The sequence below is a fragment of the Moraxella bovoculi 237 genome (genome assembly GCF_000696305.2).
In the GTDB taxonomy this organism is placed as follows: Bacteria; Pseudomonadota; Gammaproteobacteria; order Pseudomonadales; family Moraxellaceae; genus Moraxella; species Moraxella bovoculi.
Window position 1 is genome coordinate 57672 of the sequence record NZ_AOMT01000023.1, and the last position, 41460, is coordinate 99131.

Genomic DNA, 41460 nt, shown 5'->3' on the forward strand with positions numbered 1-41460 from the left:
TGGCTCAATACGCTGCCGAAAAAGTACTACACCTAGGCGGTAAAGTAATCACTTTCTCTGACTCTAAAGGTACTTTGGTTGATCACGACGGTTTCACCCAAGAAAAAATCAACTGGGTAAAAGATCACAAAGCCAAAGGCAAAGCATTGGCAGACTACGTGAAAGAATTTGGCGGCGAGTGGCTTGAAGGTCAAAAGCCATGGCAGTTCGATGCAGAAGTAGCTCTACCTTGCGCTACCCAAAACGAAGTTGATGCTGAAAACGCTAAAGCTTTGGTTAAGCATGGCGTAAAATACGTCGCAGAAGGCGCGAACATGCCATTGACTGCTGAAGCGATCGATGTGGTACGCGACAATGGCGTAGCATACGCACCTGGTAAAGCTGCGAACGCTGGTGGTGTTGCGGTATCTGGCCTAGAAATGAGCCAAAACTCAGTACGCCAATACAAGACTTTTGCAGAGCTTGATGAAAAACTACAAAACATCATGAAAAACATCCACGACAATTCAAAAGCAGCTGCTGAGAAATACGGCACTACCAAAGACGCCGTGGACTACATGACTGGTGCTAACGTAGCAGGTTTCGTTCAAGTAGCGAACGCATTGGTGGCTTACGGTATCCTATAACATCTATAAACCCTAAAAAATCCGCTCAACGATGAGCGGATTTTTTTATTGTTAAATTTAATGATGGTTATGTTCTTGATGATCGTGATGTTGATGAGTGCTGTGGTCATGGTTGTGATTGCTATGGTCATGCTGCATGTGCGAATGATCATGAGAATCTTCATGATGTATGTGACCATGTGCATGATGACCGTGAGAATCATGAGAGCCGTGTCCGTGCATCATGTGCATGACGGTGGGGGATAATGCAACAGCCAGACCAGAGATGAGCATCAGCGCGCCGCTAAACTTACGTAAGTTGAACTTACTAACCGTCTTTTGAAGCCATACGATCATGGTGTCAGTAGCGATGAGCATGGGCAGCGTACCAAGACCAAAAAACAGCATGAAGGCAGACCCTGACAGTGGGCTAATCTGTGCTGCTGACACGCTAACAGCCATCACCAATGCACCATAGACCAATCCGCATGGCAGAAGCCCCCATAATATACCCGCGCCAAGCGCCTTAGGAATGCTATCAATTGGTAGAACTTTCTGGCGGACGGGCGCAAGCTTATTCCAAAGACCCAAGCCCAATTTCTCAAGACGAGTCAGAAATGGCACGCCAAGCATCAGCAGCGCTGCAAAAATCAGCGCTCCACCCAAAAGAATGCGCGGCAAAGCGTTATTGGTTAGAAATGGCGCAATCACCGTGCTGCCAACAATCGTAGCCAGTACGCCAAGAGCCATGTAGCTTAGCAGCCTGCCAAGGTGATAAGTGGCGATGAGCGTTTTTCGTTTGGCAGGCGTAAGATTCTTCATTGAGATGCCAAAGGCAGCAACGATGCCACCACACATTCCTAGGCAGTGCGGCGAGCCGAAAAAACCCATGGCAAGCGCTGCGATTAATAAAGAAGCTGTCATAATTACCTCCATACTGGCAAAAGCTGGTATGTTATTTTTGTGAATCTTTTTTTAGGATTTTGCGACGCTCTTGTCTGTCGTCTAGGATGATCTGCTCTGGTGCATTGTCCAGATCTTCAAATTGATTGGATTTGACGGCATACCAAATCGCCCAAATCGCCACCACGAACAACATGAGACTCAAAGGAATGAGTAGATAGATGCTAAGCATGTGTATTCCTTAGAATGATTGTCAATCCTGCTTATCTTGGCTGATGTATAAGCCATAAGAAAGATCGATACAGGAAAATCCGAAACGAACCATTATAACATGATGGATGTTAAAGGGTGAATGAAAAGAATGTTCAAGTGATTTGCTTATTATACTATAATTCGCCAGCCAATACCCAAACTACAAAAATACAACCAAATTACCTGCTTTTTGCATTGTGTTTAATCTCAAAATACGCAATACTAAACTTATAAAAGTGATTAATAAGCAAAGTATAAGCCCAGCCGGATGTAAAATTACATGATGCTTTATGCGATTTAAATATAATACCGATTTACTAGCTACTCAGAGATTAAATAAAAGCGCCGTGCTTTTGGTATCGGTGCTATTTTTCGTTGGGTGCAGCGAGCAGCCGCCCAAAGGTAGCGACGAATCGAAAATAAGCAACAAGCCCATTTCTGCATCGCCCAGCTCAGCCATCGCCATCGGCAAGACAAGAGCCACAGAACAGTTCATCGCAAAAAAATGGCAGGTCATCAGCATCAATGATCGGCCTGTGACAAGTAAATTGGTTTTGGATTTGCACGATTTTAATCGTGGTCAGGGCGAATTTTATGATGACTGCGAGCGTATCTTGGTGGATTTAAATATACATGACGTCTCTAATGAGCGCCTATCGATAGATAACTCTACCAGACAGGGCGGTGATTGCAGCAGCGAGCTCATTGATACCATCATGTGGATCTTAATCGATGTCTATGCCTTTGAACGTAGTGGCGATGAGCTGCACATCATCGCAGTTCAAGACACCATTCGCCTTGTGCCGTCAGACTAGCACGATATTGCTATCTTCATTCTTTTCATTCTACCTATTCTAAGACATGCAGCTAATTGGCGTCATGGCACGTCTGTCGGTGGGTGCGATGTCCTCATTCGTGGCGATAGACTGTAATTTAAATGGATTTGCCAGCAAATCAAATAATCTGGATACTTCTGTAAAATCATCCTCTAGGGCGCCTTGAATGGCGTATTCTGCCATGGTGTTACGCAGGATGTAGATTGGATTGGTTCTTTTCATGAGATCGATGGATTGCTGAGCATTCGTTATGGTGGTGATATAGCGCGCTTGCCAATTTTGCCATCTCTCGATTCCGCCTTGTGCGCTGATCTCTTGGGTTAATTGATGAAATAAACCCTGCTCATACCGATGCTCATCATCTGATAGTACGCCAATCAAAGCGCGAAAACTGTTGGTATAGTCCAGCTCATAAGTCTTTAACAAGCCAACAAATTCATATGCCAAGTCTGCCGCGCCAGCATGTGATGAATCCAGACCAATTTTTTGGCAGATGCCTTTATCATAATGCTGATGGAGGGTTACCTCATAGTCTTCTAGACATGCCAACATCACATCGTGCTGCACGGATAGTAAGCTAAAACAAGACAACCACTTTTGTAGATTCCAATGCCCGATGGTGGGCTGATTCTGATAAGTGTAACGCCCGTGATGATCAGAATGGTTGTTAATCCACGTCGGATTGAATCTCTCCATCATGCCAAATGGTCCAAAGTCCAATGTTGAGCCTGTAATATTTAGATTGTCCGTATTCATGACGCCATGGCTAAACCCGATCAACTGCCAGCTTGCGATGAGTTTTGCGGTGTTTTGACAGACTGCATGCAAGAATTTATTGATGTCATTACCCACTTCTGGATAATAAATATCCATCATCTGATAAGTAAATTCGCCCAAAAGCTCGGGCGCATACACAGCAATCCATTCAAAATGACCAAGTCGCACATGACAATCGCTGGTGCGCAGTAGGGCAGCAGCACGCTCCATTTGATTGCGAGCGATTAGGGTGTCTGACACCACGAAGCCAAGCGCATTGGAGCTGGCAATGCCTAGACTGGACAAGGCATGACCGCATAGATATTCACGAACCGTACTGGCAATCATCGCACGACCATCTCCGAATCGGGAGAAGGGTGTCTTGCCTGCGCCTTTTAAATGCAAATCGGTTAATTTGCCTTGTTTGTCGATGATCTGGGTGAGCAATAAACCACGACCATCTCCAAGCTGGCCTGCCCATTGCCCGAACTGATGTCCTGCATAGACCATGGCAAGCGGTTCAAATCCTTCAGGAAAGGCATCGTTATCTGCGCCAATGATTCTTTGCCAATCCAGCGCATCAAAGGGAAGGCCGCTCATGCTCTGGTGTAGCGCATGATTGAAATGCGCAAGCTTTGGGTTGTCCAATGGGAGTGCGCTTTGTTTATGATAAAGTCTGGGATTGACGGTAAGATAACTGTGCTGATGATTCATGAGTTTCTTCTTTGGGGTTTGATGAGATTGTAGCATAAAAAAACCCTCCGCAACATGGCGAAGGGTGTGGAGAAAAGTGCTTAACTTATTATGTCTTAGCCTTGGGTTGATTTGCCTTTTAGCTGTAGGTAAGCATTTTTGATGCGTTCACCGTGCGCTAGAATCTTAGCCTCGACTTGGGCGAATTGTTCTTTTAGCTTCTCATCAGCTTCGTGTAGGCGATTGGCGAACTCGGTACGCTTTAATTCGACTGATTTAGCCTTTAGGGCGTGCCATTCTTCCACCGTCTGAGTGAATGCTTCGTATTCTGCGCTGATGCGGTCTTTGAATGCCATGAAACGCTCATCTAAAGTCATCTCTTCGCCTTTGGCAATGCGCTCTTGCGCACGTTTAAACTGCATGGTAACTTCAGCGTGCTTGATGGTAACATCATCAACGCGTTTTAGTTCTCTGGCAAGACCGACTTTATGTAGTAAGCCGATGAACCATTTGGTTGGGTCATACTGCCACCATTTAACGCCATTGCGATAGTCGTATTGAAAATAGTGATGGTAGTTGTGATAGCCTTCGCCCCAAGTAAAGATCGCAAGGATTGGGTTGTCGCGTGCGGTGTTCTCGTCAGTATATGGGCGAGTGCCGAACATGTGGCACAGTGAGTTGATAAAGAACGTGAAATGATGCGTTAGTACCATGCGCAGCAGACCTGCAATTAGGAACGTACCCAGCATATCACCCGTCAAAAGACCCGCTAAACCAACAACCACGACGTTGGTCACAATGACCCAAATGCCATAGTATTTATGCTGTAGTTGTAGCACTTTGTCTTTTTTTAGATCCGGGATGTTCTTGTAGTCGTATTGACCGCTTGGATATTTGTGTAGCATCCAGTCCATGTGACTAAACCAAAAACCACGCTTGGCAGAGTACGGGTCATCATATTCGTCATCGACATGACGGTGATGCGTACGGTGTCCAGAGCACCAATCAAATGCTGAGCTCTGCACGGCCAACGTTGCGCCGAGCAGCAAGAAGTATTTGATGATCGGATGAGCTTCGTAGGACTTATGCGCCCATAGACGGTGATAGCCTGCCGTGATAGATAGGCCTGTCCACGCCATAAAAAACGCAAAGGCAGTCCAGACAGCAGGGTTAACGCCATGCGTCCACAGATACCAAGGTACAAGTACGATGGCAAGTAATGGCGTAGAAAGTAGCACGATGGCAGGCACCCAGTTGATGGGCACATTTTCAAAGGCTTGAGGGTTTCTTTCGACACTCATGTCAGTTTCCTGTTGGTCAAAAATAAGTCAATGAACTAGATGAGTCTAGGCGTTCTTATTTAAATAATAAAGTAGTTAAAACGTTGATATTCTTATGAAGCCTATTGTAGCTTAAAAAAATTCAAAAGTGAACATTTATTCACGCAAATTCATTAAAACTTTGTAACTATTTTTATCCCCTGTTTGTCTGTGCAGATTTTGAGTTGATTGCAGTAAATTTTGGGTTGTTTTCCGACAAATTTTACTAGTTTGACAAGAAAAAATGCTGTTTTCAGTGGGGTTGTTTGTTATACTTTTCTTAATTTTTGCATGAAGATTTGCACAGTTTGCCTGAATTTGAGATTTTTGGCAAGTGCTAAAAGGCTCTAAGGATAACTATGTCAAGCCGTAAAGAACTATTTGAAATAAGAGAATCTAAGATTTTACAGACCGCTGAACAGCTGATTTTGGAGTCAGGAGAGGGCGATTTGACGTTAGACAGTCTTGCGCAGCATCTTGATTTGGCGAAAGGGACGCTTTATAAGCACTTCGCCAGTAAGGATGAGCTTTTGCTTAGAATCTTAATTCATCATGAGCATAAATTATTTATGATGAACAAGACCGCCGATGGTGCGGGTGCGGGTGTTGCGCGGATGGTCCTTCAGCAATTAAGGCTGCCGCAGCGTGCAATGCTGTTTAATCACATCGAGGAGCGACTTGCCAGCACATCATCCGGGCTGAATAAGATTTTTGCAGAATTGTACCAAATCCGACGCGAGCGAATGAAATGTATGCTTGAGATTGCAGAGACTTATCTGAATGAACAGCAGAGTGCCATGACCGTACGAGATTATATGGCGAGCATTTGGGCGATCGGACAGGGTGGGGCGGGACTGCTTAATTCTAGCTTCTATCAAAGATACCTTGGTAGTCGTGAGACTTTAAAATATGCGTTCGTCAAGCAGCTGCTTGATTTGCCAAAGTTGTACCCGCTAAGTGACGAACTTGATAGAGATGATGGTGCGGCAGATGGCTATACTAAGGGGAATTTGATACAGGGAAAAGATCAGTCAATCGCCAGTGAAATGCAAGACCAAAGCGCAGTAGGGTTTTAAATTTAGAATAAACAAAAGACGCAATGATTTTGCGTCTTTTGTTTATTTGGGGATTGATGCCAATTAAGATGCTTTATCGGCAGGTTGAACTGTCTGTTTGGGCACGTCTTTTTTAGGATGTTTGCCATGTGGCGGTGGCGGAAGCTCTGTTTTTTCACAGTTTAGAGAATGAATTTTATCATTGATGGTAATAGATAGAACGCCCATGTCGCCTTTTTGGTGCCATTCGTATTTTGAAGTAGGATTGGTTTCGTTCACGAAACGCTCGCCTGAACCTGTGGTTGCTGCCATCATCTCAAGACGAGTGTCGTTTAGATTCCAAGAGGGTGTATTAACTTTTAGCAATGCTTTATCTTGTCTAGGCAGCTGATGCACCATAACGGCTGCGTCTGACTCACATTGATAGGCTTGCAAATTACCTTTGCGCTTGCCATCTTTATGCTTGTGGTGCTTGTCACCATGCTTGTGATGGTCTTTCATGCCTTTATGAGCGTCATGTATTTCTCTGTGTGGATGGCCATCGACGGCTTAAGTGTTGTTGGTTGCACAACCTGTCATAACCATGGTAGAGACGATACCGCTTGCGATCAGTAGTTTATTCATGATAGTTTCCTTAAATGATAAGAAGTAAAATATATTTTGCTTTTAGGTCTAAATACTAATTCTAAATATTAATTCTAAATACTAATTCTAAATACTAATGAAGTCTTAAGACCTTAATTTATTCTATCCAAAAAATTCAGACATGATGTAATGCGTACAGGGAAAATTGTATGAGTGATGTGAAAAATTTTACCCATAAAATTGTAATTAAAGAAAGATGTTAGAATTGGGCAAAGTAGGAAATATCTTATGAAAAGGTGAGCGAGGTTCTCAGGTCGTGTCTTTAGTTTATCATGCGCATGATGATATTTGATGGTATAAAAAAGCGAGCCTTTTGGCTCGCTTTTTTAATGGTTGTATTGTTTACTTTGGTTCGCCTGTGCCTAGGTACATGCCGTCATCTTTAACCAGCGTTGGATGATCGGCGTCTTTAATGTTGGCACGCAGGATGAGATAGCCCACGACGCCAGAGATAAGTGATCCTAGGATGATACCCAGACGTGGGTCGTAATCGTCTGGAATGCCACCGAATGCTAGACCCGAGATGAATAACGACATGGTAAAACCAATGCCGCACAGCATAGATACGCCATAGATTTGTTTAATGTTCGTGCCGCTAGGCAGTGCCGCCAGCCCCAGCTTAAGCACAATAAACACAGGAAGCATGACGCCGATTTGTTTACCAATAAATAAGCCCAATGCAATCCCTAGAGGTACGCCGTGCATCAGTTCGCCCATGTTCGTACCAGCTAACGAGATACCAGCGTTGGCAAAGGCGAATAGTGGCAAAATACCAAAAGCAACCGTGTTATGTAAGTCGTGCTCTAGCTCCTCTAACGGTGAATGCTCAGGGTCTTTATTGTTGCGAAGTGGGATAAAGAACGCCAATAACACACCTGCCAATGTGGCATGAACTCCTGATTTTAACATCGCTACCCATAGGATAACGCCGATGAGAATGTAAGGGGTTAAGCGGACGACATTTAGACGGTTTAATAAGAATAAGAATGGCAAACAAACCGCGGCGACCGCTAGAGAGAAGAGTGATAATTCAGAAGTATAAAATAGTGCAATAATGATGATCGCGCCCAAGTCGTCAAAAATCGCAATGGAAACCAAGAATACCTTAAGCGCATTGGGTACTTTATTACCCAATAAGCTAAGCACACCAATGGCAAAGGCGATGTCGGTGGCGGTAGGGACTGCCCAGCCTTTCATGGCTTCTGCATCGCCATGATTAAGCCCAAAATATACCAAGGCAGGCGCCACCATGCCGCCCACCGCGCACAAGGCGGGGAGTATAATTTGTTTGATGTCCGACAGCTCGCCGATGAGCGCTTCACGTTTTAACTCAAGACCAACTAAAAAGAAAAATACTGCCATTAAGCCGTCATTAATCCAGTGGTGAGCGTCTTTGGCGATTTCAAAATCACCAATCTGAATGACAACCGGCGCATGAATAAATGCATTATATAGTTCAGATAAAGGTGAGTTGGCGACGAGCATTGCAAGTAAAGCAGCAAAGGCAAGCACAATACCGCCCGCAGCTTCCAACTCAAAAAAAGATTTTACTCGACTTATCGGCATGGTTATTGTCTCTTTTTTGGCTGTGAGTTTTGATTGATAAAATTAAAGCAATCTAGGAAATATATCATAAATACTAATGGGGTTAAAGGTTTTTTATTATTTTTGTGTTAAATCTTTGTAAGGAGTTGAGTGTCGGCTGTTTGAATTATTAATCTAGTATCAAGAAGTGTTTTAAAATAATTAATGGAGGTGCTGGGCTAATTACTTTATTTAAAGTAATTTTTATAAATTGTATTTTGATTTTTGTGTCCTGATTAATTTAATTGTATTAATAATCTTTAACTATTGGCAATACTTCTACTCATTTTCTGAAAAATCTAGAATAAATGTGCAATTTTTTAATAGGAAAATTCTCTCTTATTTTTTGATAACATTTCTACATTAACTCTATTGTTAATATTTATTTAACAATGAACATTTGCGCATTAAAAAAATAACAATATGAATCAAAGGTCTGCAATATTATTTCTAAAATATAATAAATTATGTCTATTTTAAACTAGACATTAATTCTTGTCTTTAATTAGAATTATCTTAGCTTACTAAGTAAGTTATCCTAATGGTATTATTTAATTAATGTTATCTTATTAGGAGGTGATGTCTTTGGGACTTCATTTGAACAACAGGTAATCGCTGATTGTCTGTTGCGGGCGCATCATTAAGAATCTACACTCTAAGCAATAAGTGTGTAAATTTTTAGTGGGAATAATAGACTTAGTGACAATGATAAACACAAAAAGGTGTAATATGTCATTACAAACTCAACCTGCCAAGAAAGGGTTCTATGTTAAGTCTTTAGGTATGGCTTGCATGCTGGTAATTAGTGCTAGTAGTACGGTAAGTTATGCCAACTCAGCTCCAATGATTGTTGATTCACAGTACAATAGTTCTAAATACTCTTTCTACGATTACTATTTATATTTCCTTAAACGTTTTAGACCAATTCCAACTCCAGTGCCAAGCCCTGTGAGACCGGCTCCTGAACTTGTTCGTCCGACCCCAGCCCCGATTCCGGCTCCAACGCCTGTGCCAACACCGGCACCAATTAGTGGCGGTATATCAGGTAGCTATATTGCTCCAGTATCGCCAGCAGAGGTGAGACAGCCTGATTACACAAGACGCGTTCAAGACAATCTAAAACTCAACCAACCTGCACCAAGTGCTGGCACACGTACAGGTTATAGTGTCATGGATACGTCAAATAATTCTAATTTGACATCTAAACTTTATGGCACAACCGAAGATGGTTATGCTAAGCGTCTTGACAACCTAAAGAACACCATTGATACACGTCAAGCCAAAGTTGGTGTGATTGACACAGGCATCAATCGATTCAATAAAGACATGATTGGTGCTAATGTCAATGATACACAGATCAAGTGTGTGTCTTGGGGACTTGCAACCTGTTTCACACCAGAGAACGACTCAGGCATCATTGAAGCGGCAACCACTTCTGCCAGCGGCGACCATGGCAACCAAATGGCGGCTGTGATTGCGGGTAACAATGGCATGACCAATGCTAAGATCTATGGTAGTGATAGTGTTGACCACGCGTCTAATGGCGGTAATCAGTTCTTGATGATGCGTAAGCTAAATCAAGACCATGGTGTCAAGATTTTTAACAACTCTTGGGGTTATGACAACACTGACGAATGGTATTACGATGCTCAGCGCCTCAATTACAATCCTGCTACAGGACAGATTGATCCAGATCCTTACAGAACCAGTATTACCAATGCTGAAGTGAATTTGCCTGTCATTCATGATCTTATCATGAATCGTGATGCGCTTATCGTAAAAGCAACAGGTAACGAAGGCTTGAACGATGCTCATGATGAAAACCTAGCACCGCTCATGAACAGTAATTTCAAAAAAGGCTTCATTACTGTATCGTCACCGCGTGAGGACTTTAACCAAGCTAATGACTGTGGTCGTACGGCTGAATGGTGCGTATCAGCAACATCATCTACCGAAAACTATGCCAACAATGGCAGATTGAGCAGCTATAAAGGCACATCGCCTGCAACTGCACGTGTGGCAGGTACGGCTGTATTGGTTCAATCCGCTTACCCATGGATGAAAAATGAAAACATCTCTCAGACCATCTTAGGTACTGCCAAAGACTTTGCAGAAATCGCTGCTAATTCACCGAATGGCTATCAGGGCCTAAGAAAAGTAAGCAGACTACCATCTGGCTACTACGGCGAATATTATGACGATGGTTATAACTACTACATTCCGGGCGATGTTGGTTGGGAAAACCGCCGTGTCATCAAAAACCACAATGGTAAGAACATCACTTGGCAAGATGGTTGGGGTCTGTTAGATCCAGAGGCAGCTACCAAGGGTTATGGTGGTTTCTATTGGGATAATGTAGAGCTTGACACCAAAGGCACACCGCTGTCAGTATTCTACAACGATCTAAAAGGTGATAAAGGTTTCACCAAAAAAGGCGGGGGTAAACTTGTCTTTATAGGTAACAACAGCCATAAAGGCGACTCTATCATCGAAGGCGGTTCGCTAGAAATCAACGGCAACAATGTTAATTCTACCATGGTCGTTAAAGGTGGCGAGCTAACAGGTTATGGTAATGTAGCCAACGTTCGTCAAACAGGCGGCTGGGTGAATAACGAAGGCAACCTAAACATCAAAGGCGACTACGAAGTTAACACTCAGCGTGGCGTGGATGCAGGCTTTAAAGCTCAGTTTGGTAACATGGTTACTGTAGATGGTAAAGCCAAACTTGGCGGTACGCTAAATCTTACTGGCGAGACCGAAGATGGCATCATCAGCAAATCAGGCAGCCGTAGCACTGTACTTCGTGCTAAGCGTGGCCTTGAAAGTCAATTTGACAATTATCGTTCAAGCAACCCATTATTTGAAGTAACAAATGTTGAATATACGCCAGAAGTAGACAGAAATGGCAGAGTGGTAGGTGACTTACGCACGAACAATGACGTGCAAGTAACTGCCAAACGTCTAAGTGCAGGCAATGTTGCTCGTAGCGTTAGCTTGACAGACAGCGGTAGCCGTGTGGCGGACAATCTTGATAAGGTGCTTATCGACCTGGATGCTAGACAAGAAACACAAGGTTCACTGACCAGTGATGAGAAGCAATTTGCTAACCGTGTATTCACTGGTTTTGAAAACATGAATTCTGGTGCAGAATCTAAACTTTCTACAGTAAGCACCAACCGTGAACTATACAAGCTTGACCCAACTTTCTATGCTGACAGTGCATTAAACGCAGTAGAAGACAGTGCTAACCATGCAACCGAATTTGGTAAGCGTGTCAGCAAGCCAAGAGGTGTTTGGGGCAATATCAGTCACCATGATTATGATGTAGAACTAGAGCATGCCACAAGTGCACGTAAAGGCAACAACATTAGTGTTGGTGCAAGCACTCAAACTGCAGCCGACATTAGTGTTGGTGCACAGCTTGATGTGGGCAATCTTGATTTGTCAGAATCTGTTTATGGTATTGGCAACAGCACTAAGACTGACAGCATCGGTCTGACCGTTGGTGCTTCTAAGAAGTTGGGTGATGCCTATCTATCAGGTTGGGTAAAAGGTGCCAAAGTTGATACAGAAGCCAGCCGTGGTGAAAACTCTAACAAAGTTGAGTACAATGGTAAGCTATATGGTGCTGGCATCCAAGCAGGTACAAACATTGGTACTGCATCGGGCGTGAGTGTACAACCTTATGCCTTTGTTAACCATCAGCAGTACAAAAACGATGGTAGCTTCAATGACGGTCTTAACATTGTTAACGACATCAAAGCAAAACAAACCCAAGTAGGCGTGGGTGCTGATATGGTGTTCCAAGCAACACCTGCTCTACAGCTTACTGGTGGTGTGCAAGTTGCTCACGCTGTTAGCCGTGACACCAACCTAGACACTCGCTATGTTGGTACAGCGACAGATGTACAGTATGGCACTTGGGATACTGACAAAACCAAATGGTCAGCCAAGGTTGGTGCTAACTATAATGTGGCACCAAACAGCCAAGTGGGTCTAAACTACAGCTACACAGGTAGTGGCGATTCAGATGCTTCTCAGGTAGGTCTAAGCTTCACCAGCAAGTTCTAATTCATTAATCAGGCAACAAAAAAACAGCACAATTTCGGTTGTGCTGTTTTTTGTTTTTCAAATATCAACAATCAAGAATCCCACGCTGCTTTATCCAACGTATTTTCTTGTTTGGCAACAGTTACCACCCCTGCGATATCGCCCCCAACGTTTAGGGCGGTGCGTCCCATATCAAGCAAGGCATCAATGCCCAAAATCATGCCATAGGCAATCGCCACCGCCGAGCCAGCTTCCACAGGCAAGCCAATGGACTCTAGCACCATAAGTAGCATAATTGCCCCTGCCCCTGGCACACCTGCTGTCCCAATCGCCCCAAGCACGGCAGTCATCGTGATGGTCAGCATTTGCGAGCCGTCAAGCGGTACACCCACCGCATTGGCGATAAAAATCGCACACACGCCAAGATATACAGTCGTGCCGTCCATGTTCATCGTCGAACCGACAGGCAAGCCAAAGCTATAAATGTTCTTAGGTACGCCCATGTTTTGCGATGACTGGATAGACACAGGCAAGGTTGCCCCTGATGAACGGGTTACAAAGCCTGTGATAAGGGCAGGGCGAGCTTTTTTCAAAAAGACAAGTGGGGAGAGCTTCATCAACGCACAAATCACGCAGTAGACCAGTAGGATTTGCATGATAAAGCCGACATAAACGGTTGCTGTAACGCTTGCCAAAGAGCCAAAAGCGGTTGCCCCATTTTTTGAAAAAACAATAAAAATCAACGCAAACACGCCAATCGGAGCGTACTGCATGACCCAGCCGACAATCTTAAACATCGCTTGGCTAACCCCGTCCACAAAATAAAACACGGTGTCCGAGCTTTTTTTGACATTCTCATCATCGCTATCACGCCCAAAGGCAAGGGCGATGCCAAATATCAAACAAAAGAAAATCATGGGCAAAACTTGACCGCTACTAATCACACCGATTGGGTTCGTGGGGACGATTTCAAGCAGGATTTGAAGCATGCTTGGGGCTTCGGCGGTTTTGCCTTCGCTTGCGGTGTCGGCGATGAGTTCTAGCCCCAAACCAGGGCTAAAGAGCTTGCCCACGCCAAGCCCGATAATAATGGCAAAAATGGACGTAATGGTATAATAAATGAGTGTTTTTATGCCGATACGCCCAAGCTGGGCAGGCGTGATTGAGCTTGCCCCCACGATGAGCGTGGACGCAATGACAGGAATGACAATCATCTTTAACAGACGAATGAACAGCTCGCCAATGGGCGATAAAATGCTAATGGCGGTTTGGGCATTTTGAAAAATGATACCGCAAATTGAGCCTAGGATTAAGCCGATTAGGATTCTTAATAATAAGTTTGGCTTAAAATACCATGAAAAAAGTTTTGACATTGAAATGCCCTATGTGAATGATAACTAAAAATAACAAAAATTTGCGTATTTTAACATAAAAATTATTTTTTGTAATAAATTATGATAAAATAAGTTTTTGTGATAAAACTTAAAATAAAGGCAATTTATGGAGCTCACCACTCAGCTTATTTCCATACTCTTTTTTGTGGCGCTCATGGCGGGATTTATTGATGCCATGGCAGGCGGGGGTGGACTTTTGACCATTCCTGCCTTGCTTTTGACGGGCATGAACCCTGTGGCGGTGCTTGCCACCAACAAATTACAAGCCTGTGCAGGGTCATTCTCGGCAAGTGTTACCATGATAAAAAAGGGGCTTATTCATCCTAAGATGATGAAAATTGCCTTACTCTTTGCCTTTGTCGGCTCAGGCATAGGGACAATTTTAGTACAGCTCTCGCCACCTGAATTTTTACAAAAGGCATTGCCCTTTGTCATCGGGACGGTGGGGATTTATACGCTGTTTAGCCCCAATTTAGGTAAGTTAGAGACCACGCCCAAAATGAGTCAAAAGTCATATGAACGTACTATCGCTCCACTCATCGGGCTGTATGACGGCTATTTTGGACCGGGGACGGGGACGTTTTTTAGTCTGTCGCAGGTTGTGCTTCGTGGACGTGATTTGGTGCAAGCCACCGCTCGAGCCAAGCTGTTAAATTTTGCCACCAACATTGCGTCTTTGATTTTCTTTATTCTAGGTGGTCAAGTGGTGTGGGTTGTGGGGCTTGTCATGATGGCAGGGCAGCTAGTCGGAGCGTATCTGGGCTCGCACATGGTCGTTAAGGGCGGGGCAAAATTTATCCGCCCTGTGATTGTGGTGATGTGCTTTTGCATGGTGGCAAAATTGGTTTGGGGGTAAATCAATTAAGCAAACACCAATCCCACTTCCATGCCCAAATTGGCATTGATATTAACCAGCGCATCAAGGCTAAATTTGCTGATTTTGCCTTATAATAAATCATTTAGGCGTGGTTGTGTCAATCCACAAACAAGAGTCAGCTCGGCTTGCGTGCCGTCCATATCGGCTAGGGTGTCTTGGATATGAGCAAGCAGTTCGGCTCTTAGTTTTAGGTTGGCACTTTGGGCGGGGGTGTCGGCTATGGCATTAAATACAGAATGAAATTTCATTAGAATTCCTTGTTTGAATTATCAGTTTTTTTGTATACACACAAAGAAGTAAATTCATTTATTTGATTTTTAGGTATTTTTATAAGAATATCCCTTGCTCCCAATGCTTCCAAAGCTCTTAATCTGTGATTGCCGTCAATCGGCACAATGGCTATGTCTGAATATTCAATAACTTGTTTTTTGGTAATATTTAAACCAAAATATTGAGTATTTTTCAAAATTTCAATCTTAAAGTTGCCATGACAAATAGAAAAAATTGGCAGCTTTAAACAAGGTTCCTTATACGAATCATTGCAAGTTAAAGATTCTTTATAAATTTTTTCGTATGTCTTGGAAAATTGTTTAGGTATAGTATTAAAAAAGTCTGTTTCTTGATATTTGGTTTCTATTGGAATTTCTTGCCAATGATTATAGATGCCAAAATACTCCATTAAATCATAAACAATATTTTGCAAAGCATTGTAGTTCATGGTTTCTCTTTTTGGATTATAGGCGGAAATAGGTTTGTACTTGTCTTTGATGATAAATGAAGGTATGGCATTGGGTGCAAATTTATAATAGGATAAAATTTTTTTGATGTCTGCATGAAATATGCAGTAATCATCATCTTCATTATATGTATAATCAAAAAATCTTGCTGGAACCAATTTTCCCTGTCCATTTTTTATATCAAGAGTGTGTAAGTAATATGGCTTTAAATTCATGGTTTTATTTGATAAAAATAAGATGCATTGATTTGCTTGGTCAGAATGTTAAGATTTTAGATGATTGATGTTATAATAGCAACATTTTTAATTAAAGACAATGCCATGACCCACCCCAAAATCCTACTTGCCATAACAGGCGGTATCTCCGCCTATAAATCCGCCATCCTTGCTCGCTTACTTATGAAAGCAGGTTGCAGTGTGCGTGTGATGATGACGGATGGGGCGTGCGAGTTTATCACGCCTTTGACCTTGCAAGCCTTGACAGGCAACGAAGTCCACACCAAACTGCTGGATGATGAAGCCGAACGTGGTATGGGGCATATTGAGCTTGCCAAATGGGCGGACATGGTTGTCATCGCCCCTGCCAGTGCCAACACGATTGGCAAGCTCGCTCACGGACTTGCTGACAACCTTGTAACTACCGTTGCCCTTGCCACCACCGCCCCCATTGTCATCGTCCCTGCCATGAATCAGGCGATGTACGCCCACGCCATTGTCCAAGATAATCTTGCCAAACTTACCCGTTTTGGCTACACCGTGCTGACCCCCGATAGCGGTGAGCAGGCGTGTGGTGATGTGGGGTTAGGGCGATTGCCTGAGCCTGATGATTTGTGCGAGCGGATTTTGACGCTCCTTGCCAAACGCCAAACGCCCCAAGCCTTACACGGCAAAAAAGTCGTCATCACCGCAGGGGCGACCATTGAAGCCATCGACCCCGTGCGATTTTTATCCAACCATTCCACTGGCAAAATGGGCTTTGCCATTGCTCGGGCGTGTGTGAACGCAGGGGCGGACGTTACCCTGATAGCAGGGCGGGCAGTGCATTTGCCAACCCCTTTTGGGGCAAAACGGCTGACGGTTGGCAATGCCAATGATATGCTCACCGCCTGCCAGTCGGTGATGACGAACGACAGCGACACCATTTTCATCGCCACCGCTGCCGTGGCGGATTATAAGGTCAAGAGCATTGCCACCCAAAAAATCAAAAAAACGTCCGACCAAGACGGCTTGACCTTAGAGCTTATCAAAAACCCCGACATTTTGGCAACGATGAGCCACACCTTTCCAAGCGCTATCATGGTAGGCTTTGCCGCCGAGACCCAAGACACCGAAAATTACGCTCGCACCAAACTTACCGCCAAAAATTTGGACATGATAGCGGTCAATGACGTATCGGACAAAAGTATCGGCTTTGGTTCGGACAATAACGCCATGACGGTGTTTTTTGCCGAGCGGTATGGCAGGGACAAGCTGGTCTTGGATAAAGACAGTAAAGACAATATCGCAGCACGCATCGTTGATGCCATTGGTGGCGTGTTGGGTCGTTAGACGATGAGAGCGCTAAGCCTTGAGATCTGGATTTTTGCGCTATTTTTGGTGGCGAGTATTCTGCATGGCATTGCAGGCATGGGCTTTCCGCTTGTCACGATCGGCGCGCTTAGCTCGCCATTTGGTCTGACCGATGCGATCATCATCGTGTTGGTGCCAACCGCGGTGCTCAATCTCATCGCTTGGATCAGTGGTCAAGGCAGCGCTTGGTATAACTTCACACATTATCTCAAGAAATACTGGGCGCTCATCGTCGTGTCTGTCATCGGCAGTGCGCTTGGAGCTTATCTGCTGTTGGTAATGAATTCTGCCTATCTGATGCTGGCATTATCGGTGGCGGTGCTTTGGTATGCCATCACAAGCCTGATGGGTAAAAAAATTGTCCTGCCTGATACTTTAGGCTCGCTCATCACTATTGGCTTTATCGCGGGGGTGATCGGCGGTGCAACGAATGCGATGTCGTCCGTGCTCTTGATGTACCTACTTTCAATGACCGATGATAAGGACACGATTATCAAGGTCGGTAATTTGTGTTATTTTGTCAATAAGCTCGTGCAGTTCGTCGTGCTAAAAGACATTATTTTCACCGTTCCTGCGCAGACGTGGGGTGTGATTGGTGTATTGACGGCGCTGTCTGTGATTGGCATCATCATCGGCGGACGACTGGGTGGGTATCTGCCTAAGGATAAATTCCGTTTGATGATTTTGGTGATTTTGCTATTATTGGGTATTAAAGTTGGCTGGCAGGGTGCTAGCATGCTTATGACGGGCCAATATTAGATGTGAATTGTGATTATTGAGTCATTTATAGATTAAAATGAAAAGAGAGTTGTTATGAATAATAAATTCACCACGCCATCAGATCGTGCTTGGCAGGCAACGTACCATGAGCATGGGCTAAATATTGATTTTTCATTGCCTGACGGCGTGCAGAGTCTGCCTGATTTTTTTGAGCGTAATTTTAGTCGTCATGCCAAGCAGCCTGTTCTGACCTTCATGGGTAAGACCATCAGCTATCACGACCTGGATATGTATAGCCGTCAGATGGCGGCCTATTTGCAGTCGTTAGGACTGGAGAGGGGTGATAAAGTTGCTGTCATGATGCCAAACGTACCGCAGTATTTGGTTACGATGATGGCGATCGTGCGAGCAGGCTTTGTGTTGGTGAATGTCAATCCGCTGTACACCGCGCACGAGCTTGAACATCAGCTAAAAGACGCTGAAGTTAAGGTTTTGTTTATTATTGAGAATTTTGCTAAGACATTTGAGAAGGTAAAAGACAAAGGGCAGATTCGCCATGTTATCACCACAGGTGTGGGCGACATGTTGGGTCTAAAAGGCATCATGGTCAATGCCGTCGTGCGCCATGTCAAAAAAATGGTACCAAGCTATCATATCGAAGGTGCGGTCAGATTTAACGATGCGTTAAATCAAGTCTCAGCATCTCGCTATGTTCGACCCAGCTTGTCCCTTGATGATGTGGCTATTTTGCAGTACACCGGTGGCACGACAGGCGTGGCAAAGGGCGCGATGCTTACTCATGGTAATGTCATCTCGAACGTCGAGCAGTGCATGACCTATGTGGAGAAAGGATTTGAAAAGCCTTATCAGCATGGCGATTATATGGCGGTGGCATTGCCGCTTTATCATATTTTTTCGTTCATGGTAACCTTGCTTGGCATGAATATGGGCATGGCGATGCTGCTGATCCCTAATGCGCGTGATTTGGACGATTTGACTAAGCAATTTGCCAAATACAAGCCCGTATTCTTCCCTGCGGTGAATACGCTGTTTAATGCACTTGCCAACCATAAGGGCTTTCAAAAACTTGACCATTCTCGTCTCAAGGTCTCATTGGGTGGTGGCATGTCAGTACTGCCTAGCACAGCTGAGGCGTGGGAGCGCATGACGGGCAATTACATCATTGAAGGTTATGGGCTGTCTGAGACGTCGCCTGTATTGACCTTTAATCCGCTTGGGCAATATACGGGCAAAATCGGCATTCCTTTTCCTGCAACCGACATCATTCTGCTGGACGATGACGGCAATGAAGTGGCGCTTGGCGAGGCGGGTGAGATTTGTGCCAAAGGCCCGCAGGTCATGAAAGGCTACTGGAAGCGCGATGACGAGACTGAGAAAGTCATGACGAAAGATGGCTATTTTCGCACAGGCGACATCGGTGTCATGGATGAACGCGGTTATTTTAAAATCGTCGATCGCAAAAAAGACATGATTTTGGTATCAGGCTTTAATGTCTATCCTAATGAAGTCGAAGAAGTGATCGCTGCTCACCCTAAAGTGCTGGAGTGTGGCGTCATCGGCGTTGAAGATGAGCACAGTGGTGAGGTGGTTAAAGTCTTTGTGGTAAAAAAAGACGACACGCTTAGCGAAAAAGACATCAAAGCGTGGGCGAAGCAGCAGCTGACAGGTTATAAACGTCCAAAACAAGTGAAATTCGTCACTGAGTTACCAAAATCTAACGTGGGTAAAATCCTACGCAAAGAGCTAAGATTGCTCGATCAATCGTAACAAAAGTAGATTTTGATTTTAAAAGCATGACCGACAGGGCTGTACTTTTATTTTTTTGAATTGATTTTGCATAAAATATCAAAAAATTGATTGGAAAAGTGGTAAAAATGTTGTATGTTATAAAACATCTGTTAACGGATAAATCAGCGCGCTGATGAGTAAATACATAAATAGTTAAAAGGAAATTAATGCCATGACAGCAACGAATTTTAGCATTCCTTCAGATCGCCCTTGGATCCAGACTTATGCAGAAGAAGGGCTTGAGCTGCATTTGGATTTGACAAGTCACATTCATTCGCTCGTTGATGCGTTTGAGGAGAGCTTTGCCAAGCATGGCAATAAGATTGCCTATACGTGCATGGGTGCATCCATCACCTATAAAGAGCTTGATGATTACAGTCGTCAGATGGCGGCATATTTACAGTCGCTAGGGCTTGCCAAGGGCAATAAAGTTGCAGTCATGATGCCAAACATTCTGCAATACCCGATTGCGATGATTGGTGTTATCCGAGCGGGTCTGACCCTAGTGAATGTCAATCCGCTGTACACCGCGCATGAGCTTGAGCATCAGCTTAAGGACAGCGAGGCAGATGCATTGGTCATCGTGGAGAATTTTGCGCATACCTTTGAGAAAGTCAGAGATAAAGGCAGAGTTAAGCACGTCATCGTTGCGACGCTTGGCGACATGTTAGGATTTAAAGGCTTTATCGTCAATGCGGTGGTGCGCCACATCAAAAAAATGGTACCCGCTTGGAACATTCCAAACCACACCACCTTCAAAGACGCGTTAAACAGTGTATCGGCCAGCCGCTATGAGCGACCGACACTCACGTTAGACGACATCGCGGTGTTGCAGTACACGGGCGGTACGACAGGCGTGGCCAAGGGGGCGATGCTTACCCATGCCAATTTGATCGCGAACGTCAAGCAGTGCCTGACCTTTGTGAATAAGATTTTCCCAGATTCTGAGGATTTGACTGGCAAATACATCGCTGTCGCCTTGCCACTTTATCATATTTTCTCATTTACGGCGTGTGGCCTTTTGGGTATGAAGATGGGCTTTAGTCAGCTTTTGATCACCAACCCTAGAGATTTTGCGGCTGTGACTAAGGACTTTGCTAAATATAAGCCTGTATTCTTCCCTGCGGTAAATACGCTGTTCAATGCGTTGGCGCATCATGAGGGATTCCGCGCGCTTGATCACACGAACCTACGATTGTCACTTGGTGGCGGTATGTCGGTGCTGCCTAGCACGGCGGCTGAGTGGGAGAAGCTTACGGGGAATTATATCGCCGAGGGCTATGGTCTGTCTGAGACATCGCCTGTGCTAACATTGAATCCACCAGGTGGCTATACGGGTAAGATCGGTCTGCCATTCCCAGATACTGACATTATTCTGCTTGGTGATGATGATAATGAAGTGGCGCTTGGCGAGGCGGGTGAGATTTGTGCCAAAGGTCCGCAGGTCATGAAAGGCTACTGGAAGCGCGATGACGAGACTGAGAAAGTCATGACGAAAGATGGCTATTTTCGCACAGGCGATATCGGCGTCATGGACGAAAAAGGCTTCATCAAAATCGTCGATCGTAAAAAAGACATGATCTTGGTATCAGGCTTTAATGTCTATCCTAATGAAGTCGAAGAAGTGATCGCTGCTCACCCTAAAGTGCTGGAGTGTGGCGTCATCGGCGTGTCTGATGAGCACAGTGGTGAGACGGTCAAGGTATTCATCGTCAAAAAAGACGAAACTCTAACCGACAAAGAAGTCAAAGCATGGGCCAAAGAGCACTTAACTGGCTATAAGCGCCCCAAACTCATCGAATTTATTGATGAGCTGCCTAAGTCGAATGTCGGTAAGATTCTGCGTAAAGATTTGCGCGCTCTTGAGAAAGAAAATATCACCTAGTACAGAAACCATCAACAAAAGACTTGCCCAGCAGGTCTTTTTGTTTTGTGTTATTGATGATAACTTGTTAAAATGGCACTAATTTTAATCATTCATCAATCTAGGAATTTATATGCGTAATGATGGCCGTCAATTAAACGAACTTCGTCCAGTGTCGTTCGTCCGTAATTATACCAAGCATGCTGAAGGTTCGGTTTTGGTAAGCTTTGGTGATACCAAGGTACTGTGCACGGCAAGTGTTGAGGCAGGCGTGCCGCGCTGGCTAAAAGGTCAGGGTCAGGGCTGGCTCACGGCTGAATACGGCATGCTGCCACGCGCCACCGGCACGCGCACGCAGCGTGAAGCCGCTCGTGGCAAGCAATCAGGACGAACCCAAGAGATTCAGCGACTTATCGGGCGTTCTCTGCGCGCGATGCTGGATCTAAAAAAGCTTGGTGAGAACACCATCTACATTGATTGCGATGTGATTCAGGCTGATGGCGGTACGCGTACAGCCAGTATCACAGGCGCAGCAATCGCGCTTATCGATGCGCTAGAGAGCTTGCAGCGCAATAAGAAACTAACCCAAGATCCATTGCTTGGGCTTGTGGCGGCAGTATCGGTTGGCATCAAGGATGGCAAGGCTTATCTAGACCTTGATTATTCAGAGGATTCTACCTGCGATACGGATTTGAATGTGGTCATGACACAGGCGGGCGGATTTATTGAAATCCAAGGAACGGCAGAGGATAAGCCGTTCACTCGTGATGAGGCGGATGCGATGTTGGCACTTGCTGATGCAGGCATTCGCTCACTGATCGACGCTCAACAAAAGGCGCTGGGCTGGTGATGCAAGTTCTAGATGACGGTGTATCGATTACATTGACGGGCAAGGACAGCGATCCGTTATTCTTGTGGGCGAGTGGCATGCTTGTCTTTGCGCTCATCGTGGCGGTCATTTGTTTTACCATGCCTGTGCCTTATGCCATCGGTTCGGTGGCGATTTGGGCGGTTTTGATGTATTTTTTTAATCAAAGAAAACACGCCACCAAAACCCAAAAGCGATACGCCAGAGGTGTTCTTATTGCCAAAAATCGCCATCTGACCATCAACGGCATGGGAATGTTGTTAAGCGATGATGTTCGAATTGATGTCAATGGCGACAGCCTTGTGGTATCTGACAGGGGAGTGACCCATAGATTCTTGGGGTTTGAAGATGAGCGCGAGATCGCCATCGCTAAGGCGGTGTTAATGGGTCAGAAAGTGGCTAGGCGCAATGCCAACATTACCCTGAATGAAGGTGGCGAATAAATTAAAAAGCGATGTTATCACCATAGAGTATTGTAAAACCTTTAATCTGATCGCTTGTTTATACATAAACGCGGTGTCGGTATTGTTATGAGACGACCCCGACACCGCGTTTAGGTTTGTGCTTTTCTAGGGTAATTCTAGAGTGAGCGCAGGCTCTACTAACTGTGATCTTGGATGCCAAGGTCTTTGCTGGCGACAAGCAGTCAGTGATAACATGCTTTTTATATTCGCATCTAGAATATTAAAAAGGCTTTACCACAACCAAAATCACCACCGCAATCAGGATAAATACAGGAATCTCGTTAAACCATCGCCAATAGACGTGGGTTTTTAGTTTGGGATTATCAGCGAGACGAAGACGAAAGCGACCGCATATCAGGTGGTAGATGGTGAGCAGGATGACGAATGTAATCTTGGCATGTAGCCAGCCTTGGGTCTTATAGATTTGCCAATTCATGATGACCATAGACAGCCCAAGGATCCATGTCGCCATCATGGATGGATTCATGATGCCGCGATATAGTTTGCGCTCCATGATGGTGAAGCGTTCTTGGCTGATCTTGTCATCGCTCATGGCATGATAGACGAACAGTCGCGGCAAATAAAAAATCCCCGCAAACCAGCAAACCATCGCAATGATGTGAAATGCTTTTATGTATTCGAACATGGCGCTATCCCACCCAATAAAAAAGTGGCATTATACCACTTTTTTATTTTTATCGCCTGATTGAAAATTAAAACTTCATCTGCATGCCAATCAGACCGCCAACATCCGTATCGCCATCAATGCGATCTGCGGCGATGCTTGCGTTTAGATTGGCATTGCCAAACTTATACTTGGCGCCCAGATGAGCGTGAGCATAGGTATCTTTTTCGCCCTTAATGATGGTGTTAAATCCGCGAGTATATTCTCGAATAGAGGGTAGAGATGCGGTAACGATGCGCTCGTCATCGTTAAACTCTCGGCTGACACTTACACCGCCATACAGATCGGCTTTGTCATTTAGTGAATATTGCAGATCAAGCCCCAGCTCGCCTTGTAGGGATTTTTGGGTTTGTTTGTTAAAGCGCATCGCGGTCGATAGATTTGGGTTGTTCTCGGTGATGTCACCGACACGCAATTTTTGGGCATTCACACCAATATAGGGGCGATAAGTAACCGAATTGCCCAGCTGATAACCAATTTGTAATCCTGCATGAGTACGTCTGCCGTTTGTCTCGCTCGTATGAGCTCGGGGCGCGCCATCCCAGACGATATGACGATTGGTATCAATGCTAAGGCGATCAATGCCAACGTTGGCTTTAAGTTGCACATTGCCAAATTTCTGACGATGATACAGCCCTGCGCCGACGGCTTTTGTGGTTGCGCTCATGGTGCTGCCCAGATGGTCATCTTGCTCCTGATGGCTGAGATAAAAGCCTGTATTTCTATGCTGGCCAGCATTGTCGAAGCCGAGCGTTACGATGGGATCAGCATCTTGACTGCCTGACACATCTGCCCATAGTGAATGTGTATGAGAGTCCAAAGTATCCATACGGCGATTAAGCTGTCGATCCTTGGCGCTGCCTGTACGGATCAGCTGGGCAGGTAGGGAGGTAATCTGTGCCGGCGCATCAATAATGTTCTGATAGTACTGGGCCAAAATGCGATGCGTGCGTCCTGATGGGTGAATGTCATCGGCAAAGGCATAGGTTTCGTTGGCAGTAGGCTCTGTGATTTGCCAATTGCCTTCAAGGCACCCTAATGATGAAATTAAGTTATTTAAATTTTGGCATGCGAAGCCGCTCACGTTGGTAAAGCCGAATTTCTCCTTGTTAGCAACCGCTTCTTGTAGAAGGGCAAAGGTGTTGGCAGGGATAACATTAGCTTCTAGGGTATTGAGCTGTGAAAAAAGAGTGCTATTATAAACGGTCGCAGCAAGTGTGGCTGGCTGTGCGATACTAGGATCCGCGACAGCTCGAGGTGTGATGCCGACGTCAGGCAGATTCGGTACTAGAATTTGTGTTGCGCCTGCTTCATGCAAGCGATTAATAGAATTAGCTTGGCTTAAGGATGTGGCTTGAATTTCTGCCAATGCTTCTGTGGTGGGTTTTGAGCTTGCTGCCAGTAGGTCATTAGCGCCGATCCAAACCGCATAAAGTGCACTAGGATCAGCCTTTTGATTATTAGCAAAGTAATTATCCATCTGCTGGCGAACCGAGGGAATGGCAATCATATTAAATGCCGTGGTTTCATCCTTGTCAGCTTTAGCTCCGCCTACGGCATAATTCGTGCCCGCTAAAGTTTTGTTATCATTTGGGTCGGCAGTTAGTCCGTAGGATTTTGCCAAGGTGCCAGCCCAAGTTGTATCGGGATTGGTGGTAAATGAGCTGCCTGGCGTTCCTGTAAAAGATGAGAGTATAGGATTGGTGTTAATTTGGCTGGCAAGATTTCCCGTATCCGATAAGCTGTCCCCAAAAATAACCAACTGACTGTAGTTGGCGTATGAGGTTGGTGCGTATAACGAAAATGCTAATGCAGCGGCAATGGCAGAGCGCTTGATTAAAGCATGTTTTGGCATGATTGATTCCTTGTGTTAATCCTTTAAAAATACCTGCAAAGTCTAATTTGATTCATCCAGTGCAGGTGCTTTATTAATTATCAACAAATAGAATTATGCTGATAATGGGCAGTCTTGCGGTAGGTCGTCTAATTCACTTTTGCCTGTCATGGCGTCGATGACTTTCAATCGTGGTGCGGCTTTTTCAGGGTGTAGTCCAAGCTGTGCCATCAAGCGATCGTCATTGGCTTGAGATTGGTTGCCTGTAGTGAGTAGCTTATCCCCATAAAAGAACGAGTTAGCGCCCGCCATGAATGCCAATGCTTGCTCACCATCTGTCAGGCTCTCACGACCTGCTGACAGACGCACATAACTGGTCGGGCAGCAGATGCGTGTCACTGCAATCGTGCGAATCCATTCAATCACGGATAATTTGCCTTCAGCCAGAACCTTGTCACCAAGGGGCGTGCCTTCAATGGGTACCAGTAGGTTAACAGGAATGGATTGTGGTGGGATAGGCATTTGGGTGAGTTCATGCACCCAGTCAATGCGATCTTCACGGCTCTCGCCCATGCCGACGATCGAGCCGCTACATACATTGATGCCTGCATTTCTGACGTGCTCTAGCGTCTCTAGCCGATCATCATAAGAGCGCGTGGAGGTGACTTTACTGTAGTAATTACGCGAAGTGTCTAAGTTGTGATTATAATAATCCAGTCCTGCATCTGCCAAAATCTTGGCTTGTTCGGGCTTTAGCATGCCTAGTGTCATACATGTCTCAAGCCCTAGGTTTTTAACTTCGCTGATTAATTCAACCAGATATGGCATGTCTTTTGCGCTGGGATGTTTCCATGCTGCGCCCATACAGAAACGAGATGAGCCTGATGCTCTGGCGCGTTTGGCGGCGTTGATGACTTTTTGGATTTCGAGGCGTTTTTCAGCTTCTAGACCTGTCTTGTCGCGATGATGCCCCGACTGTGAGCAGTAGCCACAGTCTTCAGGGCAGTTGCCGGTCTTAATGGATAATAGGGTGCTGATTTGAACTTCGTTGGCATTGAAATGCTGGCGATGGACGTTTTGTGCCTGCATCAGCAAATCCATCAAAGGCAAATCAAACAAGCGGGCGATTTCTTCCTTGCTCTTGTAGGTCGGGCTGTGTATATTTATCATGATGTTCCTATCAAAAAACAGATAAGCAAGCTTATCAGTAAACAAATGTTCCTTATTTTAACAAATTCTACACCAATATCAAGCCTTAGCCATTGCTCATTATTTGCCCAGCTTGGACTTAATGGCGCTAATGGCTTGCTCAGCATAAGGCTTGACCTGCGCGATGTATGGCTTAGCTTGATCGATATAGCCTTTATACTCTTCAGGGATTTTGACAGCATGCTTGGCAACACCTGCAAACCACAGTACAAGTTTATAATCGCCTGTGATCTTAACTTCACCATCTTGAATGGCGGTCATGAAGGCGGCGATGTCACCTTTGGTCAGTAGCTTAACACCTGTGGTGGAGTCTTGAAATTCAATGGTTAGATCGGGGTCTTGCGTCTTACCGAGCGTGTGCGCAAAACCGCCTTGACGAAATTCATAATAACGTTCCGCGGTCGGGCTGATGAACTGAATGCACACGTCTTTGTCTTTGACAAGCGCGGTCAGCGATTCGTTGGCGTTATTCTCAATCAATGACGACAGGCGAAAGCCAAGTGCGGCAAGTAGGGCGTCTAGCGCATCCGCCTTAACGTCTAAAATAGGCAATGTAAACATAAAATCCAATCTATTCTGGCTAAATTTATCTTAGTTTAACAAAAACCCCAAAAAATCAAGTAGGGCTTTTGTATCAGTGTTGATGTATTCTTACTGTGATAGGCAGCGTGAATTATCCGCGTACATCAAATCGATGTCCCAGCGCGTACAGCACGCCTTCAAGCCCCGTGATGTTGACAGCGGCATCAGTCTTGGTGCGGACGATAGGCTTGGCGTGGTAGGCGACGCCAACGTCACTGATCGCCATCATCGGCAGGTCGTTGGCACCATCGCCAACACAGACGACTTGATGCATCCCCAGACCTAGCTTCTTAGCGGTCTTGGCGACGATGGCAGCTTTCTTATCGCCATCGATAATGTTGTCATCAACTTGACCTGTCAGCTGACCATCTAAGATGGACAAGGCATTGGCATGATATTCATCCATGCCAAGCGTCTCGGCAACATATTTGGCGAATGGTACAAATCCGCCTGAGATTAACACTGTGTGATAGCCGATGGCTTTTAGGGCGCGGATGGTGGCATGTGCACCCGATGAGAAAGTGATGTGATTGGCGATAATTTCATCGACGACAGAGGCGTCCAGACCTTCTAACAGAGCGACGCGGCGCGCAAAGCTGGTCGCAAAGTCAATCTCGCCGCGCATCGCTTGTTCGGTGATGTCTAGAACTTTATCCTCAATGTCGCAATATCTAGCAAGCTCAACGATGACCTCTTGTTCGATCAGTGTCGAATCCATGTCAAAGCATGCCAAGCGGTGCTTATGCAGCATTTGCCCAATTGATAAAATATGAACATCCGCTTCATTGCCAAGCTTACTGTGAAAATGCGCGCTGATCTGCTCGTCGATGATGTGCGCGGCCGCTTCGCGTTTGGTGTCGCTCATCTCGGTGCGCTTGGTGGGCGCTAGTAGGTATCGATGAATGGATACATCAGCAAGCGGCGCAGCAGCTTCGATGATGTGTGCGTTTTGTTTGGCGGTTTCGTCATCATGGACATCGATCGCTTGCCAATTGGCCTGTGTGTCCGTCCATGCTTTCATGAGCTCATCGACATTGTCGTGTGGATTTTTGGCGATGATTACGATGGCAAAGACAGGCAGAGAATCCAATGTGGTGCTATCAATGCTCATGCCTTCTGGCAAGACGTGTGCGACAGAAGATAGGGCGTTTTGCCATGCTTGGCTGCTTTTTGGTAGGGCGTAAGTCATGCTCATGAGAAATCCAAGTGTTTAATAAATGGTTCAAGATAAAATACCACAAAATCACTGCTATCATGCCCAAATCTGTCAAAAAATACAAGCCTAATTATTAAATTTTATAAAACACACCCAAAAAAGCACCAAAAATCTCGCCAATACGTTATTTTTTATAGAAAAAATCGTGAAAAACAACACAAAAACGCATGAATTTATCAATAACCGTGTTAAAATAATCATTTTAATCAATTTTCTCTTTTTGTCCCAAGTTTTTGGTCTAGGCTTTTGATCTTATGACTTTTTTAGCGCCACGGCAAGGACTATTTGCCGCGATTATTTTGATAAGTTTGTGCTTTCATACGCTGTTTTTTGTGGTGAGCGAAGAGCGCAAGATTAAGGAAGAGCAGCGCGCTGTTGCCGAAAAGTCGGTGGCCTTGCTTGCCCAGGAGCTAAAAGTGCCACTTGCGACGAATGATCGCATCAGCATGAGCGTAGTCGCTGATAAATACGTCAAAGAATCTCAAGTGTCGTTCGTGGGAATCTACGACGCCAAAGATCAGCTGCTCGTACCTGTCGGCTCGGACAATGACAGCGGAGTTGTGCTGCGTGAATCTGTGGTCTCTGGCAGTGATGCACTGGGCAGCGTCGTGGTGAAGGCGGCTGATGTCAGTCGCGCTGAGATCATCTCGAAGCATTGGCTGTTCTTGCTTGGCGCTCTAGGATTGCATGCGATGCTGTGGCTGCTTTATGGCTATTTGGCGCGTCCAACCCAAGAGCTAAAAGAAGCCATCGCCAAAAAAGTTCGTATGGATCTACTGGATAAAGGCATCTTATATCAAGCACCACAGCACAATGAAGATAGCGAGCCTGCTTCGAGTCAAAACCCCATCAAGTCATTCCTAGAAAAAGCCAAAACCGAACAAAAACCTGATCAATCCACCCAAGCTGCTACTCAAAGCGCTGAGGCAAGCTTGCACGACCGAGATTACATCGTACAGATGCTGTTTGAGGACCCTAATCAGCTGCTTGCGACCGTAAGCCATGATAATAAGGCAGCGTATTTTGCGCTGTGTGATCAGCTGCTTGATAAGGCGATTGTACATTTATTGGAGTTGCCATTATTGACGGGCGTCGATGCTTCTGTGATTAAGTACTACGATGACAAAGGCGCCAAAGTTGCCCTCCGAGGTGAATCACCTGCTAAGACTGCGACCGCTGCTGTGTTCTTATCTAAGCTTATGCTCATGCTTAACCAAGTGGTGTATGACAAGCACCGTGAGATTAAGCGATTCACTTGGCAGATTCGTACCACGGTCAGTGACGCACACCGTGCTGATTCGGTGGTGGATCTAGCCAAGAAACGCCGTGAAGCGCCGCTTATTCTAATTGACGATAAAGCTCAAGATGAGATCAAAATCTTTGCCGAACTTGTTCGCCTAGAAAACCCGATGTCCATTCAAGAGCGTGAAAGCCGTGCTCTGGCAAGCGTCACAAGAGCGACTGCTGAACGCCTACGCAGCGTGCGTGATAAAGTATTGCTTGAAGATTAGTCGTCTGTATGTCGCTTAACGTGACTGAGGTGCGGGATTTGTTTCAAGATTTGTCACATTTTTTTCATAAAAATGTGCAAAAATTCTTGACAATTTTTAAAATAAAAGATATAAGGCATTGAGTAGTCGGTAAAGTATTTTCATCCAAGCTTAGCCGATCGCCCGATGAACCAAAAACGCACATAAGGAGTCATGATGAGCGACATTGATGATGATTTTGATGATGACAGCTTTGAAGAAGATGCCGATGCGCAGCTGGTGGACGAGACGAAAGCCAAGCCTTTGGAAAAGCGTTTAAAGATTGATGCCCTATTAGAGCAGCAGCGTCTAAAGAAGCTTCAGTTGGCACTTGAACAAGAAGATGACTTTGCTGAGTTTGATTTAGATGACGATGATGATTTTGACGATTTGTAATTATCTTGTCAGAATTGATGGTAATAATGGGCTTGTATCGGTGTGTCGGTATGAGCCTTATTTATAACAAATTCCCAATCCATAAGAGAGTACTATGAACAAGCAAGAATTGTTTGATTATTTGGCATCAGACGCCAACCAACTTGGTCTTGATCCGATCGCAGCGCACGGATTTTTGACTGCGACGGTGGTAGGTAAGCCGCTACCAAATTGGATCTCGGCATTTTTTGAAGGTGCGGACGCTCAAGTGTCAAGCGAAGTAAAAGACGCACTACAAGCATGGCAACAAGAACTGTACGACACCCTAAAAGCCGAAGAGCCAATCGAGTTGCCATTCGATGCCAGCGAAGAGGCGGAAGACTTTAGTGAAGAGGGTGATCTGGCGGCTTGGGCGATTGGCTTTGTCGATGCCATGTATTCAGATGAGAATGTTGATTGGTTCGATGATGAGAATACCGAAGAAGATGTGGCGATGCTCACTCTGCCGATGGTGCTACTGTCAGGCATCGATCCTGAGATGGATGAGATGCGCGATGAAGAGACGTTGGCGCAGATGGCCAATTCACTAGAAGACAACATCACAGAGATGTTCTTGTTGTTCCATACAGATGATTGATTTTGATTGTATTTATGTCCATTTATCAGTAAAATGGGTCGCATTGACCCATTTTTTATTTGGGTAAAAATCCATTAAGATCAAGGACAATCATAAGGGTAATTATGCAATTATCAAACCTGGAATATCTGCCAAATCACACCATCACCGAGCGTCTAGACGTCGTGTATGGCAGCACCGTACGCTCAAAGCATATTGGTAAGGATTTCTTATCAGGCCTAAAAAATATCGTCGGCGGTGAGCTGGTTGCCTATACAGAGCTGCTAGAAGAAGCCCGTGAAGAGGCGATCGATCGCATGATTAAAAGAGCAAGTGCACTCGGCGCTGATGCCGTGGTGGGTGTTAGATTCTCCACGTCGAGCATCGCAGCAGGCGCATCCGAACTGTTCGTCTATGGCACCGCGGTTAAGGTCGCCATAAGCCATGCGCCATTCACGCCAAGTGTAACCGATGGTGCATAGGAACCGTCATGGATAATGACATCATTGCGATATTGATGAATAACTTCGCCATCGTGTTGGCGGTGTTATTATTCTTTGTGGGCTGGGCATTTGGTGGGCTAAATGAGCGAAAGCACTTAGCCAGATTGGATAAAGATGAGCAGGCTTATCGCGACATCATCGTCTCTAGTGAGAGGTTTTACCGGGTGAATAGCCAGCAGGGCAGTCAGCTGGTGGTGGGCAATGTTGTGGTTGCCCAAGACCGATTTAAGATGGTGATTGCGCAGTTTTTGAGTATTTTTGGTAAGAACCTAACGACTTATGAGGCGCTGCTAGAGCGTGGGCGACGTGAAGCGATCGTGCGCATGAAGGCGCGTGCGCACATGGCAGGCTATGATGCGGTGATGGGTGTGCGTTTGGAGATCAGTAATATTGGCGCTAATGACCCATCAGGCGATGCCATAGAGGTGATCGCCTATGGTACGGCGTTCAAGCGATAACCATATAAAATAGATCGTTATTCGTGAACTATTCATCAAAAATTTCCCCAATAAACGCCCGTTTTAGGGTAAAATTAGCAGTTTTAGTTTTTATTATTTGTAGATTTAAGAGTATTATATGAGCGAGCATAACCAAAAGACATTGGCGGATTTATCCGCAGCTTATAACCCTGCTGAGATTGAGGCTGGGCGTTATCAGACTTGGGAGGAGGCGGGTTTTTTTAAGCCGACTTTTGATAAGTCAGAATCCTTCTCTATCGCCATTCCGCCGCCGAATGTCACGGGCTCGCTCCATATGGGACATGGCTTTAACAACACCATCATGGATGCGCTGACTCGTTATCATCGCATGAAAGGCTATAACACCCTCTGGCAGCCTGGCACTGACCATGCTGGTATCGCAACTCAGATGGTTGTTGAGCGCAAGCTTGACTTGGAAGGGGTGACTCGCCACGATCTAGGTCGTGAGAAATTCCTAGAAAAAGTCTGGGAATGGAAAGAAGAATCGGGTGGCAACATCACGCGCCAAATCCGCCGCCTAGGCTCATCAGTGGACTGGTCTCGCGAACGATTCACGATGGATGAGGGTCTGTCTCGTGCGGTGCAGGATGTGTTTGTTAAGCTGTATGATGAAGGATTGATTTATCGTAAAAAACGCCTTGTCAATTGGGACTGTAAATTAAAAACTGCCATCAGTGATTTGGAAGTAGAAAATCGTGATGAAAAAGGCTTTATGTATCACGTTCGCTATCCTTTTGTGAACGGGCAAACGGACGCCAATGGAGCAAGCCTTGACGGCAAGTATATGCACATTGCCACCACTCGCCCAGAGACCATTTTGGCAGACGGCTGTTTGGCGGTACACCCTGATGACACACGCTATACGCACCTTTTGGGTAAAATGGTTCACGTGCCACTGACCGACCGTACCATTCCTGTGTTGGCTGACCCTTATCCTGACCCAGAATTTGGTACGGGTTGCGTAAAAATCACTCCTGCTCATGATTTTAATGACTATGAAGTGGGCGAACGCCAAAACATTGAGATTATTAACCTAATGAACCTTGATGGCACGATGAATGAAAATTGTCCGCCTGCTTATCAAGGGCTTGACCGCTTTGACGCTCGCACCAAAATCATTGAAGATTTACAAACGCACGGCTTTTTAGAAAAAGTAGAACCGCACGACTTAAAACGACCCTATGGCGACCGCTCGGGCGTGGTCATTGAGCCACTTTTGACCGACCAATGGTATGTCAAAATTGATGAGCTTGCTAAGCCTGCGATAGATGCGGTGCAAAATGGCGACATCAAATTCGTCCCTGAGCAGTACACCAATATGTACATGGCTTGGATGCGCGACATTCAAGACTGGTGCATCAGCCGCCAGCTGTGGTGGGGGCATCGCATTCCTGCATGGTATGATGATGTGGGTAACGTCTATGTGGCACATAACGAAGCTGAAGTTCGCGCCAAGTATAACCTAGCCCAAGACATCACCTTGCGCCAAGATGAGGATGTACTGGATACTTGGTTCAGCTCAGGGCTGTGGACGTTTAGCACGTTGGATTGGGGTAATCCTAATGACGATGGTCGTGTATTATCAACCTTCCACCCAACGAGCGTATTGGTGACAGGCTTTGACATCATCTTCTTCTGGGTGGCGCGCATGATCATGCTGACCATGCATTTTGTTAAGAATGCAGACGGTACGCCACAAGTCCCATTTAAGACTGTCTATGTGCATGGGCTTGTGCGTGACGCCCAAGGTCAAAAAATGTCAAAATCTAAAGGTAACGTATTAGATCCGATTGACCTGATTGACGGCATTGACCTTGAAAGTCTGGTGAGTAAGCGTACAACAGGGCTGATGAACCCAAAAGATGCTGCCAAAATCGAAAAAGCAACTCGTAAAGAGTTCCCTGAGGGCATCGCGGCACACGGTACGGATGCTCTTCGTTTCACCTTTGCAAGCCTAGCGAGCACAGGTCGTGACATTAATTTTGACCTAAAGCGTATTGAAGGTTATCGTAATTTTTGTAATAAAATTTGGAACGCCAGCCGTTTCGTATTGATGAATGTCGAAGGTAAGGCCATCGCATCAAGTGCTAATCCTGACCTGTGGGAGCTGCCTGAGCAATGGATCGTCAGCCGACTTCAAAAATGCGAACAAGCAGTTCAGACAGCATTTGAGACATATCGTCTAGACTTGGCGTCACAAGCGATTTATGACTTCATCTGGAATGAGTACTGCGATTGGTATGTGGAGCTTACTAAGCCTGTGCTGAATGATGAGGCTGTGTCGGATGAACGCAAGGCGGAGATTCGCCGCGTGCTACTTGCCACGCTAGAGGCGGCGCTGCGTTTGGCGCATCCAATCATGCCATTCATCACTGAGGAGATTTGGCAGATCATCGCACCGATGCTAGGACTTGCCAAGGCAGGCGATAGCATCATGCTGGCATCATTCCCTGTGGTGAATACCCAGCGTATCAACGATCAAGCCGAGAGCGACATGTCGTGGCTACAAAGCCTAATCGGCGCGGTGCGAAACATCCGCGGTGAGATGAAGCTGGGTAATGCAGTGCGCCTACCGGTGCTACTTCAAGGCGTAACAGATGATCAAAAAGCAAGTCTGCTTCGCATTGAAAGTCAGTTCAAGGCATTGGCAAAAGTTGAGAGCTTAACCATCGTTGGTAGTGATGAGAACGTGCCATTATCATCACAGGCGCTGATCGGATCATTGAAAGTATTGGTGCCGATGAAGGGTTTGATTGATCCAACGGCTGAGCTGAACCGTCTAAATAAAGTGCGTGAAAAACTCCAATCCCAAGCGGATGCAATCAGCAAGAAGCTATCCAACGAAGGCTTTGTCGCCAAAGCCCCTGCCCAAGTGGTAGAGGCAGAAAAGGCGAAATTAGCGGAATTGGACGGGCAAATTGGGGAGATTGAGAAGCAGGTGGGGCAGTTGCAAAGCCTGTAATTCTAATAACGGCAAATAGATTATTTTTTATAATCTATTTGCTTAATATACTAATTAATGATGAAAAAGATAAATGAAACCTTTTATAAAATGGGCGGGCGGTAAGAATTCTTTGCTTGATGAAATTCAAAAACGCTTGCCTGATTTTGTTTACTCACAAGATTTTTGTTTGGTAGAGCCTTTTGTTGGTGGTGGGGCGGTGTCCTTATGGGCATTGTCCGATTTGCCACATCTAAAACAGCTTATCATCAATGATTATAATGCCGATTTAATTAATGTTTATCAAGTTATTAAAAATCATCCTGATGATTTAATTTGGTATATTGAAAGCTTGCAAAATGACTATAATCAATTAACTGATTTAGAAAGCAAAAAACCTTATTTTTATCATAAGAGAGATATTTTTAATACCCGATCTGGTAATAATATTGAGCAAGCAGGATTATTTATTTTTTTAAATAAATCTGCTTTTAATGGTTTATATCGTGTCAATAAAAACAATCAATTTAATGTGCCTATTGGAAGCTACAAAAGCCCCAAATTTATAGACAAAGACAATATTTTAACCATCTCTCAAAAACTACAAAACACTCAAATCTTAACAGGGGATTTTGAATTGGTTTTGTCTTATTTACCCAATGATTTGCCTTGTGTATTTTATATAGATCCGCCTTATCGCCCAATCAGTGATACGGCAAGTTTTACCGCTTATTCTGATAGCGGATTTGATGATAATGAACAAAAACGCTTGGCGAAATTTTGTCAAAAAATAGATAAAATGGGCCATCACTTTTTATTAAGCAATTCTGATCCAAAAAATCATAATACAAACGATGATTTTTTTGATGAACTTTATGCTAACTTTAATATCAATCGCATACAAGCTAATCGCTCAATTGGTGCCAATGGTAAAAGCAGAAAATTTATCAGTGAAATTTTGGTAGATAATGTACTTAAATAATCTTATCTGATTGAATAATGCCTTTTTGTATGTCTATCATAAAATCTCTTTTAAAATAGAAGGCGTGATTTTTGTTTGAGACCATTCTGCCTAGATGATGAGAATAAATCGGATTATACTCGCCATTTTTACGCTTAGCATCCTTACTTCTGATTTGGATATACTGACCGTTTGATGTGTGAATAAATCCGTCATCAGCATTACTTATATCAAAGAGAATTTTTTGCTTAATATTTTTAAAATCTTGTTGCAGAATTGACAATAATCGATGATTATTCTGGATTTCAATATGATAAGCGGGTAGAAAATACCAATCTTCTGGATTATTGGATTCTTTACAGACTGGTAGATATAATAAATTACCTATCTTAGTAAACAATCGATTAGTTTGATTGTTTCCAAAAAACAGCTCATCAAAATCTTTGGATATTTGAGTGATAAACATTGTTTCTTTTGGTATGCCATTTTTATCAGATTTATTGGTTTTTAATTCACCGTCATCAAAATCGGTTAGGTTGCTATTATTAGGTATATCCAACAGCTGTTGCAAAAATTGACCTGTATTTCCTTTATTGATAGTAAAAGATGTAATGTCTTCTTGCCTTTTTAATTCACGAAATGGTTTGTAGTAAAGTTGTGGCAACTTTGAAAAAACATCTGTTAGTTTCATAAACACAACTCTTTTATATCAAATTATTATTTTCTAGGCGTTGGTATAGCATATTTCTGCCGCTCCAATTCCAGTATGTTATATCCTGCTCAATAAATAACCATTTAAGGGCTAAGCAAACTTCTTCACAGGTTAATATTCCAAATGGGATGTCTAATTTTCGTAACAAATTTAAATCTATATTTTGGCAATTATATATATCTAGTATGTATGATTTTAGTGCCTCATATTCGATAGGTCGGTGTTGTTTTTTTATTAATAAGTCATTGATAATTTCTTCGTGCTTAGGGCGGTCTTTAAAAGGACCTTTCGATCTGAATTCAATACCTTCAAGATGTACAGTAAAATCCATACCTTTGTTTAATACAGCTGGTCTTTTGATTTTGATAATACACCCACTAATACAATACTCTACTATATAATGATACTTGCTTGCCAATTCTCCTTTACCTTGACCAGGATTTTCTTGCAAAAATTTTAAAACTACAAATTTTCGTATGGCTTGTCGTGTATTAAGGTTGCTAGGCAATCTCATCTCTTCATTGTAAAGTGGCATATTTAATCCTTGTTTTCAAAATCAAACAGCTCAGCCAAACTCGTCTCAAACGCTTTGGCAAAGATTTCAAGATTAAGCAACGCAGGATTGCGTTCACCACGCTCTATCATACCGATATAATTATGATGAAAACCAGTGATTTCACCCAATTGTTCTTGGGTAAGATTACGCTGTTTTCGTAGTGTGCGGATTCGTTCACCGAACTGTGTTAAAGTTGTATGTTTCATTTGACATATTTTGCATTTTTTGATAAAATTTAACACACACAATAAGTGTTATTTTAAAAATCATCTAAGTCTTTATTTTGCTACATCAGAGTCTTGGTTTCAAACTTCTTGGTTTTTTAATTTTGTAGGATTGGTTGTATTTTATGTTGCATTTTTCATCGGTAAATCAAGATTTTTTGCTTTTTTGTGGCAATAGCATAAAAATTATGCAAGAAATGGATGAAAAATCTGTCAATATGATATTTGCCGATCCGCCCTATTTTTTATCCAATGATGGATTAACTGTTAAAAATGGTATCATTCAATCTGTTAATAAAGGTGAATGGGATAAAAATGATAATGAAAAAGAGATTTATGATTTTAATAATGAATGGATAAAACAATCCAGACGATTATTAAAAGACAATGGCACGATTTGGATAAGTGGCACACATCATAATATTTTTAGTATTGGTCAAGTATTAAAAGAAAATAACTTTAAACTATTAAATATGATAACTTGGGAAAAACCCAATCCGCCTCCAAATTTTTCTTGTCGTTATTTTACTTATTCAACCGAATGGATAATATGGGCTAGAAAATATTCTAAAATACCACATTATTTCAATTACGATTTAATGAAAAAATTAAATGACAATAAACAGCAAAAAGATGTTTGGCGATTGCCTTCGGTGGGTAGCTGGGAAAAGACACAGGGTAAGCACCCAACCCAAAAACCACTTGGGCTGTTAGCTCGTATCATATTAGCATCAACTCAAAAAGGAGATTTAATCCTTGATCCGTTTTCAGGATCTGGCACAACAGGCATTGCAAGTGTATTATTAGACAGAAATTATATCGGTATTGAACAAGAATTGGAATTTTTGGAGCTATCTAAAAGGCGTTATCAAGCAATGACACTTGAATCAAAATATGAATTTAAACAAAAAATTCGTGAGCAAATCAGTATAATTTAACCGCAAAAGAAAAAGCCGTAGAAATGGCAATTAAGGAGAAATGTGGTGGGTGCACGTTGATACAAGCATTTTTTGCATTATGTATGTCAATAATTTAGCGGATTAACCCCCCCCAACAATCCCCTCACCACCCTAAACACCCCACAATGCCCCTCCACCACCGTATCCACATCGTCCGAATAGCCCCCACCCATGACGACAGCGACAGGTATGCCGTAGCGGTGGGCGACACTTAGCACCATTTCATCACGCTCATGACAGCCTTGCATGGACAACGACAGCTTACCGAGCTTATCGGTGGCAAGCACGTCCACGCCCGCCTGATAAAAGATAAAATCAGGACAAAACTCATCAATCAATCTGGGCAATGTACCCGCCAGCACGCCCAAATACTCATCATCGCCCGTGCCGTCATCAAGCTCGATGTCTAGGTCGGACGGCGGTTTGATAAAGGGGTAGTTCTTTTTGCCGTGCATACTAAACACAAAAACATGGGGATTGTCCGCCATGATAGACGCATTGCCATTACCCTGATGTACGTCCAAATCCACGCTCAAAATGCGTTTGGCTTGCCCTCGTGCCAAGAGTAGATTGCTTGCCACGCACACGTCATTAAACACACAAAAGCCCTCGCCATGCCCTGCAAATCCGTGATGCGTTCCGCCCGATGTGGACAGCGATATGCCGTATTCTTTGGCGTATAAGGCGCATTCATAGGTGGCGTGCGTGATGTAGCGTTCTCGTTTGACAAGCTCTGCCGACATGGGCAGACCGATTTTGCGGATTTCTTTGTCGGTTAGTGTGCCTGTTTTTAATTTGTGCCAATAGTCGGCGGTGTGGGTGGTTAGGATTTCTTGCTCGGAGAGTAGTTGGGGGTGAAATAGGTTGTCGGGCGTGATAACGCCTTCTTGGAGTAGTTTTTGGGGAATTAGGTTGTATTTTGCCATAGGAAAGCGGTGGGACGCTGGCACACTATGGCAAAATAGGGGCGAGTGGGCGATTTTTAGCATGGCTTATTGGGCGGTGTGGGTGGGCGTAAAAAATCCACTGTCCGACTCTTGGGGTAGGTCGTTATAATCATTGAGATAGTCGTGAATGATGGGGCTGGGCTCACTCTCCGCCATCGCTTCGTCGAATAGTCGCTGTGCGATCTCGGTCAGCCCCGCCACGCCTTGTAGGTAGCAGCCGAGCGCCTTATCACTAAGGGTGCTGAATTCGGCATCGATTGACATCTTTACGCGCACCTCGCCATCAAAAGGGTCTAATTCAATGCTACCAAAAGCGATGTTAAGATTGGCGCGGGCGATTTTCATTAATATGGAAGCGTAGTGGCTTGGCGGCACGGTCTCGGTCAGCACGCCAAAGATGGCAACCAGTTGATTATTCTCATTGACGCGGAACACACACGTCCAGTCTGATTGATTGTCCGTGAAACTTAAAATCATGTGGTGCGTGCGCATCTCGGCATCTTCTTCGGGTGTACGATGTTCGTATTTCCAGCCTTGCTTATCGAGCCACGCCATGATGCGCATACTGACTGCGTGACGGTGTGCATCTTCGCTGGGCTCTGGCTTGGTTGGGGTGTCAGGTTTTTGGAGTAATTGTTTTAATTTGTCTAGGATTTTCATGATGATTTGGTGTTTGGTTTTATTGTTAAATTGTAGCCCAAAGGGGGAGATTATGCAAAGCAAATCACCAAACTTATTGAAAATTCGGTTTTGCTTGGGGCGGATTTTTGGTATTATTAGCCATATTTTTTAACTGATGTGTGCTATGACGGCTTTTGATAAATCGCCCATCGTAACCTTGGATGATGTGGATGTGCAGCGCGGTGAATTTGTGCTGTGCCAAGGGGTGAATCTAACCTTGGATGCGGGCGATATTTGCCATTTGATTGGTGAAAATGGCTTGGGCAAGACGACGCTGTTATCTCAGATTGCAGGTCTTTTGCCGATGGTGTCGGGCAGGGTTGTTTATCATCGATGCGACATACATCCTGTGTATGTGTCGCATCAGCTGGGCATTAGTGGCAGTCTGACGGTGGCGCAGAATTTGGCGTTCTTATTGTCGCTGTATGGCGTGGATGCGCATCGCGATGTGATTGATTATGCGCTGGAGCAAGTGGGACTGTATGGGCTGAACGACATCTCTAGTGTGCAGCTATCAGCAGGACAGATGCGCCGTGTGGGGCTGTCACGACTGTTCGTGCTGTCGCCTGATGAGTCGCCATTTTGGCTGCTTGATGAGCCGCTGACGGCGCTGGATGTGCAGATGGTGGCACAGATTGAGAATCGTATCAGTGATTTTGTGGATCAAGGCGGTACGGTGCTGATGACTAGTCATCAAGCCATCGGCATAAAGACGGGCGTGCTGGATCTGGCGGAGTTTGCATTATGATGAAAAATGCCTTTGGCTCAATGCTGCTTCGTGAATGGCGCATCAAGCGTCAAGGCGCGGTTCAGTGGCTGTTCCCTTTGATGATTTTTTTGATTATCATTACGCTGTTTCCGTTGGCGGTGGGCAGTGAGTCTGCGCTGTTATTGCGCCTTGCCACGTCAGCCGTATGGATCGCCGCGCTGTTATCCTTGGTGATGGGTGTGGATGATTTATTTAAGGCGGACATGGAGAATGGCACATTGGCGCAGCTGGTGGTGTCGGGTTCACCCTTGTCGGTATGGGTTTTTGCACGATTATTGGTGCATTGGCTGTTTAGTGCAGGCTTTGTGGCGGTCTTGTCACTTTTGGTCAATCCGTTATTTAACATGCCTTTTGATGAGACGCTCATGCTCATGCTGTCGATCATTGTGGGGTCGCCGCTCATGCTCATGCTGTCTGCGATCGCAAGCAGCTTGGTGCTGTCTTTGAAGAATGGCGCGGTGCTGGTGCCGCTCATTGCACTACCCATGCAGCTGCCTGTGCTGATCTTTGCCACAGGGGCGGTGGATCTATACGCAACAGGGCTTAATGGCTTACCGACGTTGGCGCTACTGGGCGCCATGAGCATCATCGCTGTGATCGTTACGCCGTGGGTGGTGGCGCAGATTCTAAAGATGGCTTGGTCGAGCTGATCACTTATGTGTATGCCAAACAAAAAAACCGCT

The 41460-nt window shown here is 44.7% G+C and carries 40 protein-coding genes (1 of these 40 cut by a window edge); 21 read left to right on the forward strand and 19 right to left on the reverse strand.

Annotation, left to right across the window (positions count from 1 at the left end; all coding sequences use genetic code 11):
- On the forward strand, positions 1–626 hold the 3' portion of the coding sequence (gene gdhA, locus MBO_RS05885) for an NADP-specific glutamate dehydrogenase (protein WP_036365470.1). It extends 715 nt beyond the left edge of the window; only the last 626 of its 1341 coding nucleotides appear in the window; the start codon falls outside the window, past its left edge; it ends in the stop codon at positions 624–626.
- A 57-nt stretch (positions 627–683) separates the two neighbouring features.
- Here the strand turns inward: gdhA and MBO_RS05890 are convergent, their stop codons facing one another.
- Positions 684–1529: a sulfite exporter TauE/SafE family protein gene (locus tag MBO_RS05890; protein WP_036365475.1), complete on the reverse strand. Its 846-nt coding sequence runs from the start codon at positions 1527–1529 to the stop codon at positions 684–686.
- 31 nt (positions 1530–1560) lie between these two features.
- The gene (ccoS, locus tag MBO_RS05895; RefSeq protein ID WP_036365478.1) at positions 1561–1740 is read right to left on the reverse strand and encodes a cbb3-type cytochrome oxidase assembly protein CcoS; all 180 of its coding nucleotides are present in this window, start codon (positions 1738–1740) and stop codon (positions 1561–1563) included.
- A 310-nt stretch (positions 1741–2050) separates the two neighbouring features.
- Between ccoS and MBO_RS05900 the strand changes: the two genes are divergently transcribed.
- Positions 2051–2575 (forward strand): hypothetical protein, encoded by a 525-nt coding sequence (locus MBO_RS05900; RefSeq protein ID WP_036365481.1) that lies wholly within the window; start codon positions 2051–2053, stop codon positions 2573–2575.
- 39 nt (positions 2576–2614) lie between these two features.
- Here MBO_RS05900 and MBO_RS05905 read toward each other — a convergent pair whose 3' ends face one another.
- Both MBO_RS05905 and MBO_RS05910 read right to left on the reverse strand, forming a co-directional pair.
- On the reverse strand, positions 2615–4066 hold the full coding sequence (locus MBO_RS05905; protein ID WP_036365484.1) for a protein adenylyltransferase SelO family protein: 1452 nt from the start codon (positions 4064–4066) through the stop codon (positions 2615–2617).
- A 95-nt stretch (positions 4067–4161) separates the two neighbouring features.
- Positions 4162–5346 carry an acyl-CoA desaturase gene (locus MBO_RS05910; RefSeq protein WP_036365487.1) on the reverse strand — a complete coding sequence of 395 codons (1185 nt, stop codon included), beginning with the start codon at positions 5344–5346 and terminating at the stop codon, positions 4162–4164.
- A 377-nt stretch (positions 5347–5723) separates the two neighbouring features.
- Here MBO_RS05910 and MBO_RS05915 point away from each other — a divergent pair, with 377 nt between their 5' ends.
- A complete protein-coding gene (locus MBO_RS05915; RefSeq protein WP_080702204.1) occupies positions 5724–6440 on the forward strand; it encodes a TetR/AcrR family transcriptional regulator in 717 nt (238 codons plus the stop codon).
- A gap of 63 nt (positions 6441–6503) precedes the next feature.
- Here the strand turns inward: MBO_RS05915 and MBO_RS05920 are convergent, their stop codons facing one another.
- Both MBO_RS05920 and nhaA read right to left on the reverse strand, forming a co-directional pair.
- Positions 6504–6920: an MliC family protein gene (locus MBO_RS05920; protein WP_036365490.1), complete on the reverse strand. Its 417-nt coding sequence runs from the start codon at positions 6918–6920 to the stop codon at positions 6504–6506.
- A gap of 486 nt (positions 6921–7406) precedes the next feature.
- Positions 7407–8630, reverse strand: coding sequence for a Na+/H+ antiporter NhaA (gene nhaA / locus MBO_RS05925; RefSeq protein ID WP_036365493.1), 1224 nt, complete (start codon positions 8628–8630; stop codon positions 7407–7409).
- A gap of 966 nt (positions 8631–9596) precedes the next feature.
- Between nhaA and MBO_RS05930 the strand changes: the two genes are divergently transcribed.
- Positions 9597–12719: a S8 family serine peptidase gene (locus tag MBO_RS05930; RefSeq protein ID WP_152545117.1), complete on the forward strand. Its 3123-nt coding sequence runs from the start codon at positions 9597–9599 to the stop codon at positions 12717–12719.
- Positions 12720–12790: 71 nt separating this feature from the next.
- On the opposite strand, the gene MBO_RS05935 is transcribed toward MBO_RS05930, so the two are convergent.
- Positions 12791–14071, reverse strand: a complete 1281-nt coding sequence (locus tag MBO_RS05935; RefSeq protein WP_152545118.1) for a dicarboxylate/amino acid:cation symporter — start codon at positions 14069–14071, stop codon at positions 12791–12793.
- Positions 14072–14198: 127 nt separating this feature from the next.
- Here MBO_RS05935 and MBO_RS05940 point away from each other — a divergent pair, with 127 nt between their 5' ends.
- Positions 14199–14948 carry a TSUP family transporter gene (locus MBO_RS05940; protein WP_036365503.1) on the forward strand — a complete coding sequence of 250 codons (750 nt, stop codon included), beginning with the start codon at positions 14199–14201 and terminating at the stop codon, positions 14946–14948.
- Positions 14949–15037: 89 nt separating this feature from the next.
- On the opposite strand, the gene MBO_RS05945 is transcribed toward MBO_RS05940, so the two are convergent.
- Entirely contained in the window at positions 15038–15217 is a 180-nt protein-coding gene (locus MBO_RS05945) for an XRE family transcriptional regulator (protein WP_169735849.1), read from the reverse strand.
- On the reverse strand, positions 15217–15921 hold the full coding sequence (locus MBO_RS05950) for a hypothetical protein (RefSeq protein WP_036365505.1): 705 nt from the start codon (positions 15919–15921) through the stop codon (positions 15217–15219). Before MBO_RS05950 ends, MBO_RS05945 begins: the two co-directional genes overlap by 1 nt.
- Before the next feature lie 105 nt (positions 15922–16026).
- On the opposite strand from MBO_RS05950, the gene coaBC reads away from it, so the two are divergent.
- The 6 genes from coaBC (at position 16027) to MBO_RS05980 (ending at position 22978) form a co-directional block, all read left to right on the forward strand.
- A complete protein-coding gene (coaBC, locus tag MBO_RS05955) occupies positions 16027–17253 on the forward strand; it encodes a bifunctional phosphopantothenoylcysteine decarboxylase/phosphopantothenate--cysteine ligase CoaBC (protein ID WP_036365600.1) in 1227 nt (408 codons plus the stop codon).
- 3 nt (positions 17254–17256) lie between these two features.
- The gene (locus MBO_RS05960; protein WP_036365508.1) at positions 17257–18033 is read left to right on the forward strand and encodes a sulfite exporter TauE/SafE family protein; all 777 of its coding nucleotides are present in this window, start codon (positions 17257–17259) and stop codon (positions 18031–18033) included.
- 54 nt (positions 18034–18087) lie between these two features.
- Positions 18088–19782, forward strand: a complete 1695-nt coding sequence (locus MBO_RS05965) for an AMP-binding protein (RefSeq protein ID WP_036365512.1) — start codon at positions 18088–18090, stop codon at positions 19780–19782.
- Between the two features lie 193 nt (positions 19783–19975).
- Complete coding sequence (locus MBO_RS05970) at positions 19976–21688, forward strand: AMP-binding protein (protein ID WP_036365515.1); 1713 nt, start codon at positions 19976–19978, stop codon at positions 21686–21688.
- A gap of 112 nt (positions 21689–21800) precedes the next feature.
- Positions 21801–22517: a ribonuclease PH gene (gene rph / locus MBO_RS05975; RefSeq protein WP_036365519.1), complete on the forward strand. Its 717-nt coding sequence runs from the start codon at positions 21801–21803 to the stop codon at positions 22515–22517.
- Positions 22514–22978, forward strand: a complete 465-nt coding sequence (locus tag MBO_RS05980) for a hypothetical protein (RefSeq protein ID WP_160169671.1) — start codon at positions 22514–22516, stop codon at positions 22976–22978. The genes rph and MBO_RS05980 overlap by 4 nt, the downstream gene beginning before the upstream one ends.
- Positions 22979–23219: 241 nt before the next feature.
- Here the strand turns inward: MBO_RS05980 and hemJ are convergent, their stop codons facing one another.
- From hemJ to serB, 5 genes are all read right to left on the reverse strand, one after another.
- Positions 23220–23645, reverse strand: coding sequence for a protoporphyrinogen oxidase HemJ (hemJ, locus tag MBO_RS05985; protein ID WP_036365525.1), 426 nt, complete (start codon positions 23643–23645; stop codon positions 23220–23222).
- 67 nt (positions 23646–23712) lie between these two features.
- Positions 23713–25539 carry an autotransporter domain-containing protein gene (locus MBO_RS05990; RefSeq protein ID WP_052585335.1) on the reverse strand — a complete coding sequence of 609 codons (1827 nt, stop codon included), beginning with the start codon at positions 25537–25539 and terminating at the stop codon, positions 23713–23715.
- Between the two features lie 93 nt (positions 25540–25632).
- Positions 25633–26688, reverse strand: a complete 1056-nt coding sequence (gene bioB / locus MBO_RS05995) for a biotin synthase BioB (protein ID WP_036365529.1) — start codon at positions 26686–26688, stop codon at positions 25633–25635.
- 99 nt (positions 26689–26787) lie between these two features.
- Positions 26788–27288 (reverse strand): hypothetical protein, encoded by a 501-nt coding sequence (locus MBO_RS06000; RefSeq protein ID WP_036365531.1) that lies wholly within the window; start codon positions 27286–27288, stop codon positions 26788–26790.
- A 112-nt stretch (positions 27289–27400) separates the two neighbouring features.
- Entirely contained in the window at positions 27401–28504 is a 1104-nt protein-coding gene (gene serB, locus MBO_RS06005; RefSeq protein WP_036365533.1) for a phosphoserine phosphatase SerB, read from the reverse strand.
- Positions 28505–28779: 275 nt separating this feature from the next.
- Between serB and MBO_RS06010 the strand changes: the two genes are divergently transcribed.
- The 7 genes from MBO_RS06010 to MBO_RS06040 all read left to right on the forward strand — a co-directional run bounded on the left by MBO_RS06010 (position 28780) and on the right by MBO_RS06040 (position 35950).
- A complete protein-coding gene (locus MBO_RS06010) occupies positions 28780–30036 on the forward strand; it encodes a hypothetical protein (protein WP_036365536.1) in 1257 nt (418 codons plus the stop codon).
- Between the two features lie 195 nt (positions 30037–30231).
- Positions 30232–30450 carry a PA3496 family putative envelope integrity protein gene (locus MBO_RS06015; RefSeq protein WP_036365538.1) on the forward strand — a complete coding sequence of 73 codons (219 nt, stop codon included), beginning with the start codon at positions 30232–30234 and terminating at the stop codon, positions 30448–30450.
- A gap of 94 nt (positions 30451–30544) precedes the next feature.
- On the forward strand, positions 30545–31066 hold the full coding sequence (locus MBO_RS06020; RefSeq protein ID WP_036365541.1) for a UPF0149 family protein: 522 nt from the start codon (positions 30545–30547) through the stop codon (positions 31064–31066).
- A gap of 104 nt (positions 31067–31170) precedes the next feature.
- Positions 31171–31527 carry a YbjQ family protein gene (locus MBO_RS06025; RefSeq protein ID WP_052585336.1) on the forward strand — a complete coding sequence of 119 codons (357 nt, stop codon included), beginning with the start codon at positions 31171–31173 and terminating at the stop codon, positions 31525–31527.
- Between the two features lie 8 nt (positions 31528–31535).
- A complete protein-coding gene (locus MBO_RS06030) occupies positions 31536–32006 on the forward strand; it encodes a YbjQ family protein (RefSeq protein WP_052585337.1) in 471 nt (156 codons plus the stop codon).
- 118 nt (positions 32007–32124) lie between these two features.
- The gene (locus MBO_RS06035; RefSeq protein ID WP_036365544.1) at positions 32125–34989 is read left to right on the forward strand and encodes a valine--tRNA ligase; all 2865 of its coding nucleotides are present in this window, start codon (positions 32125–32127) and stop codon (positions 34987–34989) included.
- Between the two features lie 73 nt (positions 34990–35062).
- Positions 35063–35950, forward strand: a complete 888-nt coding sequence (locus MBO_RS06040) for a DNA adenine methylase (RefSeq protein ID WP_036365547.1) — start codon at positions 35063–35065, stop codon at positions 35948–35950.
- Here the strand turns inward: MBO_RS06040 and MBO_RS06045 are convergent.
- The 3 genes from MBO_RS06045 to MBO_RS06055 are packed head-to-tail and all read right to left on the reverse strand — an operon-like array spanning position 35943 to position 37403.
- Positions 35943–36620 carry a PDDEXK family nuclease gene (locus tag MBO_RS06045; RefSeq protein WP_036365550.1) on the reverse strand — a complete coding sequence of 226 codons (678 nt, stop codon included), beginning with the start codon at positions 36618–36620 and terminating at the stop codon, positions 35943–35945. The two genes, MBO_RS06040 and MBO_RS06045, sit on opposite strands and share 8 nt — an antisense overlap.
- A gap of 13 nt (positions 36621–36633) precedes the next feature.
- On the reverse strand, positions 36634–37176 hold the full coding sequence (locus tag MBO_RS06050) for a hypothetical protein (RefSeq protein WP_052585338.1): 543 nt from the start codon (positions 37174–37176) through the stop codon (positions 36634–36636).
- Between the two features lie 2 nt (positions 37177–37178).
- Positions 37179–37403, reverse strand: coding sequence for a helix-turn-helix domain-containing protein (locus tag MBO_RS06055; protein ID WP_036365553.1), 225 nt, complete (start codon positions 37401–37403; stop codon positions 37179–37181).
- A gap of 143 nt (positions 37404–37546) precedes the next feature.
- Between MBO_RS06055 and MBO_RS06060 the strand changes: the two genes are divergently transcribed.
- The gene (locus tag MBO_RS06060; RefSeq protein ID WP_036365556.1) at positions 37547–38359 is read left to right on the forward strand and encodes a DNA-methyltransferase; all 813 of its coding nucleotides are present in this window, start codon (positions 37547–37549) and stop codon (positions 38357–38359) included.
- A gap of 86 nt (positions 38360–38445) precedes the next feature.
- Here the strand turns inward: MBO_RS06060 and MBO_RS06065 are convergent, their stop codons facing one another.
- Both MBO_RS06065 and MBO_RS06070 read right to left on the reverse strand, forming a co-directional pair.
- Entirely contained in the window at positions 38446–39369 is a 924-nt protein-coding gene (locus MBO_RS06065) for a histone deacetylase family protein (protein ID WP_036365559.1), read from the reverse strand.
- A gap of 3 nt (positions 39370–39372) precedes the next feature.
- Positions 39373–39987 (reverse strand): type III secretion system chaperone family protein, encoded by a 615-nt coding sequence (locus MBO_RS06070; RefSeq protein ID WP_152545119.1) that lies wholly within the window; start codon positions 39985–39987, stop codon positions 39373–39375.
- 145 nt (positions 39988–40132) lie between these two features.
- Between MBO_RS06070 and ccmA the strand changes: the two genes are divergently transcribed.
- Both ccmA and MBO_RS06080 read left to right on the forward strand, forming a co-directional pair.
- On the forward strand, positions 40133–40756 hold the full coding sequence (gene ccmA, locus MBO_RS06075; RefSeq protein WP_036365561.1) for a heme ABC exporter ATP-binding protein CcmA: 624 nt from the start codon (positions 40133–40135) through the stop codon (positions 40754–40756).
- Positions 40753–41427: a heme exporter protein CcmB gene (locus MBO_RS06080; protein ID WP_036365564.1), complete on the forward strand. Its 675-nt coding sequence runs from the start codon at positions 40753–40755 to the stop codon at positions 41425–41427. The genes ccmA and MBO_RS06080 overlap by 4 nt, the downstream gene beginning before the upstream one ends.
- Positions 41428–41460 lie beyond the last annotated feature (33 nt).

Coding starts and splice junctions, on each gene's coding strand:
- MBO_RS05890 (WP_036365475.1), bottom strand. CDS start 1,529: ATGACAGCTTCTTTATTAATCGCAGCGCTTGCCATGGGTTTTTTCGGC.
- ccoS (WP_036365478.1), bottom strand. CDS start 1,740: ATGCTTAGCATCTATCTACTCATTCCTTTGAGTCTCATGTTGTTCGTG.
- MBO_RS05900 (WP_036365481.1), top strand. CDS start 2,051: ATGCGATTTAAATATAATACCGATTTACTAGCTACTCAGAGATTAAAT.
- MBO_RS05905 (WP_036365484.1), bottom strand. CDS start 4,066: ATGAATCATCAGCACAGTTATCTTACCGTCAATCCCAGACTTTATCAT.
- MBO_RS05910 (WP_036365487.1), bottom strand. CDS start 5,346: ATGAGTGTCGAAAGAAACCCTCAAGCCTTTGAAAATGTGCCCATCAAC.
- MBO_RS05915 (WP_080702204.1), top strand. CDS start 5,724: ATGTCAAGCCGTAAAGAACTATTTGAAATAAGAGAATCTAAGATTTTA.
- MBO_RS05920 (WP_036365490.1), bottom strand. CDS start 6,920: ATGAAAGACCATCACAAGCATGGTGACAAGCACCACAAGCATAAAGAT.
- nhaA (WP_036365493.1), bottom strand. CDS start 8,630: ATGCCGATAAGTCGAGTAAAATCTTTTTTTGAGTTGGAAGCTGCGGGC.
- MBO_RS05935 (WP_152545118.1), bottom strand. CDS start 14,071: ATGTCAAAACTTTTTTCATGGTATTTTAAGCCAAACTTATTATTAAGA.
- MBO_RS05940 (WP_036365503.1), top strand. CDS start 14,199: ATGGAGCTCACCACTCAGCTTATTTCCATACTCTTTTTTGTGGCGCTC.
- MBO_RS05945 (WP_169735849.1), bottom strand. CDS start 15,217: ATGAAATTTCATTCTGTATTTAATGCCATAGCCGACACCCCCGCCCAA.
- MBO_RS05950 (WP_036365505.1), bottom strand. CDS start 15,921: ATGAATTTAAAGCCATATTACTTACACACTCTTGATATAAAAAATGGA.
- coaBC (WP_036365600.1), top strand. CDS start 16,027: ATGACCCACCCCAAAATCCTACTTGCCATAACAGGCGGTATCTCCGCC.
- MBO_RS05960 (WP_036365508.1), top strand. CDS start 17,257: ATGAGAGCGCTAAGCCTTGAGATCTGGATTTTTGCGCTATTTTTGGTG.
- MBO_RS05965 (WP_036365512.1), top strand. CDS start 18,088: ATGAATAATAAATTCACCACGCCATCAGATCGTGCTTGGCAGGCAACG.
- MBO_RS05970 (WP_036365515.1), top strand. CDS start 19,976: ATGACAGCAACGAATTTTAGCATTCCTTCAGATCGCCCTTGGATCCAG.
- rph (WP_036365519.1), top strand. CDS start 21,801: ATGCGTAATGATGGCCGTCAATTAAACGAACTTCGTCCAGTGTCGTTC.
- hemJ (WP_036365525.1), bottom strand. CDS start 23,645: ATGTTCGAATACATAAAAGCATTTCACATCATTGCGATGGTTTGCTGG.
- MBO_RS05990 (WP_052585335.1), bottom strand. CDS start 25,539: ATGCCAAAACATGCTTTAATCAAGCGCTCTGCCATTGCCGCTGCATTA.
- bioB (WP_036365529.1), bottom strand. CDS start 26,688: ATGATAAATATACACAGCCCGACCTACAAGAGCAAGGAAGAAATCGCC.
- MBO_RS06000 (WP_036365531.1), bottom strand. CDS start 27,288: ATGTTTACATTGCCTATTTTAGACGTTAAGGCGGATGCGCTAGACGCC.
- serB (WP_036365533.1), bottom strand. CDS start 28,504: ATGAGCATGACTTACGCCCTACCAAAAAGCAGCCAAGCATGGCAAAAC.
- MBO_RS06010 (WP_036365536.1), top strand. CDS start 28,780: ATGACTTTTTTAGCGCCACGGCAAGGACTATTTGCCGCGATTATTTTG.
- MBO_RS06015 (WP_036365538.1), top strand. CDS start 30,232: ATGAGCGACATTGATGATGATTTTGATGATGACAGCTTTGAAGAAGAT.
- MBO_RS06020 (WP_036365541.1), top strand. CDS start 30,545: ATGAACAAGCAAGAATTGTTTGATTATTTGGCATCAGACGCCAACCAA.
- MBO_RS06025 (WP_052585336.1), top strand. CDS start 31,171: ATGCAATTATCAAACCTGGAATATCTGCCAAATCACACCATCACCGAG.
- MBO_RS06030 (WP_052585337.1), top strand. CDS start 31,536: ATGGATAATGACATCATTGCGATATTGATGAATAACTTCGCCATCGTG.
- MBO_RS06035 (WP_036365544.1), top strand. CDS start 32,125: ATGAGCGAGCATAACCAAAAGACATTGGCGGATTTATCCGCAGCTTAT.
- MBO_RS06040 (WP_036365547.1), top strand. CDS start 35,063: ATGAAACCTTTTATAAAATGGGCGGGCGGTAAGAATTCTTTGCTTGAT.
- MBO_RS06045 (WP_036365550.1), bottom strand. CDS start 36,620: ATGAAACTAACAGATGTTTTTTCAAAGTTGCCACAACTTTACTACAAA.
- MBO_RS06050 (WP_052585338.1), bottom strand. CDS start 37,176: ATGCCACTTTACAATGAAGAGATGAGATTGCCTAGCAACCTTAATACA.
- MBO_RS06055 (WP_036365553.1), bottom strand. CDS start 37,403: ATGAAACATACAACTTTAACACAGTTCGGTGAACGAATCCGCACACTA.
- MBO_RS06060 (WP_036365556.1), top strand. CDS start 37,547: ATGTTGCATTTTTCATCGGTAAATCAAGATTTTTTGCTTTTTTGTGGC.
- MBO_RS06065 (WP_036365559.1), bottom strand. CDS start 39,369: ATGCTAAAAATCGCCCACTCGCCCCTATTTTGCCATAGTGTGCCAGCG.
- MBO_RS06070 (WP_152545119.1), bottom strand. CDS start 39,987: ATGAAAATCCTAGACAAATTAAAACAATTACTCCAAAAACCTGACACC.
- ccmA (WP_036365561.1), top strand. CDS start 40,133: ATGACGGCTTTTGATAAATCGCCCATCGTAACCTTGGATGATGTGGAT.
- MBO_RS06080 (WP_036365564.1), top strand. CDS start 40,753: ATGATGAAAAATGCCTTTGGCTCAATGCTGCTTCGTGAATGGCGCATC.